Raw genomic sequence first — 53,495 nt, forward strand, 5'->3', positions numbered from 1 at the left:
GGCCCTTGCCCTGCCGGCACTTGCCATCTCGCCCGCCGCCGCCAAAGGCCGCTCCAAGGATGAGCGGAAGGATTTCTGGCAGACGCTGCACCAGGAAGCCGAACCCTGGAAGGCGGCGTTCGGCATGGACCCTGGCCCCACCGCGCCGGCCGGCGCCCCGGCCGCCCACGCCGCGAAAGCCGCGCCTCTCCATCCCGCCGGCTGACCGCCGGGCGCGGGGCGGGCGCAGCAGCTCCCGCCCCGCCACGACTGGACGCCAAGCGGGTGGGGACATCGTGTTCGGCGCCATGGCCATAACCTTGCTCGGCTTCCCCGATGGCGTGAACTGCTGAGTGCCCCCCGGGTGCCGGGAGGGCTGGGGCCGCCCGTCCGGTGTTCCCTTACGGCGCATCGGGAGGGGCGCTCCCGTGTAATCGGCGGCCGTTTTGCTTTCCAAAGTTTAATCCATTCGCCACGATCCCGGCGGTATTGCTTCGGCTAATGGTCGAACGGCGTCAGACGCCGGCCTGTCCAAGCATTCCTCTTTGCCCAAGCATTCCCCTGCCGGAGATCCCCATCTTGCGCGCCATTCTCTCCCTGCTCGCCGATGTCTGGCGGCTGTCCATTCCCTATTTTCGCGGCGAGGACAAATGGCGCGGCGGCGCGCTGCTGGCGGCGGTGGTCGCGCTGGAAGTGGGCTGGGTCTACGCCACGGTGCTGATCAACACGTGGAACGCGGCGTTCTACAACGCCATTCAGGAGAAGGATTACCCCGCCTTCACCCACCAGCTCTGGCTGTTCGCCTTCTATGCGGCGGCCTCCATCGCCATCGCGGTCTACCAGATCTATCTGCGCCAATGGCTGCAGATCCGCTGGCGCACCTGGATGACGGACAAGTACCTCTCCGCCTGGCTGGCGAACGAGACCCATTACCGGCTGCGGCTGAAGGGCGACCTCGCGGATAACCCCGACCAGCGCATCGCCGACGACATCAACGCCTATATCTCGCAGACCATCAGCATCTTCATCGGCCTGCTCAATGCGGTGATGACGCTGCTGTCCTTCGCGGTGATCCTGTGGGGGCTGTCGGGCGATTTCGCCTTCAACCTGTTCGGCGGGGAGTGGCGTATTCCCGGCTATCTGGTCTGGGCCGCCTTCGCCTATGCGGCGCTCGGCACCTTCCTCGCCCATCTCATCGGCCGGGTGCTGGTGAAGCTGAATTTCGACCAGCAACGTTTCGAGGCCGATTACCGCGTCGACCTCGTCCGGGTGCGCGAGAATGGCGAGCAGATCGCGCTGATGCAGGGCGAGAAGGTCGAGCGGGCGCGGCTGCTCGATCGCTTCGGCCATGTCGTGCACAATTACTGGGGCATCATGATCGCCCAGAAACGGCTGACCTGGTTCACCGCCGGCTATGGCCAGCTCTCGGTGATCTTCCCCTTCGTGGTGGTGGCGCCGGCCTATTTCGCCGGCACCATCCAACTCGGCCAGCTGATGCAGACCGGCTCCGCCTTCGGCCAGGTGCAGGGCTCGTTCTCCTTCTTCATCAACGCCTATTCGACGCTCGCCGAGTGGAAATCGGTGGTCGACCGTCTGATCGGCTTCCAGCGTTCGGTCGAGCACACCCAGGCCGAGACGCTGCGCGGCGCCTACCGCCAGGTGCCGGCGCAGGGCGGCGCGCCGCTGATGGTGAGCGACATGGAGGTGCGTCTGCCGGACGGGCGGGCGCTGCTGAGCGTCGAGGCGCTCGGCGTGCAGCGCGGCGAGCGGGTGCTGCTCACCGGGCCGTCCGGCTCCGGCAAGAGCACGCTGCTGCGCGCCATTGCCGGCATCTGGCCCTATGGCCATGGCGAGGTGGCGGTGGCGCCGGGCGGGCGCGTGCTCACTCTGCCGCAGCGGCCCTATCTGCCGGTCGGCTCGCTGCGCGGGGCGCTGGCCTATCCCGATCCGATGGAGCGTTACAGCGACGAGGAGCTGCGCGAGGCGCTGGAGGCGGTCGGCCTGCCCGATTTCGCCGGGCGGCTCGACGAGCGGGGACTGTGGCCCTCGATCATGTCCGGCGGCGAGCAGCAGCGCCTCTCGGTCGCCCGCGCGCTGCTGGTCAGGCCCGACGTGCTGCTGCTGGACGAGGCGACGTCCGCGCTCGACGAGGCCAGCGAGGGGGCGCTTTACCGCATGCTGCGCGAGCGTCTGCCGCAGACCGCGCTGCTCTCGATCGGTCACCGCTCGACGCTGATCGAGCTGCACGAGACCCATATCGCGCTGGAACGCACGGTGGACGGGCCGGCGCGGCTCGCCCTCGTGCCGCCGCTGGCGGCGGCGCAGTAGGCGCGGGGGATGATGGCTCAGCCGCGCAGCGTGTTGTCGATGCCGCCCCCGGCGGCGGCGCCGTCATCGAGGCGGGCGGGCGGGCGCGCGGGGTCGGCGGTGCGGGTCGCCTGCCGCGCCTTCGCCTCCATGGCGAGGGTGCGCTCCAGCAGGATCTCATAGATCGGCCGGTTGCCGAGCCAGAGCGCGACCATGTTGGCGGTGATGGTGGTGAGCATCACCGGCATCAGCGCGGTGTAGGCGCCGGTCAGCTCCATCACCAGCACCATGCCGACCAGCGGCGCGCCGATGGTAGCGGCGAACAGCCCGCCCATGGCGGCGATGGCCAGCACCACCTCCATCCGGTCCGGCAGCGGCAGGACGAATTCCAGCGCCGCGCCGTAGCAGAGCCCGATGGTGGTGGCGAGCGCGAGGATCGGCGCGAAAATGCCGCCGGCGACGCCGGTGGCATAGCTCGCCATGGTCATGACGAAGCGCAGCAGCACGATGAGCGCGAGCGCCAGAACGGTGCGGTGCTCCTGCGCGAGCTGCACGGCGAGCAGTTCCCCGCCCTGCGTCGCCTCGGGCAGAGCGAACATCAGCACGCCGACAATGAGGCCGACCCCCAGCGGGAACAGGTAGAAGGAGCTGCGCTGGCCGAGCGCGCGCACATGGTCGAGCGACCAGATCAGCGTACGGTTGAAGAAGGTGCCGACCACGCCGAGGATCAGCCCGAGCCCGGCAAAGGCCGGCAGCAGGGCGAGCGGCAGCGTGTCTACGGCGAGCCGCATATAGGGGATGTCGCCGGTGAACATCTGGGTGACCACGGCGGCGAAGAAGGAGGCCAGCACCACGCCGATATAGGTGCGGGCGCTGTAGGGGAATTGCCGGCGGGTTTCCTCGATGACGAACAGCACGGCAGCGAGCGGGGCGTTGAAGGCGGCGGCAAGGCCGGCGGCGCCGCCGGCGGCGAGCAGGCCGCGCATGTCCTGCGAGGTCATCTTGGTGAGGTCGGCCGCCGCCTTGGCGACCGAGGCGCCCATATGGATGGTCGGCCCCTCGCGCCCGAGCACCATGCCGGAGGAGAGCGCGAGCAGGCCGCCGACGAACTTCACCGGCAGCACGCGGTGCCAGCGCACCTCGCGCAGCCCCTCCATCGCGCCCTCGATTTCCGGCACGCCGGACCCGCCCGCCTCCGGCGCGAAGCGGCGCACCAGGAACAGCGAGGCGACCGCCATGCTGGCGCCGATCAGCGCGGCGGCGAGGTAGAGCGGCGCGCCGGTGAGGCCGAGATCGCCCGACAGGTAAGCCGGCCAGGCGGCGCTGAGCCATTCCACGCCGAGATGGAAGGCGGCCCCTATGACGCCGACCACGGCCCCCACCAGAACCGCCACGCCGTAATAGAAGCCGTTATGCATGTGCTGCCCCGTCCTGCGCTACCCGTTGGGGTTAGCATCACCGGGCGGGGGGGAAAAGCGCCGGCGGGCACATTCGCCGGCCGGCGCGACGCCTTACTTGATCGCGGTGGCGTAGGCCGAGACCGGCTCGACCGTGTCGATCAGCTTGTGGCTTTTCATGAACTCGGCGAAGCGCGCATAGCGGCCCTCGTCCAGCGCGGCCGGGGCGTGGGAGAAGCGGCGCAGCGTGTCCGTCCAGGCGGTGCGGTTCAGCTCGTCGTCGAGCTTGGGGTTGGCCTTGACGAACACGCCCCATGCCTCGTCCGGGTGGTTGAGGATGTAGATGGTGGCTTCCTCCACGGCGGCGAGGAAACGCTTGAGGCGGGGATCGCCGACCTTGTCCTTGTGGGTGACATAGATCAGCTCGTCGAACACCGGGACGCCATGCTCCTCGGGGAAGAAGGCGATGCCCTCCTTGCCTTCCAGCCGGATCTGGGTGAGCTCGAAATTGCGGTAGGCGCCGATCACCGCGTCGACCTTGCCGGCCACCAGCGCGGGCGAGAGGGCGAAATTGACGTTGATCAGGGTGACGTCCGAGGCCTGAAGCCCGGCGCTGGCCAGCATGGTGATCAGCAGCGCGTCCTCAAGGCCCGCCACCGAATAGCCGACCGTCTTGCCCTTGAGATCGGCGATCGACTTCACCGGCCCGTCCTTCAGCGCCACCAGCGCGGTGAGCGGGGTGGAGATGAGCGTGCCGAAGCGGATGAGCGGCAGGCCTTCCTTCACCGACAGATAGATGTTCGGCTGGTAGCTGACCGCGACATCGGCCTGCCCGGCGGCGACGAGGCGCGGCGGGGCGGAGGGATCGGAGGGCGGGATCAGGTCGACGTCGAGCTCGTGGGCTTTGAAGAAGCCCTTCTCCTGCGCGATGATCAGCGGCGCGTGGTCCGGGTTGACGTACCAGTCGAGCAGGACGGTGAGCTTGTCCGCCGCCCGCGCGGGGGCGCTGGCGAAGGGGGCGGCGGTGAGGGCCAGCGCGAGCGCGGCCGCGGCGATTTTCGTGAACATGGATCTCCTCCCGTGTTGGAGATCCGGCGCATGAGCTGTCGGGGGAATCCGGCGCGGTCTGTCCCATCGGACAGGGTCCCGCCGTCGCTCCGTCCCTTCGCCGGCATGACCCGGATCAGGTTCAAAGGGTCTGGCGGTTGCCATCTCAGCCCCTTGGCCCGTTCGGGCCGCGGGACACCCCTCGGACGCGCAAAGACTAGCAGAGCGGGTATGCCACGGCAAATCAGCGGCGGTGGCGGCGCGAGCCCACTCAGTGGCGGAAGTGGCGCACGCCGGTGAACACCATGGCGATGCCCGCCGCATCCGCCGCCGCGATGACATCGGCGTCGCGGATCGAGCCGCCCGGCTGGATCACCGCCGTCGCCCCCGCCTCGATGGCGGTGACGAGCCCGTCGGCGAAGGGGAAGAAGGCGTCGGAGGCGACCACGCAGCCCTTGGTCAGCGGCTCCGCGAGGCCCGCCGCCTCGGCCGCGTCGATGGCCTTGCGCGCGGCGATGCGGGCCGAATCGACCCGGCTCATCTGCCCGGCGCCGATGCCGACGGTGGCCAGATCCTTCGCGTAGACGATGGCGTTCGACTTCACATGCTTGGCGACGCGGAAGGCAAAGGCGAGGTCGGCCAGTTCCGTGTTGGTCGGGGCGCGCCTGGTGACGACCTTGAGCTCCATGTCATCCACCACCGCATTGTCGCGCGACTGCACCAGCAGCCCGCCGGCCAGCGACTTCACCGCGAGGCCGCCCGCGCGGGGGTCCGGCAGCGAACCGGTGACCAGCAGGCGCAGATTCTTCTTGGCGCCGACAATGGCGATGGCTTCCTCGGTCGCGTCGGGGGCGACGATCACCTCGGTGAAGATGTCGACCATGGCGCGGGCGGCGGCCGCGTCGAGCGTGCGGTTCATCGCGACGATGCCGCCAAAGGCCGAGGTCGGGTCGCAGGCCAGAGCCTTGCGGTAGGCTTCTTCAAGGGTGGCCCCTTCCGCCACGCCGCAGGGATTGGCGTGCTTGACGATCACCACCGCCGCCGCGCGGGCGGGGTCGAACTCGGCGACCGCCTCGAAGGCGGCGTCGGTGTCGTTGAGGTTGTTGTAGGAGAGCGCCTTGCCCTGGATCTGCCGGGCGGTGGCGACGCCCGGACGGGCCGCGCCGCCGGCATAGAAGGCCGCGCTCTGGTGCGGGTTCTCGCCATAGCGCAGCGCCTCGGCCAGCGTGCCCGTGAACAGGCGGGTCTGCGGCGCATCTTCCTCGGCGATCTTGGCGAACCAGGTGGTGATCGCCGCGTCATAGGTGGCGGTGCGGGCATAGGCGCGCTGGGCAAGGCCCCGGCGGGTGAGGAAGCGCGTGCCGCCATGGGCGGCAAGGTCGTCGAGCACGGTCTGGTAATCGCTGGGATCGACGACCACCGCCACATCGGCGTGGTTCTTGGCGGCGGCGCGGATCATCGCTGGGCCGCCAATGTCGATATTCTCGACGCAGTCATCATAGTCGCCGCCGCGCGCCACGGTCGCCTCGAACGGGTAGAGATTGACCACGACGAGGTCGATCGGGGCGATGGCGTGTTCTTTCATCGACGCCTGATGCTCGGCATTGTCGCGAATGGCGAGGATGCCGCCATGCACGGTCGGGTGCAGCGTCTTCACCCGCCCGTCCATCATCTCGGGAAAGCCGGTGAGGTCGGCGACGTCGAGCACTTTGAGCCCCGCTTCCGCCAGCGCCTTGCGGGTGCCGCCGGTCGAGACCAGCTCGACGCCATGGGCGGCAAGCGCCTGCGCGAAGGCGACGAGCCCGGTCTTGTCGGAGACGGAGAGCAAAGCGCGGGCGACGGGGCGGACATCGGTGGTCATGAGCGGCCATTTCGTGACGGGAAGAACAGGGCGCCGCCCTATCACGTCTGCGCCCGCGCGTGAACCAGCGAGCGGCGGGAGGCTGGGCTGCGCGGGGCGGAGGACGCCCTCCGCCGCCGCTGTCGAGGTTATTGCTCTGACGCATTTTCTTCATGCGAACCGGAATCCACTTCGCTTGAAAATGCTTTACGCGCCGCGCCAGCCGTCGAGATAGACCGTGCGTTCCACCCCGGCGAAACGGCCGAGGCGGGCGAGCTCGGCGTCGAGCGCCTCCAGTCGGCCCTTGGTGGCGCGCAGCCCCGGCTCCAGCCAGAGCCGGCGCACCTCCAGCGTGCCGGCCTTGCGGTCCGCCTTCATGTCGATGCGCCCGATCAGCCGGTCGCCCTCCAGAAGCGGGAAGACGTAATAGCCATAGACGCGCTTGGGTGCCGGCACGAACACCTCGATGCGGTAGGAAAAGCCGAACAGCCGCTCCGCCCGGTTGCGGTCGCGCAGCGCCGGATCGAACGGGTTGAGCACGCGCAGCCGCGTGGGCGGCGCGGGCAGGGCGGCGAAGGCCGCGCCGGCACCGGCAAAGGCGTGGCTGGCCCGCTCGCGCCCATCGGCGCAGGTGATGAGCACGGGCTCCAGCCGGTCGCGGTTGGCCTCCACCCAGGCTTTCGCCTGTTCGGGCGAGACCAGATCCCAGAAGGCGGCGATCTCGCCATGGGTGGCGAAGCCGAGCCGTTCCAGCGCGGCGGTGCAGGCCCAGTCGAGGAAGGCGGCGGGGTCGATCTCAGGCTCCCGGTGGCGGGCCGGGATGACCCGTTCGGTGAGGTCATAGACCTTCTGGAAGCCCTCGCGCGCGGCGATGGCCAGCGCCCCGGTGCGCCAGTGATATTCCAGCGCGGTCTTTTCCGGGTGCCAGTTCCACCAGCCGCCGGGCGGGCGCTTCTCCGCCTCGAAATGGCGGGCCATCAGCCGGCCCTCGCTGCGCACCCGCTCCAACACATGGTCGACATAACCTTCGAAGCCGTTCTCGTGCCAGCTCCGCCAGCGCGTCGCCAGCGTCGCCCGCTCCTGCGCGAAGCGGTGCTTCCAATAGGGGAAGAAGGCGGTGGGGATGATCGCCGCGTCATGGGTCCAGTGCTCGAACAGCGCGCCGTCGCTCTCCAGCAGGGCGGCGAGGTGCTCGCGGCGATAGGACGGGTTGCGGGCGAACAGGATGTGGTGATGCGCCCGCTCGACCGTGGCGATGCTGTCGACCTGCACGAAACCGAGCTGGGTGACGAGATCGAGCAGCCCCGCCTTGCCCGCCGGCGCGCGTTCGCTTAGCCCCTGGGTGGCGAGGAAGACGCGGCGGGCATCGGTGTTGGCGAGGCGAATCGTCATGCCTCAGTCTGACGAAGTTCTCGCTTCGTTCCAAGCGGATCAGCGCGTTCCCGCGCTCAACGGGCGGTTTCCGGCGCCCAGGGCAGCAGGCGGGTGAGCGCCCGGTCGACCAGCGCGAACAGGGTCAGCGCCACGGCCAGCAGGATGGCCAGTGCCGCGAACACCATGTCGGTCTGCATCCGCGCATTGGAATAGAGCATGAGATAGCCGAGCCCGGCCGAGGCGCCGACCCATTCGCCGACCACCGCGCCGATGGGCGCCACCGCCGTCGCCACCCGCAGGCCCGAGGCGAGCTGGGGCAGGGCGGCGGGAATGCGGATGAAGCGCAGCGTCCCATAGGTGCCGGCGCCGCCGAGCCGGGCGAGATCGACCAGCCCCTGCTCGGTGCGGGCCAGCCCGTCATGAAAGGCCGAGGCGACGGGGAAGAAGATGATGAGGCTCGCCATCACGATCTTGGAGGCGAGGCCGAAGCCGAACCAGATCACCAGCAGCGGGGCGATGGCGAAGACCGGCAGCGCCTGCGCCACCAGCAGCACCGGGCGCATGGCACGGCGGGCGAGCGGGGAGGACGCCATGGCGAGCGCGCAGGCGATGCCGAGCGCGGAGCCGCAGAGCAGGCCGAGCAGCATCTCGCCCAGCGTGATCAGCGCGTTCTGCCCGAGGATGGCGGCATTGTTCCAGCCGGTCGTCGCAATGCGCAGCGGCCCGGGCAGGATATAGGCGGGAATCGCCAGCAGCCGCACCGTGGCTTCCCACAGGCCCAGAAGCACAAAGCTGATGGCGAGCCCGCGCCCGATTCCGGCCATGCGGTGAATTCCTAGATGAGGGTCTTTCCTTATAGTGGCGGCGGCGGGGCTGCGCGAGGGTGGTCTCGCGCGGCTCGGGGGCGGCGCGCCCGGACGACCTGCCGCAGCGGCACTGCGAGGCTTGACGTCCATCAACAGCGCGTCACTTGTTTGAGCCTAAGCTAATCAAAAGCAAGGAGTGGAGACGCCCATGATCAAGGACATTCTCGTCAGCCTTCGGGTCGGGACCGGCCCCGACGCCACGGTCGATTACGCGGTTTCGGCCGCCATGACCCTCAACGCCCATCTCACGGGCGTGGCGGTGAGCTATGAGATCGACATTCCGCCGGTCTACACGGAGGCCTTCTCCACGGACTTCCTCGAAGCCCAGCGCGCCGAGAGCCAGAAGCTCGCCCGGCATGCCATCGATTATTTCGGCGAGGCCTCGCGCTCGGTCGGGCTGACCGGCGAGGTACGCACCATCGACGGCACGCCCGGCGGCGCGGCCGAGCAGATCGGCATCATGTCGCGGCTCTACGATCTCACCATTGTCGGCCAGGCCGACCCGGAGAAGATGGGCGCCGAGGAAGTGATCGCCGAGGCGGTGATGTTCGATTCCGGCCGCCCGGTGCTGCTGGTGCCGCGCAAGCAGCAGAAGCCGTTCTCCGCCAAGCGCATCCTGGTCGCCTGGGATGGCGGCCGCTCGGCGGCCCGCGCGGTGGCCGAGGCGCGTCCGCTGCTCGCCCATGCCGACCTTGTCGAGGCGGTGGTGGTGGAGAGCGGGCGCACCCGCAAGCCCGGCCTGCTGCCCGGCGCCGACCTCGCCCGCCATCTCGCCCGCCACGAGAAGACGGTGGAACTGCGCCGCCTTGTGCCGGCCTCCGATGAGAGCATCGTCGACGTGATCCTCAAGGAAGTCGCCACGCGCCACATCGACATGGTGGTGATGGGCGGCTACGGCCATTCGCGGCTGCGCGAATTCGTGCTCGGCGGCGTCACCCGCGACATGCTGGAGCGCATGCCGGTGCCGCTGTTCCTGGCGCATTGACCGATCGGCCGCGCCGCCTCCGGGTGGCGCGGCCTCCGGCCTGTTACGCCGGTTCCGCCTCCGGCAGCGGGAAGGTGACGGCGACGCAGGTGCCGCGCGGGCGCGGGCGCCATTCCAGCGTGCCGTTGATGCTGCCCGCCATGGAGCGCACGATCCGGCTGCCGAGCCCGCTGCCCAGCGGCTTGCCCTCGCCATTCCAGCCGATGCCGTCATCCTCCACCGCGATCTCGGCGGCATGGGCGGCGACATCGACCGACAGGCGCACGCGGACCTCGCCGGCGCCATCGGGGCCATAGGCATATTTGAAGGCATTGGTGACGAGTTCGGCCACCATCACCCCGACCGGCACGGCGCGGTCGGTCGGCAGGATCAGGTGATCAGTGGTGAGGCTGAGCTGCGAAGTGTGGCCGGCCTGGCGCATGGAGGCGCCGATATCCTCGATCAGCCCGTGCAGATATTCGTCGATCGCCACCACCCGCACATCGGCGGAGGTGTAGAGGCGGCGATGCACGCCGGCGATGGCGAGAATGCGCGCCTGCGTTTCGGCCAGCGCGGCGCGGCACTCCTTGTCCTCGATGGCGTTGGATTGCAGGCGCACCATGGCCGAGACCATGGCGAGGCTGTTGGCGACGCGGTGATTGACCTCGGCGAGCAGCGCCTCAGCGCGGTCGCGGGCCTCGCGCACTTCCTGCTCGGCCTGTTCCTTGGCGCGGCGCAGCCGGGCGGTCTCGATCGCCTGGTCGATGGCGGAGACCAGCAGCTCGATGAACTCGACCTCGATGGTCTTCGGCACATAGTCGACGGCGCCGGCCTTGAGCGCCTGCACCGCGACCGTGGTCTCGGCGGAGGCGGTGACATAGACCACGGGCGGGGCGCCGGGGCGCCCGCGCAGCGCGCTCAGCACGTCGAGGCCGGTGCCGGTCGGCAGGAAATGGTCGAGCGCGACGACATGGATGCCGCCTTCGTCGATGCGCCGCAGTCCGCCCTCCGCGTCAGCCGCGAGTTCAACCTCGTAACCGCGCCGGGTAAGTCCCTTCTGCACCAGACGCGCCATGCCCGGATCATCGTCGATGTAGAGCACGCATTGCACGCTGGCGGGCATGGATCAGGTCGTTTCGGGGATCAGGTCGTTTCGGGAACTTGCATGACGGAGAAGAACAGCCCGAGCTGGCGGATGGCGTGGGCGAAGCTCTCATAGTTCACCGGCTTGGTGATGTACACATTCGCCCCGAGGTCATAGCAACGCTGGATTTCCCGCGCGTCGTCGGTGGTGGTCAGCACCACAACCGGGGTGCGCTTGGTGTGCGGGTTGCTCTTTACCTTTTCCAGAATCTCGATGCCGGTCATGTCCGGCAGATTGAGGTCAAGCAGGATCAGCAGCGAGCGGCTCTTGCTGACCTCGCCCGAGGCATCGGCCCCGAACAGATAGGCCAGCGCCTCCGTGCCGTTGCTGAAGGGCAGGATGGCGTTGTTCACGCCGGCGCGGCGGATGTTCTTCTCGATGAGGCGGGCGTGACCCTCGTCATCTTCGATCATGATGATGGTGACGGATTTGGCGTTGTCGGTCACGCGGCCACACTCCTCGCTACAGCCCGCGGATGGGCGGGCACACTCAGCGTGAATACGCTGCCCTGTCCAAAGGTAGAGTTAAGTGAGATATCGCCGCCAAGGTTCCGTGCCAGGGTGCGCACATGGGCGAGGCCGATGCCTTCGCCCGCCTGATCCTGCTGGCCGGAGCGGCGGAACAGCTCGAACACGCGCTCATGGTCCTGCGCGTCGATGCCCCTTCCATTGTCCTCGACGGCGATGTCGACGAGGCCCCCCGGCCGCGACGTCGCGCGGATCGAGATGCGCAGCGGCACGCCGCGGCGGCGGTACTTCACGGCATTGTCGAGCAGATTGCCGATGATCTGTTCCAGCGACAGCTTGTCGGCGACCAGATTCGGCACGCGCACATCAATGGCGATCTCGCCATCGGCTTCGCTGACCTGATGCTGGACCGCGGCGGCGGAGGCGGCCAGCAGCGCCTTCAGGTCGATGCGCTCGGGCTTGAGCGCGCGCCGCCCCTCGCGCGAGAGCTTGAGGATGGCGTTGATCAGTCCGTCCATCTTGCGGGTGGATGAGCGGATGAAGCCGAGCGCCTCCGGCAGATCCTCGCGCGCGGCAAGGCGGACGGCTTCCAGATCCGTGGTGTTCTCGTCGCCGTCATGGCGGTCTACGAAGCCCTGCAGCGTCGCCACGCTCTGCTCCAGCTCGGAGGTGAAGCCCATGATGTTGACCAGCGGGGCGCGCAGATCATGCGTCACGATATAGGCGAAACGCTGGATTTCCTCATTGGCCCGGCCGAGCTCGGAGGTGCGCTCGCGCACCCGCTCCTCCAGGCTGGCGTTGAGTTCCTCGATCTCCTGCCGCGTCTGCGCGATCTGGCGCAGATAGACGAATATGGTAGCCATGCCGGCGATGGTGACGGCGAGGACGAACAGGCCGCCGACCACCGACACCCACCACAGCGCGTCGGCGCTTGAGGCCTGCCGGGCGTTGATGCTCTGGAGGCGCGTCTCGACTTCCTCGATGATGTCGCGGAAGGCGGCGCGCGCCTCATCCATCAGTTCCTTGCCGCGATCGGTGCGCACCTCCTCGACGGCGGCCTGAACCTGTCCGGCCTGCGCCATGTCGATGGTGCGCTGGAGCTCGGCGACCTTGGTCTGCGCCGTGGTGACGAGCGACGGTGCGAGCCGGCTGGCCACCGGATCGGCGTCCGCGGCGCGGGTGAAGGTCTCGACCTGGGTGCCGAGCCGCTCGACCGCCTGCCGGAAGGGGGCGAGATAAGCCTCGTCGCTGGTCAGCAGATAGCCGCGCTGGCCGGTTTCCGCATCCTGAAGCAGCGAGCGCAGATCGACCGTCGCCGCCCGCAGCCGGCGAATTTGCTGCACCTCGGTGACGAGGTCCTGCGTGCGCTGGACCAGCCAGACATTGCTCACCACCACCGCCGCGAGCGCGAACAGGCCGAGGGCGAGCAGGATCAGGGTCGAGAGAATGAAGGAACCACGCGATATCGGCATGAAGGCTCCGGCAACGGAAGTGTGATGAGCATGGACGATTGCCGATGAACATCAACCTGTATGAAGGTGGGCCGGCCCCACGGGGCAGCGGCTTTCCGGCCGCCGAAACCTCCTCGCGGGGGCCCGTCCGACCGGCCCATACACGTCGCCTTCATGGATGAGCGTCACGTTGAGCGTTCGCATGATGTAGCGAAAAACGGACAAAACAGGAGGTAACGCCATGATGCGTCTGGTCGCGACCACGCTTTCCCTGCTCGCCATGGTCAATGCGGGCATCGCCTGCACCGCCGTCGATCTCATTGCCGCCGACAAATCGGTGATCGCCGGGCGCACCATGGAATGGGCCTATGACATGAAATGGACGCTGGTGAGCCAGCCCAAGGGCACACCGCTCACCCTCGTGGCGCCCAAGGCGGCCGGCCTGCCGAACGTGACGGTGACGACCAAATATGCCGTGGTCGGGGTGAGCGCGGGCATCATCCCCGGTGGCGCGCTGCTCGACGGGCAGAACGCGCAGGGCCTCTCGATGAGCGCCAATTTCCTGCCCGGCTTCACCCAGTACCAGACCGTGACGGCGCAGGATAAGCAGTACCAGTCGGTGCTGACCTTCGGCTCCTGGGCGCTCGGCAGCTTCGCCAGCGTGGCCGAGCTCGAACCGGCGCTGAAGACGATGAAGGTGTGGGCCGATGCCTCGCTGCCGAGCGGGCCGACGCCGCCCACGCTGCATTTCGTCTTTGTCGACCGCAGCGGCGCGGGCATCGTGGTCGAATATGTCGATGGCGAGGTGCGCATCCACCAGAATGCCGCCCATGTGCTGACCAACGCACCGACCTATGACTGGCACCTGAACAATCTGCGCAACTATCTGAGCCTGTCGACCGTCGCGGTGGCGCAGCGCCAGGTCGGCACGCTTAATGTGACCGAGCTCGGCGCGGGTGGTGGCGGTCTCGGCCTGCCCGGCGACTACACCCCGCCCTCGCGCTTCGTGAAGGCGGCCTTCCTGCGCCATTACGCCGAGCAGCCGAAGGACGCGGCCGGCGCGGCGCAGATGGTCGGTCACATCCTCAACAATGTGGACATTCCCGTCGGCATCGCCCAGTTCAAGAACCCGGACGGGTCGCTGGGCTCCGACTACACCCAGTGGGTCGTGGTGAAGGATCTCACCAACAACCGGCTGAGCATCGCCAATTACGCCAACCGGCTGAACTATCTGACGATCGAGCTTGATCCGCTGTTCGCGCAGGATACGCCGGGCGCGAAGCTGGTGGACGATCTGCCCTATCCCAGGCCGGTGGCGGCGCCGGGCCTGCTCGCGCCCTGAACCAAGAGTGATCGGCGGCGCGGAGCGTTCCGCGCCGTCTGGCCGCTCGCTTGCATGGCTGATGGCGTCCTTGCAGCAGGGAGCGCGAAGGTCATGTCGGCCGAGGAAGCCCACGCGACGGATGAATTCGCCGTCGCCTATGCCCGCAAATACGGTTCGCGCCTGCGCGTGCGCGCCGATATCTGGCTCAAGCTGAAGGAGGCAGGGGCGGATACCTCGCTCTATATCTGCGTGACGCAGTAGAGCGCCCGCAAGCGGGTATCCTGATTTCTGGTACAGCTGGGTGGGCTCGAACCACCGACCTCCGGTTCCACAGACCGGCGCTCTAACCAACTGAGCTACAGCTGCGTGCCAGAACGGCGCGGAACCTAATTGCGCGGCCCCCGCTTGGCAAGAGCGCCTGTGCGTAGTTCTGCCCCGCAGGCCCGGACATACACAGGCGGATGGGCGTGCAGAGGGCCTTCATGGTGAAAATGAAGGCTTGTCCGCTTTACTTGCATGCAATCTAATGCCGCCGAACAGGCGGGGGGCGCGATGGACGGGACGGGCGAGAGGGACGACCGGGCCCGCGCGACGGGCGCGCTTCTGGATGGCGGGCTGGCGTTGCAGGGATTGCCGCTGGAAGAGACGCTGCGCCCGCGCGTGGTGATGCATCTGGAGACCGCCATCGCCATGGCCGCTCTGGTGGCCGGTTTCGCTCTGCCGGACGATGCCGAGCCGGCGCCCGTCTATCGCCCATGAGAGCGCGTCTGTGGACCCAGCCCCTCAGCCCGCCCCTGCGCATCATGCCGCGAGCGATGCCATGACGAATGCGATGATCGACGCCACCTCCGAGCCGGACCGCGCGGCCGCGCTGCTGGTCGGCCCGGCGCTGGCGCTTGCCGCCGCCGTCCAGAATGGCGAGGTGAGGGCGCGCGCCGTCACCGAGGCGGCGCTCGCCCGCATCGCCGTCGTCGATCCGCTGCTGAACGCCTTCACCGACATCACCGCCGCCCGCGCCCGCGCCGAGGCCGATGCGCTCGACGCCCGCCGCGCCGCCGGCGAGACGCTCGGGCCGCTTGCCGGCGTGCCTTTCGCGGTGAAAAACCTGTTCGATCTCAAGGACCTGCCGACGCGGGCCGGCTCGAAGATCAACCGCGACCGTCCGCCCGCCACGCGCGACGCGACGCTGGTGGAGCGGCTCGGCGCGGCCGGCGCGGTGTGCCTCGGCGGGCTGAACATGGGCGAATATGCCTATGACTTCACCGGCGAGAATCTGCATGACGGCAACTCCCGCAACCCGCACGACCATGGCCACATGGCCGGCGGCTCCTCGGGCGGCTCGGGGGCGGCGGTGGCCGGCAAGCTGGTGCCGCTCGCGCTCGGCTCGGACACCAATGGCTCGATCCGCGTGCCCTCGTCCTTCTGCGGCATTTTCGGGCTGATGCCGACCTATGGGCGGCTCTCGCGGGCGCGCAGCTTCCCCTTCGTGGCCAGCCTCGACCATCTCGGCCCTTTCGCGCGCCATGTCGCCGACCTCGCCGCCACCTATGACGCGCTGCTCGGCCCCGATGCCGAGGATCCGGCGCTGGCCGATGTGCCGGCGGCGTCGACGCTTGGCGGGCTCGACCAGCCGGGTGAGCTGAAGGTGGCGGTGCTCGGCGGCTGGTTCGCCCGGCAGGGCACCAGCCAGGCCTATGCGGCGGTGGCGGCGGCGGCCAAGGCGCTGGGCGCGACGCGCATTGTGGAACTGCCGGAAGTGGAGCGGGCGCGCGCCGCCGCCTATCTCATCACCATGGCGGAAGGGGCGGCGCTGCATCTCGACCGGCTGCGCGAACGGCCGGGCGACTTCGACCCGGCGGTGCGCGAGCGCCTGCTCGCTGGGGCGGTGCTGCCGGCCGGCTGGATCGCGCGGGCGCAGATCTTCCGCCGCTGGTTCCACGCGCGGGCGCTGGAGCTGTTCGCCGATATCGACGTGCTGATCGCCCCGGCCACCCCGGTGCCGGCGCCGCGCAGCGGGCAGGCGACCTTCCTGCTCGACGGGCGGGAAATGCTGGTGCGGCCCAATATCGGCATCTACACCCAGCCCATTTCCTTCATCGGCCTGCCGGTGGTGGCGGCGCCCGTGCCGCTCGGCGAGCATCTGCCGGTCGCCGTCCAGCTGATCGCCGCGCCCTGGCGCGAGGACGCGGCGTTGCAGGCGGCGCGGGTGCTGGAGCGGGCCGGTGTCGCCATCGCCCCCGAGCCGGTTCTCTAGGCCTCAGGCGAGGCGTGGTCAGGCCGCGCTGGCCTCGACCGGGTTCACTTCGACGGTGACGTGCGAGAGCCCCTCAATGTGCTCCAGCTCGTGCTTGTAGGCCGCCGGCGCCCGCGGGCTGCGGGCGCGCAGCGCGACCACCGCCGCATGATGGCCGGGGCCGACCTGCCAGACATGCAGGTCCGTCACTTCGGCGCCCTGTTCCTCCAGCGTCGCGCGGATCGCCTGCGGCAGGTCGCGGCGCGGCGTGGCGTCGAGCAGCACGCCGGCGGTGTCGCGCAGCAGGCCGAATGACCAGCGGGCAACGACCAGCGCGCCGACAATGCCGATCACCGGATCGAGCCAGACGAAGCCGTACAGGCTGCCGCCGAGCAGGGCGAGGATGGCGAACACCGAGGTCAGCGCGTCGGTCATCACATGCAGATAGGCGGCGCGCAGATTATTGTCGCGGGCCGGCGCCCGCGCCGCTTCATGCGGATGGGCGTGCGGGTGTGGATGGTCGTGGGCGTGATCGTCGTGCGCGTGATCGTGCGGCGCGTGATCGTGATGCGGGTGCGCATGGGCTTCGCGCGCATGGGAGTCGTGCTGATGCGGCGCGTGGCCATGACCGTGCGAACCGCCATGCGAATGACCATGCAGATGGTCGTGATCGTCGCGCAGCAGCCAGGCGCAGACGAGGTTCACCAGCAGCCCGAAGCTGGCGACGGCAATCGCCTCGCGGAACTCGATGGCGACCGGGGCGGTGAGGCGCACCGCGCTCTCCCAGCCGATCAGCAGCGCGACAATGGCCAGCACCACGGCGCTGGCGAAGGCCGCGAGGTCGCCCACCTTGCCGGTGCCGAAGCTGAAGCGCGGATCATCGGCGTGGCGCGCGGCGTAGCGATAGGCGAGCGCGGTGATCAGCATCGCCGCCGCATGGGTCGACATGTGCCAGCCATCGGCCAGCAGCGCCATGGAGCCGAACACTGAGCCGGCGACGATCTCCAGCACCATGACGCTGGCGGTGATGGCGATGACGATCCAGGTGCGGCGCTCGTGCCGGCCGTGGCGCTGGCCGAGGAACTGATGTGTGTGGCGGTCGGAGAGCGGGCCGGCGGGCATCAGGGCGGTGGGGGTTGGGGCGTGCATGGCGGGCCTCCGGCTCACTTCAGATAGGTGCGGATGACATCGAGCAGTTCGCTGGCGCCGCGGGCGCGCTCGCGGTCCGGCTCGGTGGCGGGATCGACGACGTGATGGCGCATGTGATCCTCGATCAGCTCGACGGTGAGCCCGTTCATCGCCCCGCGCACCGAAGCGACGAGCTGCAGCACATCGGCGCAGCCAAGCTCCGCCTCCAGCGCCCGCTCGACCGCCTCGACCTGCCCGCGAATGCGACGCACCCGCGCCAGCAGGCGGGATTTTTCCTTGATGGTGTGCGACATGCTCGATCCAAAATAGGGTACCCCCCTATATTATCCGGGACAAAGGCGGAGTCACGCCCTGTTCGCGTTCAGGGCTGCAAAAAATCAGTCGCGGCGGAAGGCGATGCTGGCGATGAAGCCGACGGCGAGCGCCCCGAGCGCGCTGGCGAGGCCGTAGAGCCAGGGATGATCCTGCGCGGCGGTGGCCACCGTCTGCTCGAAATCGACCTTGGTGACATCCAGCGGAAGCAGTCCGTGGGCTTCCAGATGCTGGTCGAGGAAGGTCTTGACCGAGACCTGATAGGTGCCGACCGGGGCGATGCCGGGGATCGGAATGACTGCCCGGAACACGCGCGGGGCGATGAAGGTGACGCCCGCGCTGTCCTCGAAATACAGCCCCTGTGCCTTCTTCACGCGAATGAAGGCCTGCCGGAATGGATCCTCCGGCACCACATCGGCATAGTCGCTGCCGACGCGCTGGAGGAAGCGGTTATGGGTCAGGCCCGCCTGTTCCTGACGCAGCGTGTCGCTATCGCTGATCTCAGCCGGATCGCGGTTGCTGAGCACGGCGAGATAGGAGGGGGCGGAGAGGAAGGAGCGGCTGTCGACATTCACCCACAGGCCGAAATGACGCTCCTTGCGCCAGGTGACGAAGCTCTCATTCGGCCCGCGTACGGTGACGATGACATCGCGCGGGGTATCCGTGGACCGGCCCGGAAGTGCCTCGATCACGCCGAACAGAACGATGCTGTCGCCGGTGAAACTCGATGTGATGGTGATCCGCGACTTGGAGAGCGACAGCACCAGAGCCTCCGCCCGCCCCAGGGCCGGCGCGAGGGCGACCATCGCCCCGGCCAGCAGGAGCAGAACGGCGCGGCGCCTCAGGCCAGGGGGCATGCCAGCCGGCATCATGGCAGCCGCTCGTCAATGGTGACGGCGTAGAGATCGGCCGGGCGGGTGGTCTGGTCATAGGCGACGCGCAGGCCGACCGCGAGCACCAGCAGGCCGAGCAGCAGGCGCAGATTCTCGGCCCGGAGGGCCTGCCCGGCGCGGCTGCCGAACTGCGCGCCGATGGTGCCGCCGACCATCAGCACGAGCCCGAGCACCGCATCCACCGTCTGGTTCAGCACCGCCTGCATGATGATCGCCGCCAGCATGGTGGCGAGCGTCAGCATCAGCGAGGTGCCGACCGAGGTGAGGGTGGGCACGCGCAGCAGATAGATCAGCGCCGGCACCAGAAGGAAGCCGCCACCAATGCCCATCAGCGCGCCGAGCAGGCCGATGAGGAAGCCGATGACGACGACCGGAATGACCGAGACATAGATGCGCGATTGCCGGAACCGCATCTTGAACGGCATGCGCAGGAACCAGGCATGCGCGCCGGGCCGCTTCACCATGGGCGGCTCGCCGCGCCGGCGCCGGGCGAGCGCGCGCAGGCTTTCCACCACCATCAACAGGCCGATGGCGCCGAGCAGCACGATATAGGCGACGGCGATCACCAGATCGAGCTGGCCGAAGCGGCGCAGCGCCATGAAGATCAGCACGCCCGCCAGCGTGCCGGTGAGCCCTCCCGCCAGCAGCACCAGCGCGAGCTGTTTATCCACCTGCTTTCGTCGCAGATAGTTCAGCGTGCCGGAAAAGGACGAGGCGGCCATGTGGGTCGACACGCTCGCCACCGCCACGGCCGGCGCGACCCCGAGGAAGATGAGCAGCGGCGTCATCAGGAATCCGCCGCCGACGCCGAACATGCCGGAGATGAACCCGACCGCGATGCCCATCGCCAGCAGGGTGAAAATGTTCACCGGCAGTTCCGCTATCGGCAGATAGATCGTCATTCGACCCGCGCCCTTCCGCGCCGGCGGCCCCTCGCGGGTGGTCACCGGATCGCTCCAGGCCAACGCCTTAGCAGGATTCGGCGCTGGCGGCATGACCCGGCTCCGACGGGAGCGGCGGGGCGGTGGCATTCGTTATTATGTAGAAATGAAGCTTAAACGAGTGCGTTGTAGTATTGGAATGTTACATGAACGGCTCGGGATAAAAATCATCGTTCCGGTAAGAATAAATTACCACAAACGTCACTGTTGCTGACTTAACGTCATGCTCCAACGTGCTAGCGTGCCGCCGCTAACGGGCCCGCTCGAGGCCCGGCACCCAGGAGGAAACCCCATGTCCAACATCCGTCACGGCGCGCGATCTGGCGCGCTGCTGGCTTCCACCATGCTCGCCGGATGCCTCGCCATTCTGCCGGCCGGCACCGCCAGCGCCCAGGCCACCGACAATCTGGAGAAGCTCTCCAGCTTCCAGACCACCGGCGCCTCGATGGAGATGGAGACGGTCCCGCAGACCGGCCCGCGCGTCGACGCCTTCAACAAGACGCTGGCGGGTATCAAGCTGCCGGACGGCTTCAAGATCGCGCTCTACGCCATCGTACCCGACGCGCGCGAAATGGCGGTGGGGCCGACCACCGGCGTCGTCTTCGTCGGTACCCGCAAATCCAAGGTATGGGCGGTCACCGACCGCGACAAGGACCGGGTGGCGGACGAGGTGAAGGTGTTCGCGCCCTCGGTGCAGTTCAAGCTGCCGCACGGCGTCTGCTTCTCCAAGGACGGCTTCCTGTTCGTCGCCGAGCAGAACCGCGTGCTGCTGTTCCCGGCGGCCGAGTATTTCTATGAGGGGCCGGACGTCGCCGCCTTCCAGGTGGTCAAGCAGGGCGACCTGATCCCGCGCGCCGAGGAATCCTACAACCACACCACGCGGGTGTGCCGCATCGGGCCGGACGACAAGCTGTACATCACGCTCGGCCAGCCCTTCAACGTGATGCCGCAGGAGAAGTACGACCTCTATCAGAAGGTCGGCATCGGCGGCATCGTCCGCATGGACCGTGACGGCAAGAACCGCGATGTCTATGCGTGGGGCGTGCGCAATTCCGCCGGCATGGACTTCAATCCCAAGGACAAGACGCTCTGGTTCACCGACAATCAGGTGGACGGCATGGGCGACGACATCCCGCCCGGCGAGCTGAACCGGGCGACCAAGGCCGGGCAGAATTTCGGCTTCCCCTATTTCGGCGGCGGCACGGTGCGCACCGCCGAGTACAAGGACGCCACCCCGCCCGCCGATGCGGTGAATCCGGCGATCGAGATGGTCGCCCATGCCGCCGATCTCGGCATGACCTTCTATACCGGCCAGCAATTCCCGGCGGCCTATCGCGGCGGCATCTTCTCGGTGCAGCACGGCTCGTGGAACCGCACCGTGCCGGTGGGGGCGCGGGTGATGTTCACCACGCTCAACGAGGACGGCACGGCGGCCAAGTCCGAGCCCTTCGCCGAGGGCTGGCTGACCAGCAATGGCGAGTATCTCGGCCGGCCGGCGTCGGTGGCGCAGCTCAATGACGGCTCGCTGCTGGTCTCCGACGACACGTCGGGGGCGATCTACCGCATCTCCTACGGCAAATAGGCCGCGCCTGTCGCCCACGCGCCCGCGGTGTCCATCCACTGCGGGCGCGCCTTCTTTGATGCGCGCTGTCAACGCGCCCTGTGCCGGGACGCCCCATGCCACACCTGCTCCACCCGCCGCTCGCCGCGACGGCCCTTCTGCTCGTCGCTCTCTCGCCCCTCTCCCTCTCGCCCGCCGACGCGCAGGACGCCAAGGCGGGGCGCGCCAAGGCCTCCGCCCAATGCGCGGTCTGCCACGGCGCCAACGGCCTGTCGCAGCACCCGGAGGCGCCGAACCTTGCCGGTCAGGTCGAGATGTATCTGATGAAGTCGCTGGAGGATTTCCGCGCCGGCCGCCGCGTCAACGAGATGATGACGGTGGTGAGCAAGGACCTGACCGATGCCGACATCGCCAACCTCGCCGCCTGGTACGCCGCGATCCGCATCACCGCCGAGCCGCCGCCATGAGCGCGCGGGCGCGGTGCTGGGCGATCAGCGCCCGCAGCAGCGCCTCCAGCGCCCGGCGCATCTGGGTAAGGCTGAGGCCCGGTCGCGGCAGCGGGACGTGGATGAAGATGGCGAGGCGCCCCTGCGCCCGCGCCCAGCCATAGGCGCGGTAGGCCAGCGCGTTGCAGATATAGCGACCGGCATCGCGCGACAGGCGGGCAGGCACCCGCGCGCCGCGCAGCGCGTGCAGCAGCGCCACCGGCTCGGCCGTGGAGGCGATGCCGGCCGGACCGCCGGGGGCGAGCACGCGCCGGGCCGGGCGGCGGCGTCCGGCATCGGGAAACACGCCGCCACCATTACGGCCGAGACGCTCCACGCACAGATGGGGGCGGCGCGCGGCGAGACCTATCATCAGCACGATGTCCGGCCGCTCACGCTCCAGCCGAGCGGGAAAATCCTCGGCCGTCCGCCACAGCGTGGGCAGCACATCGGCGGTGAGGTGGGCGCCCGGAAAACGGCGGCTGCGGGCGAGCGCCCGCGCCAGAGAGGCGGACGGATTGTCCGGCGCGCCGGGAAAGCGGCCGAAGCCGGTGATCAGGATGCTGACGGGGGCAGGGCCGGGCGCCACGTCGTCGGTTCAGGCCGCAGGACCGCTGAGCGCGCGGGCCAGCGCCCCTTCGAGATCGGCGAGCTGGAAGGGCTTGGCCAGTACCGGGCGGCCGCGCCAGGTCTCGACGATGTCGTCATCGGCATAGCCGGTGGCGAACACCACGGGAATGCCGTGCCCGCTCGCCGCCTGCGCGACGTCATAGGAACGCTTGCCGTTGAGATTGAGGTCGAGCAGCGCCACGTCGATCTCCGAATGGGACGCGGCGACGAAATCCAGCGCCTCGTTCACGCCGGACTTGGTGGCGACGACCGTGCCGCCCAGTTCCTCGATCATCGATTCGATCATCATGGCGACGAGCGCCTCGTCCTCGACGAGAAATATGCGACGGCCGGAGAGGTCTGGTTTCGTCATGATGTCCTCTCGGCCTGCTTGGTGCCTTCCCGGAAACGGGGCAGCGTGCGGCGGGGCGGCGAAACGCATTAAAGGCAGGTCTGCACAGTCACGCCCTCATTCCGGCTTTTTGAGGGAGAGCGGGTCAGATTCCGAGCCGCGCGGCGATCCGGCCCGCCCCGAGCGTCGGCGAGAGATGACCGTCGGCGACGTCCTTCTCCAGCCGCGCCAGTTCCGCCCGCAGCGCCGGTTCCGACCGCATCCGCGTGCGCAGCCGGTCGTCGAACAGGGTCCACATCCATTTCACCTGCTGGGCGCTGCGCTTGGCGGTGAAACTGCCGGCGGCGCGGGCGCGCGCGGTGTGCTGCTCGACCTGCTGCCACAGTTCCGGCAGGCCCTCGCCGGTGAGGCCGGAATAGGTGAGCACCGGCACGGTCCAGTGCGCGTCACGCCCGCCCAGCACATGCAGCGCGGCGCGGTATTCGCTCGCCGCGGTGCGGGCGCGGACGGCGTTGTCGCCATCGGCCTTGTTCACCGCGACGATATCGGCCAGCTCGATGATGCCCTTCTTGATGCCCTGAAGCTCATCCCCCGCGCCGGGCAGCATGAGTACGAGGAAGGTGTCGGTCATATCCGCCACCGCCGTCTCGGACTGGCCGACGCCGACCGTCTCGACCAGCACCACGTCATGGCCGGCGGCCTCGCAGAGCAGCATGGTCTCGCGCGTGCGCGCCGCGACGCCGCCCAGCGTGCCGGCCGAGGGCGAGGGGCGGATGAAGGCGCGGCTGTCCATCGACAGGCGCGCCATGCGGGTCTTGTCGCCGAGAATGGAGCCGCCCGAGCGGGTGGAGGAGGGATCGACCGCCAGCACCGCCACGCGGTGGCCCTGCGCGATCAACTGCGTGCCGAGCGTGTCGATGGTGGTGGATTTGCCGACGCCCGGCACGCCGGTGATGCCGACGCGCAGCGCCTGCCCGGTGAAGGGCAGCAGCTTTTGCAGCAGCTCCTCCGCCAGCGCCCGGTGCTCGGCCTTGCGCGATTCCACCAGCGTGATCGCCCGCGCCAGCATGGCCCGGTTTCCGGCGCGCACGCCGTCGACCAGGGAATCGAGCGAGGGGAGGGCGTGCGCGGGGACCACGGCGGGGCTCGGCTTTCGATCAGCTATGGGCGAAGTCCCAATAGAGCTTACGCGCCCGGCGATAGACCGGGCCGGGCTGGAGCTCGCGCTCCTCGATCCGGGTGATCGGCGAGACCTTGGAATAGTTGCCGGTGGTGAACAGCTCGTCCGCGCCACGGAAATCCTCCCAGCGCAGCGAGGTCTCGACAACCTCGATGCCGGCCTCGCGCATCAGGCCCATGGTGCGGGTGCGGGTGATGCCGGCGAGGAACGTGCCGTTGGCGGCGGGGGTGAAGGCGACGCCGTCCTTCACCATGAAGACATTGGCGGTGGCGAGTTCGGCGACATTGCCGAGCATGTCGCACAGCGCCGCATTGTCGAAGCCGCGCTTATGCGCCTCGACCAGCGCGCGGGCATTGTTCGGGTAGAGCGCGCCGGCCTTGGCGTCGGTCACCGCGCATTCCACCGTCGGGCGGCGGAAGGGCGAGAGGGTGATCGAGGTGCCGCGCGCCGGGTCCGGCATGCCGGCCTCGTACAGGCTGAGGCACCAGCGGGTGGACTCGGCATCGGCGTCCACCGTGCGGGCGCCGGGATATTCGGCCCAGTACATCGGCCGGATATAGAGCGCGGCGTCGGGCGCGAAGTGCTTGAGGCCCTGATGGGTCAGCTCGATCCACTTCTCGATCGGCACCACCGCCTTCAGCCCCATCGCCACCGCCGAGCGGTTGACCCGCAGGAAATGCAGCTCGATGTCCGGGGTGACGCCCTCAAAGGCGCGGGCGCCGTCGAACACCGAGGTGCCGAGCCAGGCCGCATGGGTGCGCACGCCCATGATCGGCACATTGCCCTCATGCCAGGCGCCGTCGAGATAGGTGAAGGTGCGGGTCCAGCTATGGGACATCGGAAGGCTCCGCGCGTCGCGGCCGGGGATGCGGCCGGCAGTTTCGGGTGATCGGTTCTGGCATGGCGGGGTCTATCCCCGCCACGCGACTTTCGGTGCCTCAGGCGGCGAGTGGCGCCACGCGACGGGCGTCTCAGGCGGCGAGTGCCGCCAGCACCCGCACCCAGCTGCGGATGCCCTTGTGGAAGGAGGCGAGGTCGTATTTCTCGTTCGGCGAGTGGATGCGGTCATCGTCCAGCGCGAAGCCGATCAGCAGCGTGTCCTGATCCAGCGTCTTCTTGAAATGGCCGACGATCGGGATCGAGCCGCCCGCGCCGACCGTGACCGCCGGCTTGCCCCATTCGTCGCCCAGCGCGGCGCTGGCCTTGGCGAGGTTCGGGTTGTCATGGGAGACGGCGACCGCCGGCGAGCCCTCGCCGCCGCGGAACTCGACCGTGCAGTCGGCAGGGATCAGGCTGCGCACGAAGGCGCGCACCGCATCGCGCACATGGACCGGGTTCTGCCCGGCGACGAGGCGGCAGGAGATTTTCGCGGTGGCGATGGAGGGAATGACGGTCTTCGACCCCTCGCCAATATAGCCGCCCCACATGCCATTGACCTCGAAGGTCGGGCGCGAGGTGGTCATCTCCACCAGCGAACGGCCCCGCTCGCCGATGGGCTGCGACAGGCCGATGGGGCCGAGGAAGACCTCCGGCGTCAGGCCGAGCGCGTTCCACTGCGCCTTCACCTCGTCCGGCGGCTCGACCACGCCGTCATAGAAACCGGGAATGGTGATGCGCCCGTCCGGCCCGTGCACCGCGCCGATGATCGTGGAGAGCACATGCAGCGGGTTGGCGGCGGCCCCGCCATAATAGCCGGAATGCAGGTCGCGATTGGCGCAGGTGACGACGATCTCGTCATGCATCAACCCACGCAGCGAGACGGTGATAGCCGGGGTGGTGGCGTTCCACATCGAGGTATCGCAGACCAGCGCGATGTCGGCGGCGAGTTCCTCGCGATGCGCCTCAAGGAACGGCGGCAGATTGCCGGAGCCGTTCTCCTCCTCGCCCTCGACCATGATGGTGACGTCGACCGGCAGCGTGCCGGTGACTTTCAGATAGGCGCGGCAGGCCTCGACGAAGGTCATGACCTGGCCCTTGTCGTCGGAGGAGCCGCGCGCGACGATGCGCTTCACCCCGTTCGGCCCCTCGATGATCTTCGGCTCGAAGGGCGGGTTCTCCCACAGTTCCAGCGGATCGACCGGCTGCACGTCGTAATGGCCGTAGAACAGCACCCGCTTGCCGGTGCCGAGCTGCGAGATGCCGGTGACGACCGGGTGGCCGGGCGTGTCATTCAGCGTGGCGGTGAGGCCGAGGCCGGCGAGGTCGTCCACCAGCCACTGGCCGGCGCGCCGGCAGTCCGCCGCATAGGCGCGATCGGTCGAGATGGACGGGATGCGCAGGAAGGCGAAAAGCCGTTCCAGAGCGCCATCGAGATCGGCGTCGACGGTCGCCAGAACGCGGTCGAGATCGGTCATGACACGAAGTCCTTTGGTCTTGTCGTCGGCCCGCGAGCGGCGGGCCGGGCGTGAAAAGCGTAAAATGATGCGAGGCTAGCGTCGTCGCGCGCCGCCCAGCACGTTGCGCAGGATCGCCTTGGTGATCTGGTTGGTGACTTCGCGGGTGACCTGCCGCGTCACCTGCTCGCCGATGGTCATGCGTCCGCGCGTGCGCCCGCCGCCGAACAGCCCGCCGAGCACATCGCTGATCCAGCCGCCGCCGGCGGCATCGGCCTGCGTGGGGGAGGAGGTCTCCGGGGTGGGCGTCTCCGGGGCCGGGCCCTCGCTGGCGCGCTTGGCCAGCATCTCATAGGCGGACTCGGCGTCCAGCGTCTCGTCATAGACGCCGCGTACCGGGCTGCGCTCGATCGCCACCCGCCGCAGCTCCGGCGTGATCGGCCCGACACGCCCGGTGGGCGGGGCGATGAGCGTGCGCTCGACCATGGAAGGCGTGCCGTTGCCCTCCAAGGTGGAAACCAGCGCCTCGCCCTTGCCGAGCTCTGTGATGACGCGGGCGGTGTCGAGCTTCGGATTGGGGCGGAACGTGTCGGCGGCGGACTTCACCGCCTTCTGGTCGCGCGGGGTGAAGGCGCGCAGCGCGTGCTGCACCCGGTTGCCGAGCTGGGCGAGCACGCTTTCGGGCACATCGAGCGGGTTCTGGGTGACGAAATAGACGCCGACGCCCTTGGAGCGGATGAGCCGGACCACCTGCTCGATCTTTTGCAGCAGCGCCTTGGGCGCGTCGTCGAACAGCAGATGCGCCTCGTCGAAGAAGAACACGACCTTCGGCTTGTCGGGGTCGCCGACCTCGGGAAGCTCCTCGAACAGTTCCGACAGCAGCCACAGAAGGAAGGAGGCGTAGAGCTGCGGCGCGCCCATCAGCTTGTCGGCGGCGAGGATGCTGATCGTGCCATAGCCCGAGCGCGGCTCGACGCGCATCAGATCGGTGATCTTCAGAGCCGGCTCGCCGAAGAATTTGTCAGCGCCCTGATTCTCCAGCACGAGGAGCTGGCGCTGGATGGCGCCGACGGTGGCCGCCGAGACATTGCCATAGGTGGTGGTGAGTTTGCCCGCATTCTCCGCCACGAAGGCGAGCATCGCGCGCAGATCCTTCAGGTCGAGCAGCAGCAGGCCCTGTTCGTCGGCGACGCGGAAGACGACGTTGAGCACGCCCTCCTGCACCTCGTTGAGGTTCAGCAGCCGGGCCAGCAGCAGCGGGCCCATTTCCGAGACGGTGGCGCGGACCGGGTGGCCCTGCTCGCCGAACAGGTCCCAGAAGATGACGGGGAATTCGTCCGGCACGTAGTCGATGCCGATTTCCGCGCACCGCTTGAGGATCCAGTCCTGCCCCTCGCCGGGCATGGCGATGCCGGACAGGTCGCCCTTGATGTCCGCCGCGAAGACCGGGACGCCGGCGCGGGAGAAGCCTTCCGCCAGCGTCTGGAGGGTGACGGTCTTGCCGGTGCCGGTGGCGCCGGTGGCGAGGCCGTGCCGGTTGGCCAGCTTGAGCGTGAGATATTCGGGCTTGTCGCTCCGGCCGAGATAGATCTTGCCGTCGATATCACCGGACATGGTGGTCCTCTGCGAGCGGGTCTGACGCACTTTAGAGCGCGCCGCGCGCGCTTCGGCAAGCCGTGAGGGCGATGGATGCGTCGCGACCGGACATGTGTAGGCCTTGCCTTCCTCCGCGCGGCGGGCGATTTGGAAGCCAGCAACCCGACGCCGGAACCCTTGATGGCTTCTCTCATCTCGCCGACCCAACGGTGCCTTGATGCGCGCGGGCGCCGGCTCGACTATGCCGGCCGCACGCTGATCATGGGCATCCTCAATGTGACGCCCGATTCCTTCTCCGATGGCGGGCGCAGCGCGGCGCTCGACGACGCGGTGGCGAACGCCCATCGCCTGGTCGCGGAAGGCGCTGACATTCTCGACATTGGCGGCGAATCGACCCGGCCCGGCCACACGCCGGTGCCGGCCGAGGAGGAGATGCGCCGCGTGCTGCCCGCCATCGAGGCGCTGGCGGGGCTCAGCGTGCCGATCTCCATCGACACGCAGAAGGCCGTGGTCGCGGAGGCGGCGCTGAAGGCCGGCGCGGTGATCGTCAACGACATATGGGGCCTGATGGGAGACCCGGAGATGGCGCGCGTCGCGGCCGCTCATGAGGCGGGCGTGGTCGCCATGCACAACCGGGCCAGCGTCGATCCGACGGTCGATATCGTCGCCGACATCATCGCCTTCTTCGAGCAGGCGCTGGAGCGCGCAGCCCGCGCCGGCATCCGCGCCGACCGCATCAGCCTCGATCCCGGCATCGGCTTCGGCAAGACCTTCGAGCAGAATCTGAGGGCCATCGCCTCGCTCGGCGAGATCGGTAAGCTCGGCTTCCCGCTGCTGCTCGGCACCTCCCGCAAGTCATTGATCAGCAAGGTGATCGAGACCGCGCCGGCCGAGCGCCTGCCGGGTACCATCGCCTCCAACGTGATCGGTATCATGGCGGGCTGCGCCATCATCCGCGTGCATGACGTGGCCGCCCATGTGCAGGCCGCCCGCGTGACGGAGGCGATCCGTGGCGCCGCCTGACTTCTTCATCCGCCGGCCGCGCAAGGTCGAGAAGCGCACCGCCTATCTCTGCCTCGGCTCCAATCTGGGCGACCGGGCCGGCACCATGGCGAAGGCGGTGGGGCTGATCGCGCGCACCGGGCTCACCATCATCGCCCGTTCCTCGCTTTACGAGACGCCGCCCTGGGGGCCGGTGCCGCAGGGGCCGTATCTCAACATGGTGGTGGCGGTGGAGACCGAGCTGTCGGCCCGCGAACTGCTGCACATGCTGCTGGGGGTCGAGCACGCCTTCGGGCGCGACCGCACCCGCGAAGTACGCTTCGGGCCGCGCACCATCGATATCGACATCCTGCTCTATGGTGAGGAGCGGGTGGACGAGCCGGACCTCGAAATCCCGCATCCGCGCATGATGGAGCGGGCCTTCGCGCTGATTCCGCTGGCGGAACTGGCCCCCGATCTGGTGGTCGGCGGCGTGCCGGTGCGTGCGGCATTGGAGGCGCTGGACCGATCGGGCATCGTCAAGGTCGATCCCCCGTCCTTGGGCGACGCATAGAAAAGGGGCGACGGATCGCTCCGCCGCCCCTTTTTCCAATTTCGTGATGCGCCGATCAGCGCAGGCCTTGATCAGCGGCAGACCTCGACATCGCGCGAGCGCGGATGGCCCCAGCGATTGTAATAGGTCTGGGTCTCCACCCAGCAGCGCGGACGGTGCGGCCGGTAGCCGGGACCATAGCCGGGGCCCGGGCCGTAGCCGGGACCATAGGCCGGGACGTAGCGCGGGCCGTAGCCATAGCGCGGCGGCGGGGGCGGCGGCGGGGCGTAATAATAGTCGTTGCGGGCGTAGTCATTGGCCGCAGCGGCGGCGATGCCGCCGATCAGCAGCCCGCCGACCACGCCGGCCGCGACGGCGGCGCCGGTGTTGTTGCGCGCATAGGAAGCGGTGGGAACCGAAGCCAGCGTCGCCCCGACAAGGGCAAGGGCGGCGAATTTGGCGGGTTTTGCGAGGCGGATCATGGCGGTCCTCGTGAGAACTCTGCGGGTCGCTCGCGGCCGGTATTGGCCGTTGATGGAACCGAAGCTAGAACGAGGGGGCCGAACCCAAGCTGAACCGGCTGTTGCAATAGGTTCATCAAACTGAACGCATTCCAGAGGCGACGTTCATCTGGCGTTCATGCCTGTCCTGAGGAGCGCGCGCGTGCCGGATTTCGATACTGAGGGACTGGTTGGGGCCTGGATATTCGATGGCGCGGGCGGCGCGCGCCGCATCGGCTGGGAGGAGATCCATCAGGGCGCGCCGAAGTCCCCCGCCTTCGTCTGGATCAGCCTGCAGCAGCTGGAGCACCGACACCCGCAGAACTGGCTGCACCAGCAGAGCGGCATCGACGCCGCCATCATCGAATCGCTGGTGGCGGCGGAGACCCGGCCGCGCTGCGCGCTCTATGAGCACGGCGCCTTCCTGAACCTGCGCGGCATCAATCTGATGCCCTATTCGCTGCCGGATGAGATGCATTCGGTGCGTTTCTGGGTCGAGCCCAACCGCATCGTCTCGGTGCGCAAGCGCCCGCTCTCGGCGATGGGCGATTTCGAGGACGCGATCCAGCGCGGGCGGGCGCCGCGCACGCCCGGCGAGTTCGTCGCCGATATTTCCATGCGGCTGGTCGACCGCATGGACACGGTCATCACCGCGCTGGCCGAGCAGGCGGACGAGCTGGAGGAGCAGGTGCTGCGCGCGACGCTGTCCAATCTCAGCGTCAAGGTGTCGGAAGTGCGCCGCGTGGCCATCATCCTGCGCCGCTACATCGCCCCGCAGCGCGAGGCGCTGAACCATTTCTCGCTGGAGGATGCCGAATGGCTCTCCCCACGCGACCGCAACCGGCTGCGCGAGGCCGCCGACCGGGTGACGCGCTTTGCCGAGGAACTCGATTCCGTGCGCGACCGTGCGGCGGTGATCTACGACCAGATGGTTGAGCGCCGGGCCGAGCAGATGAACCATTCCATGCTCATCCTGGCGGCGGTGACCGTGGTGTTCGCCCCGCTCAACCTCATCACCGGCCTGTTCGGCATGAATGTCGGCGGCATTCCCTTTGCCGAAGACCCCAACGGCTTCTGGACCATGGTGCTCCTCGCCCTCGCTTTGGGCATGGTACTGATGAGCGTGTTCCGTGGGGTGAAATGGCTGTGATGCGCGCCGCGCTGCGACTTCTGCCGGCCGTCGCGGTCCTGCTCTGGGCGGGAGCCGCCGACGCCTATGAATTCACCGGGGCGTTCCCCGGCGGCGACTGCAAGGAAATGGCGCGTACCATTCCGCCCAACAAGCTCTGGTACGGCCATTTCACCGGCCAGCGTGAATGGGGGCTCTATCTCAACCGGTTGCAGACGCGCACCGTGGAGGGCTGCTTCCGCACCCGCGCGGAATGCGACAACTGGCTGTACCAGTGGCGCTCCACCTACCAGTATAATTTCTGGGCCGATTACTGCGTGCTCAGCGACCAGCCGCGCCCGCGCCGCCCCTATGCGGGCTGACCCGTCCGGCTGACCCGCCAGGCTGACGCGGGCAGCAAAAAGGCGCCGGCCGCGAGGGCCGACGCCTTGATGGGAACCGTGATCGTCGGAAGGGTCAGACGGCCTTGCTGTAAAGCTCGGCGACGTATTCCCAGTTCACCAGGTTCTCGACGAACGCCTTGAGATAGTCCGGGCGGCGATTGCGATAATCGATGTAGTACGAGTGTTCCCACACGTCGCAGCCCAGGATCGGGGTGGCGCCGTGGACCAGCGGGCTCTCGCCGTTCGGCGTCTTCATGACGACGATCTTGCCGTCCTTGACCGCCAGCCAGTTCCAGCCCGAGCCGAACTGGGTGACGCCGGCCTGGATGAAGTCTTCCTTCATCTTCTCGACCGAGCCGAGATCCTCGACGATCTTCTTTTCCAGCTCGCCGGGGATGGCGCCGCCGCCATTCGGCTTCATCCAATGCCAGAAGTGCATGTGGTTGAAGTGCTGGCCGGCATTGTTGAACAGGCCGGCATTCTTGCCATAGGAGCCGGTGACGATCTCCTCGAGCGACTTGCCCTCGAATTCGGTCCCCTTCAGCAGGTTGTTGCCGTTGGTGACATAGGCCTGATGGTGCTTGTCGTGATGATACTCAAGCGTCTCACGCGACATGTAGGGCGTGAGGGCATCGTAGGAATAGGGAAGCTCGGGAAGCGTGAAGGACATCGAAACTGTCTCCGCGAAATGAAATCCGGCCGCGCCGTCCCGGCATCGGGTACGGGTGCTTTGGCACCCGCGCGGGCGGCTCCGTCTAGATAGGGCGCTCCGCCGCAGCGGACAACCAAAAGCATCGCGCGCGCCGAAATTCTTCTCCGCCGAAGGTCGTAGAGGCGAAGGCGGTGGACGGCGGCGCCGCGTTTTACCGGTGGAGGGGGTGCATTTTCCTGTGCAGCTTTTGTAAAAGCAAGTCTCGACGTAAAGTCCACGTGAATAAGGCCGAGCGCGAATCGGTCGGGCGGAGTGAATTTATGGGTGCACTTGTCATCGGCGTCGGCGTAGCGGTGGCCGTCATCGGTATCGTCTTCGGCGCGTGGGGCTTCAGCAGCTCGGAGACGACTTCCGGCGCGGCAATTCTGATGTCGGGAAGCATCGGATTTGTCGGCGGATTGCTGCTGGTTGCGATGGGCCTCGTGCAGAGGTCGCTGGTTGTGGTTGCCGACCGGCTCGACGGTATCATCCAGTTCGAGGAAGAAGAGGCCAGCCATCTGCACGGCCAGTTGCAGGCTCCCCTGCAGAGCCCGTTGCAGGACCGTGAGCATGGCCATGGGGCCGGGCTGGAGCTGGAGGCCGAGGACTTCCTCCCCGTCTTCCCGCCCATTTCCGAACCCGCCCCGCCGCCGCCGGCCAAGCCGGCCAAGCGGACCCCGCCGCCCGTTCCCGCGGCCCCGGCCCGGCAAATCCAGCCGGAACCGGAGCCCGAGCCGGAGCCGGAAGAGGCGATCGCACCGGCGGCCGTGGTGGCGGAGGAGCGTCCGCTCGATCCGGCGGGTGGGCTGCCATCCTGGTTCCGTCGCAAGCGTGAGCCGGAACCGGTTCCCGAGCCGGAGATCGAAGCGCAGCCGGAGATTGCCGAACCGGCGCTTCAATTCGAGCCGCTGCCCCCGCCGCGTCCGGCCTCCGAGGCCGCGCGCGCCGAACTGGCCCGGCGCGAGGAAGCGGCCCAGCGTGAGGCCGATGTGGCCGCGCGGCGCGAATTGCCGCCCTTCCTGCGCAGCGGGCCGCCCTCGGCGCCCGGCGAGCGTGCCGCGGTTCCCGAGCGCCCTGTGGCGCCGGAGCGTCCGATGCCCGTTGGGTTCGCGGCTGACCGGGCTGAATCTCATCCCGCCGAGCCGCGCGTCTCCGAACCGCGGATCTCCGAGCCCCGCATGTCGGAGCCTCGGGTGCCCGAGCCGCGCCGCGCGCCCGAACCACGGCTGTCCGAACCGCGCATTGCCGACCCCCGTATTGCTGAACCCCGCATCCCGGAACCGCGTATCGCGGCGCCGCGTGTACCCGAACCGGTGGTGCGCGAACCGGTAGTGCGCGAACCTCTTCCGCGCGCGGATCTCGGTCCCGATCCGGGCGCTCCGCCGGCTTTCCTGAGTGTCTCCGATCTGCTCGGCGATGATGAGCCGGCGGCCGAGCCGGAAGTGAGCGTGCTCAAGTCCGGCGTCATCGGCGGCATGGCCTACAAGCTCTACTCGGATGGCTCGATCGAGGCGGACCTGCCGGATGGCACACTGCGCTTCGCCTCGCTTCAGGATCTGCGCGACCACGTGTCGGGCGGCGCCGCGCGCGGCGAGGACTGACCCCGCGCCAGTCGGGCGATACGAAAAAGGGGCGCTTCGGCGCCCCTTTGCTTTGCTGTCTGTTCACGCGAACCGGAATCCACGTCGTTCGAAAATGCGCTAGCCTTTACCGGCGATGGCGAGGGCGAAGGCCTGCACCTGCGCGGTCTCTTCCAGCCGGTCGAAGCGCCCGGCGGCGCCGCCATGGCCCGCTTCCATATTGGTGCGCAGCAGGAGCGGGCGCGGGTCGGTCTTCACCTCCCGCAGCCGCGCCACCCATTTCGCCGGTTCCCAATAGGTCACGCGCGGATCGGTGAGGCCGGCCAGCGCGAAGATCGCCGGATAGTCCTGCGCCGCCACATTGTCATAGGGCGAGTAGGAGCGGATATGGGCGAAGGCGTCCGGGTCGGTGATCGGGTTGCCCCATTCCGGCCATTCCGGCGGCGTCAGCGGCAGCGTGTCGTCGAGCATGGTGTTGAGCACGTCGACGAACGGCACTTCCGCGACGATGCCGGCAAAGAGGTCCGGGCGCAGATTGGCCACCGCGCCCATCAGCATGCCGCCGGCCGAGCCGCCATGGGCGACGATCTTGTCCGGGGCGACCAGCCGCTCGCGGATCAGATGCTCGCCCGCCGCGATGAAGTCGTGGAAGGTGTTGGTCTTCCGGGCAAGCTTGCCTTCGCGGTACCAGCGCCAGCCCTTCTCCGTGCCGCCGCGTATATGGGCGATGGCATAGACGAAGCCGCGATCGACCAGCGACAGCCGGGAGGTGGAGAACCCCGCCGGGATCGAGATGCCATAGGCGCCATAGCCATAGAGCAGGCAGGGCGCGCTGCCATCAAGCGGCGTGTCCCGGGCGAACAGCAGCGACACCGGCACCAGCTCGCCATCGGCCGCCGGGGCCATCAGGCGGCGGGTGACATAGCGTTCGGGATCGTGCCCGGACGGCACTTCCTGGCGCTTGCGCAGCACGCGGGCGCGGCTTGCGACATCATAGTCCCACACTTCGGTCGGCGTGGTCATGGAGGAATAGGTGAAGCGGATCTCGGACTTGTCGAAGCCATAGCCGGGATCGAAGCCGAGCGAATAGGCCTCCTCGGCGAAGGCGACCGCATGTTCCGCCCCGCCCGCGAGGTCGCGCACCACGAGGCGCGGCAGGCCGTCCTCGCGCTCCAGCCGCAGCAGGTGGCCGCGCAGCACGGCGACCGACAGGATCAGCCGGCCCTGCTTGTGCGGCACGATCTCGCGCCATTGCGCCCGGCCGGGCGTGGCGAGCGGGGCGGCGACGATCTTGAAATCTTCGGCACCGTCGGCATTGGTCTCGATGACGAGGCTCTCGGTGCCGTCAAGGTCGGGGTGGTGCTCGACGCCGTAGCGCAGCCCGACCTCGCGCGGCTCGACAAGCCGCAGCGGCGCCAGCGGATCATGGCGGTCGATCAGCCAGATTTCGCTGGTGTCATGGTCGCCGCAGGAGACGAGGCCGAAGCGGCCGGACTGGGTCTGGCCGAGCGAGACGAAGAAGCCCTTGTCCGGCTCCTCATAGATCAGCACATCCTCGCCCGGATCGGTGCCGAGCCGGTGGCGGTAGACGAAGCTCGGGCGGTGCTCGGGGTCGCGGCGGATGTAGAAGATGTACTGGCCGTCCGCGCTCCACAGCACGTCGCCCGTGGTCTCGCCGATTTCGTCGGCACGGTCGGCGCCCGTCGCGATGTCGCGGATGCGCAGCGTGTAGTATTCCGAGCCCGCCTCGTCGGCCGTCCAGGCATAGAGCGCGTGGTCGGGCGACTGGCGCGCGTCGCCGAACTGGAAATAGGCCTTGCCCTCGGCCAGCGCGTCGCCGTCGAGGATGACGGTTTCGCCGGCGATGGCCCCGGCCGGGCGGCGGCAGATCAGCGGATGCTGGCCACCTTCGCGGAAGCGGGTGAAATAGGCGAACGGCCCATCGGTGGCGGGGACGGAGGAATCATCCTCCTTGATACGCCCCCGCATCTCCTTGACCAGGTGCTGGCGCAGTTCCGCTCGCGGTGCGAACCAGGCCTCGGCGGCGGCATTCTCGGCCTCCAGCCAGGCGCGGATATCCGGCGCGAGAAGCGAGGGGTCGCGCATGACGTCCCGCCAGTTCTCGGCCCGCAGCCAGGCATGGGGATCGCTCAGCGTGACGCCATGGAAGGCGCGCACGAGCGGGGCGTGGGTGGTCTGCGCAGCTTGGTCACTCACGAGGCGGCCCCGTCCCTGTCCGGCGTGAAATTCATCGCGACGCCGTTCATGCAGTAGCGCAGGCCGGTCGGGCGCGGTCCATCGGGGAAGACATGGCCGAGATGGGCGTCGCAGGTGGCGCAGAGCACCTCGACGCGGTGCATGCCATAGGAGAAATCATGGCGTTCCGTGACCGCCTGCGCGTCGACTGGCTGCAGGAAGCTCGGCCATCCGGTGCCGGATTCGAACTTGGCATCGGAGCGGAACAGCGGGGCGTCGCAGCACACGCAACTATAGAGGCCCGGTTCCTTCTGGCTGAGATGCGGGCCGCCAAAGGCGCATTCCGTGCCATGCTCGCGGGTGACGCGATATTGTTCCGGCGTGAGCTGGTCCCGCCATTCGGCTTCGGATTTGATCACTTTCGGTCGGCGAGAGGCCTCGTTCATGGGATTTTTCCTGATGATATGCCGTGAGATAATGTGCACAAGGCGCAGCGGCAAGCCCGCGCGGACCTGTCCGGCCGGTGGCTAAGCCTTCCGTTGGAAAACATTTCAGCTATGCGTCACGATAGCTTTGCAGACAGCAACATGCAGAGCTCGACCGAAATGAGCGAATCTAATCCAAAATATCTTGCGAAACGTTTTTCGGAAGTCTATCTATGCCTTCATATCTCTGTACCAAATGGTGCGAGCTGAAAAGCAGTGTATTTCACGGATATAGGCGCGTGCATGTGTGTGCTGTGTGCCGGTATGCCAAGTTTCCTACGTCATCTGAAGAATGAGCCATGAGCGACACGCTGGACGTTGCCAACTATATCGAGCTCGCCGCCGATATCGTTTCCGCTTACGTGAGCAAGAATACGGTGCCGGCCAATGAGCTGCCCAATCTCCTGCACGATGTTCACAGCGCGCTGCAGCGCGTGACCAAGGGTGAGGCCGAGCCGGCGGCCGAGCCGCTGAAGCCGGCGGTCCCGGTGAAGAAATCCATCGCGCCGGATTTCCTCATCTGTCTGGAAGACGGCAAGAAGTTCAAATCGCTGAAGCGCCATCTGCGCACGCAGTACAATCTCACGCCGGAGCAGTACCGCGAGAAGTGGGGTCTGCCGGCCGATTACCCGATGGTCGCCCCGAACTATGCGGCGGCCCGCTCGGCTCTCGCCAAGGAAATGGGCCTCGGGCAGCAGCGCCGCCGCGTCGCGCCCTGATCCTCGCCGGATCGTTTCCGCCGGTTTTCGATGGCCGCCGCGTTCATTCGCGGCGGCCATTTTCGTGGCGGGCGGGGCTGGCGCCCGCCAGAGCTTCAGCCAGAAGCCGTGTCAGTGCCGCGTGGCGGCAGGCGTCATAACCGCCCCCGATCAATGACGCCCGCCGCTCCTGACGCAATAGGCGTCGCAGCGCCGTCACCCGTTCGTCTCCTGTGCGCCCGATGAAAGGGCGCAGCGCCGCCGCCCGCGCCACGATCTGGGCGTCGGGTTCATCCAGCCGCATCGCCCGGATACGCCGCCTCTCCTGTTTCTGTGTCATCCGCCACCTCGCTGCCGATGCGGCGAGTATGGGGAGTGGCGCCATGTGTGAGGATAAAAATCCTAAAACTTTTGTGTGGGCGGTTCTGGCGGGTTTGTTGATCTTTTCAGGCTAGTTCGTATTTTGTTCTTGTCGAAAGCATCTCCTCGATTTAGGGTTAAATTCCTAAATCGAGGAGATGCTCATGGTGCAGCTTTCATCGCAGGCCGAGGCGGGGCGGGGCGCCCGATGCCGGCCGGTCGCCCGCCCACTGCCGCCCGGCCTGCTCATCTGCGCCGAGGCCGCCTCAGCGGCGAGCGGCATCGCGCTTGACGATCTGCTGGCGCCCGGTCCGGGCGTGCGCCCCGTGTCGACCGCGCGGGCGCTGGCGATCTATCTCGCCCATGTCGGGCTTGGCCTGCCGCTGGCCCGCGTCGCCGAGGGCTTCCACCGCCACCGCACCAGTGTCGATCACGCCTGCCGGCGAATCGAGGAGCGGCGCGAGATCGCCGGCTGGGACCATTGGGTCGGGCTGCTGGAGGAGCAGGTGCGCGCGCGCCTTGCCGGGGAGGGCGGCGATGGCGCGTGAGCGGAAACTGGCGCGGCTGGAGGTCACGGTCGACGGGGTGATCGCCGAGGTCGAGGTCGATCTCGACGAATCCCCGCTCGGCTGGCTTGCCCGCCGGCGGGGTCGGGACGGGCGGGCTTTCATCGCCCCGGTGCAGCTTCTCGCCGGGGAACGCCTGCGGGCGGATTTCACCCGCGCGCAGATGAGCCCGCGCCTCACCGCCGATTGGAGCGCCACCGCCCGCCGCGGGCGGGGCAGCTCGCCCGGCATGATCTTCTCGGAGGCTGCGCTCGCCGCGCGCGAGCGGGTGGCGCGGGCGATCGAGGCGGCCGGGCCGGAATTCTCCGGTCTGCTGCTTGATGTCTGCTGCTTCCTGAAGGGACTTGAGGAGGTCGAGCGCGAGCGCGGCTGGCCGGCGCGCACGGGCAAGATCGTGCTGGCGCTGGGGCTCGACCGGCTGGCGCGCCATTACGGACTCGGCGTGGCGGCGCAGGGGCCCTCGCGGTCGCAGCTGCGGGCCTGGAGCGCGCCGCCGGAGGGCGGGGGAGCGCGCTAAGGGGCGGCTTGCGCCATGGCCTGATGCGCATCGGCGCGGATGCGTTCCACCATCGAGCGCAGCCCGTTGGAACGCTGGGGGGTGAGGTGATCCTTCAGCCCGATCCGCCCGAAAACGGCGGCCGGATCGGCGGCGAGGATGTCTTCGGCCGGACGGTTGGAATAAAGCGCCAGCAGGATGGCGATCAGGCCGCGCACGATATGGGCGTCGGAATCGCCGACAAAGGCCAGTGTCGGCCCCTCGCTGGCGGGTATCGTCCGGCTCACGAGCCAGACCTGGCTGGCGCAGCCCTGCACCTTGGTGCGATCGCTGCGCTCCTCTTCCGGGAAGGGCGGCAGGCTGCGCCCCAGCTCGATCAGATAGCGGTAGCGGTCGTCCCAATTATCGAGGAGTTCGAAATCCTCGATGATGCCGTCGATCCTGGATGTGCTCATTGTCGCCTCTCGCCCGGCATATAGGAGTGGGGGGCGGGCGGGTGCAATGGTGTCGGGCGTTCAGGCCGGCCTTTTCGGCGGCAGGGGGACGCCGGGCATGGCTTCAGTCGGGGCGGGCGCCGGGGAATGGGCGGGTGCGCCGGAGGCGGTCGGCTGCGCGTCCGGCAGCCGCGGACCCTGCCAGGCGGGGCTCAGGTCGCGGGTCGTCAGCGTATCGCCGGCGGGCACGCCCAGAGCGCGCGAGGCGGCCTTGCGCTTCTCCTCCATGAGCTGTTCGCTGATATAGGACAGGGCAAAGCGCGCCCCGGCCTCGGCTCGCTCGCCGATCATCTCGATCAGCCCCGCGCCGATGACGCAGGCCTGAGGCTGGCGCGAACAGAATCCGCCGGCATCCGCCACCGCGGAGGACGCGGCGGACAGCGCCTCCATGGCGCCGACCTTCGGCTCTCCCGCCGGCGAATCCCCGGACATGCCGCCGGTGATGCCCGGCAGCAGCAAGAGCACGAGGCCCAACCAGAAACACATGCGCAATAGAAAAAACATGACGCGTCCCGTGGCCGTCACCCACTACCTCAAGGCTTCATCATAAGGGCGAGGGGTTGCTCAACCGGTGCCGGAAAGCGGCGAAATTGCACGATTTCCGCAAGGCCTTGTTAAGCACGGCGCGGGTTTTAGGGTTCGTTTAAACCCCGCGTGCCAGAGTGACGCTTCAACGCGCCAGGGGGGCGCACCGGTTGGGTGGACATGCCGCGTTCCTATGCCAGCGACCTGCTTGTCGACGACATTGATCTGCACGGTGAACGAATCGCCGGCCGGCCCTATCGCTCGGGCCGCCGACGCTCCGACGTGTTCATGCTGTTCCTCGCCGCCGTGGCCAGCGCCGGTTTCCTGTTCAACGCGCTGATGCTTCAGGGCCCGCGCCGCGACGTGCCCAAGCCGATGAACGCGCCAAACGAACTGAGGACGATTCCGACCCCGCCGGCCGTGCAGCCGGCCCCGCCCAGCCTGGCTCCTGCCGCCTCCGCCGTAAGCCCCGCCCCGTCGGTAGCGGAACCGGTAGCGGCGCCCGCTCCGCCGCTTCCCCCGGTCAAACCCGCCGCGCCGCCGCCGCCGCGCGCGGCTGCGCCTGCCGCCGCAAATCCCATCGCCGCCGCGAGCCCCGCTCCCATCGTGCCGCCCGCCGATGTCGCGGTGTCGGCGCGGGTGATGGAGGTGCAGAAGGCGCTGGCCCGGCTCGGCTACGGCCCGATCCGCATCGACGGGCGAACCGGCGAGGCCACGCGCGAGGCAATCCTCCGTTTCGAGCGCGACCGCCGCCTGCCGGTCACGGGTGAGATTTCCGATCGTCTGGTGCGCGAGCTGAACGCCGTCGCCGGCTTCTCGATCCAATAGGCTCCGCCATGCGATTGAAAAGCGCTATCTGGGTTTCGGCGCTGATCCGCCGGGCCAATGGCGCGGGCGCCTTCGCCGCCGTGCGCCGGCGCGGCTCGGAGGAAGCGGGGGCGATCTTCGTCAAGGCCTGTCGCCTCGACGGCACGGCGGCGCTCTACGGCCCGGCGATGCCCTCGCTTTCGGGCGATAGCGAGCCGGGCGAGCGGCTCTTTGCCGAGATCGTGCCGGCGGGGTCGCTGGAGGTCGACTGCGAGGAGCGGATGCGGCGGGAGATACGCTTCGATCCTGATCTCTGGTTCGTCGAGATCGAAGACCGCGACGGCCGGCATTTTCTCGATATCGTAAGCCAGTAAGGCGCTTAGCCGCGCTGGCGACCCTCTGCCGTGTCGCTCGCCCCGAGCGGGGCCGGGCGCGCCACGCCATAGCTGCGGATCGGCGGGGTCTCGTCCGCCCGCTCGCGGCCTGTCCTGCGCACGCCGCGCCACTGCGCGACAAGATGCTGGGCGCTGGCGGCCGGCAGGGAATCGAACAATTCGGCGAGGCGTGTCATTTCTCCCGCCGAGCGGCCGGTCACCGGGTGCAGTCGGAACAGCACGCGCGAGAGAATGGCGAGCGAGAGGCCGAGCACCCGCGCGGCCACGGCGAGCGCCTGCCCGGTTTCATCCCCCACGATCTTGTGGGCGGCCGCCGGGGCAAGATCCAGCGCCTCCGCCATCAGGGCGGTGATGCGGTCCTTGTCGTCGGCCTTGGCGGCGTCCAGCAGGGCATCGGTGAAGGCGTCGCCAGCCGGGGCTCCCACGCGCTCGGCGAGGGGGAGTGGCGGGAGGGTAATGAGGCGGACGATCAGTGCAGTGCGTTCTTCCGGACCGGCGGCGAAGAAGCTGAAATCGGGTGACGGCTCGGCGCCGTTTTTCGGCGCGGGCGCGGCCGACGACGGCACTGCGGGCGCGGAGTCCGGCGCCGCGGGCAGGGGCGTTTCCGGGAGGAGGGCGGCCTCCGCCGCATCCGCCTCTAGCGCCACCGTCTCGGCGCGGGGCGCTTGCGGCGGCGCATCCCCAGCGTCGACGGCAATGGGGGCGGCGTCGGTGGCGGCGTCGTTATGCGGTATAAAAACACCGTCCTCCGCCACGTCCTCCGCCACGTCCTCCGCCACGTCCTCCGCCTCGGGCGCGGAGGCGGGTGTTGCGACTGCGGGCTTGTCGTCGATCAGGGCGGCGAGGCGCTTGGCGAGGTCCGGCGAGACGTCGCGGCGGGCACCGATGGCGGCGCGGTGATCGGGCGGGGCGCTGCGGGCGAGTTCCACCAGATCGTCGTCGCCGAGCACGGGCGAGAGCCGCAGCACGGGGCCGGCAATGGCCAGCGGGCCACGGGCGAGATGCAGCATGAGCTGACGCGGCAGATCGGCCCGCGCGGCGATCTGCCGGACATATTTCGCCGCCACCGGAATGTCGACGGAATCGAACAGCCGGCGCGCCAGCGTGGCGAAGCGCGCCTGCTCGGCCGGGCCGTGTTCGGGCTCCTGCATATAGAGCTTCACCAGCGCGCGCAACATCTCCGGGCGCGTGTCCTCGTGCCGGCGACGCGCATCGTCGATCAGGTCTTTGAGGCCGGAGCCGGGTGTCGAGGGCATGAGGCAGGCTTGCTGGAGAATCGAGTGGCGCGCGGCACGACAGCCTCGCGAAACCAAGCTAGGGCTGGATCGTTAGCAACCCGTTAACCATGACGGTTTGTTATGGGCCTGTCCGGTTGACGTAACGCAGGCTCGGCTGGCCGTTCCCTGGGCAGCGCGGGCTCCCGCAGCAGCGGAGGACGAGATGGGCTTGATCGTGCCGTTTCCCGTGCGTCGCGTATTGGCGGACATCCGCCCGCGCCGTCCCATTCCCGAAGGCTCGGCGGAAGTCGTCATTCTGCCGGTGGTGCAGATGGTGCGTCCCGCCGTCCCGCTCGGCGTGTCCTGCGCCCCGTGCGAGACGCTATGACGCCCCGTTGCAGCGCGCGAGGTCGAGCCGTGCCTTGACCTGTTCGCGGGCGTCCCGCTCGCGCACCAGCGCGCGGATCAGCACCACCCCCTCGACGCTCGGGGATTCGACCACCAGCCGGTCCGCCGCTGTCACCTCGGCGTCCTCGGGCATGGCGGCGCGCTGCTTGGCGGTCATCAGATCAAGCTCGATCAGGCTGCGGCCGGCCGAGCGGTCGTTGATCGCGTAGAAGGGGAGCCCGTGGCGGGTATAGAACGAGATCGAGGTGTAGTCGTCGGTGGGCGGCACCTGGATCTTCACCGGGCCCTCGGCAAGGTCGTACAGACATACCGCCGAGAGAAAGGCCGGGTCGCTGGCCGGCAGCACGGCGCCTTCCACGCTGGGATCGTCGATCTCGGCCACGGCGTTGATCTCGCCGATGGCGGCGAGCCGGGAATAGGCATCCTGCTCCGCGACATAGGGCATGAGCAGAACGCCCACCAGATGGACGATGCCGCCCAAAACGAGGCCGGCGATGATCGGCAGGATCAGCCGCTTCATGGGCACCGCTCCGTGGTGAGTCGCGGCATGGAAGGCGCGTCGCTGGTGCGGCTGGCGAGGCCGACCGAGGTATCATAGAGCCGCAAGGTGAGGACGATGCGTCCGCGCGCGCCGGTCGGCAGCCAGTTGCCGGGGCGGGCGCGCGGGCCGAGCGCCACGTCCAGCGTACCGTCGCGGTTCCACACGACCTCCGGGCTGGTGAAGCCGCTGCGCTGGGCGGCATTGTCGATCAGCCGGCCGCGCTCGTCGGTCGCGGTGAGGGTCCAGAACCGGGCCTGCGGCACCGTGCCGGACAGGCGAATGTCGCAGCGCCCGTCGAGCGGCTTGCCGGCATCGTCGGTCGCGGCGACGAAGGCGATGCCGTCGGCCAGTTCGAGCGGCAATTCGCCCGCCCGCGCCAGCGCCGCCCGCGCATAGGGATCGGCGTCCTCGGTGCCGGCCTTCGGCCAGGCCTCCCACGCGCCGGCGCGGATCGCCGTCGGCCCGTAGCCACGCATCGTGGTCATCCAGGTGAGGCCGAGGCCGACCACGGCGCCGATGGCGAGCGTCAGGAAAAAGAGCAGGGCGCGCACGGGGCGATCAATCCGATGCGATGACGGGGCGCCCATGGATGGGCGCGCGGGTGCGGAAGGTCAATCCGGCCGTGCGGAACAGGGCCATCATCAGTTGCTGCCGCTCACCGCCGGCCCGACCATCTGGCGCGGATCGGCGGCCGCCGTCGGGCGGCGGATCGGCTGGCGTGCGGCCTCGCGCATCCGGGCGGACAGCGCCATCAGCCGTTCCGCCGCGGCGGGGGAGAGCGTGACCGGGCGGCGGACGCCCTCGATCTGCAGGGCGGAGGCCTGCGCGGCGGCGCCGTCCAGCACCGGCGGGGGCAGGTTGCCGAGGCCGGGCGTGGGTTTGAGTTCGATGCCCTGATGGGCGAAGGCCATCACCTTCTGCCAGGTCATGGCGGGCAGCGAGCCGCCGGTCATCTTGCGGGTCGAGGTGTAGTCGTCATTGCCGAACCAGATGGCGCCGACATAATTGCCGGTGAAGCCGACGAACCAGGCGTCGCGATAGGCGTTGGTGGTGCCGGTCTTGCCGGACACCTTGGTGCCCGCGATCATGGCGCGGCGGCCGGTGCCGTTCTCCACCACGCTGTTCAGCATCGGGTTGATCATGGCGATGATGTTGGGCGGGATGACCTGCTTCGACTTCGGCCCGTCCTGCGCGAAGTTCCACACCGGCTCGCCCGCCGGGGTGCGCAGCTCGATGACGGCGTGGGGCGCCACCGACATGCCGCCATTGGCGAACACCGCATAGCCGGTCGCCTGATCGAGCACCGTGACCTCGGCGGCGCCCAGCGGCAAAGCGCGGGTGATCTTGAGTTCGCTCCTGACGCCCATCGCATGGGCGAGATCGACGATGCGGCCGCGCCCGATGTTCTCGGCGAGCTTGACCGCCACCGTGTTGAGCGAGCGGGTCAGCGCGGTCATCAGGGTGATGGAACCCGCATAGGAGCGGCCGTAATTCTGCGGGCACCAGTTGCCGATGCAGATCGGCCCGTCCACCACAATGGTCTGCGGGGTGTATTTCCCGGTCATCAGCGCAGCGGTATAAACATACGGCTTGAAGGACGAGCCGGGCTGGCGCAGCGCGTCGGTGGCGCGGTTGAACTGGCTTTCGCCATAGTCGCGCCCGCCGACCATGGCGCGCACCGCCCCGCTCGGCTCCATCACCACCATGGCCGACTGGCTGGCGCCGTAATCCTTGCCGAACTGGCGCAGGCTGTCGCGCACGGCGGTGTCCGCCGCCTTCTGGATGTTCGGGTCGAGCGCCGTGCGCACGATGAAGGAACGTTCGGCGAAGCTCTTGGGCAGCGTGTCGACGATGCCCTTCACCTCATTGAAGGCGTAGTCCAGATAATACTCGGGTACGTCGTCCTGCTTGCGGTCAACCGGCGTCGCCGGGTTGCGGCGGGCGCCGAACACCTGGCCCTCGGTCATGAAACCGGCATCGACCAGATTGTCGAGCACCACACTGGCGCGCCCGCGCGCGGCCGGCAGATTGACGTGGGGAGCGAATTTCGACGGCGCCTTGAACAGGCCGGCCAGCATGGCGGCTTCCGCCAGGTTCACGTCGCGGGCGGACTTGCCGAAATAATATTGCGACGCCGCGTCCACGCCGAAGGCGCCGCCGCCCATATAGGCGCGGTCGAGATAGAGCTTGAGGATCTGGTTCTTGGTGAGATGAAATTCGAGCCAGAGCGCCAGAAACGCTTCCTTGATCTTGCGCTCCAGCGTGCGCTCATTCGACAGGAACAGGTTCTTGGCGAGCTGCTGGGTGAGCGAGGAGCCGCCCTGCACCACGCCGCCGGCCCGCGCATTGGACAGGACGGCGCGGAAGGTGCCGGGAATGTCGATGCCGAAATGCTCGTAGAAGCGCCGGTCCTCGGTGGCCAGAACGGCCTTGATCAGGTGGTCCGGGAATTCCTCCAGCGGCACGGTATCATTGTGACGAATGCCACGCTCGCCGATCATGTTGCCATAGCGGTCGAGGAAGGTGACGGACAGTTCGGCCTTCTTCAGCCAGTCATCCGAGGTCTCGCGGAAGGCGGGAATGGCCAGCGCCAGCATGAGCACCGCGCCGACCGCGCCCCAGGTCATGCCCTCCGAGGCGATGGATATGGCCCAGCGGCCGGGGCCCTGCACGTTGAACCGTTCGGTGAAGGCGACGAATCCGTCCCAGCCCGAGCGCAGATTGACGCCGCTGGAATAGATCGTGCTGTCGATCCAGGAATCGATGGCGAGCAGGAAATTGCGCAGGCGGCTGCGGCCCTTGCGGGGCGCGGCCGGCTCCGTGCCGTCCGAAGAACCCTTCGGCTGCGGCTCCGGTTGATGGTCCTGCGGCGTGTCGTTCAAGCCCGATACTCCCTGGGCGCTGACGGCTGCGCGTCCTCACGCGCTTCATTCTGGGCGGCTTCATGGCGATCGGCCGGATCGCCGTCCCGCCGGGCGCATCGGCGCATGAGGGTGCGATCCGGGCTCGCCTTGGCGGAGCCGCAAGGTTATCTAGGCGGAGATTGCCGGATGGTGAAGCGTCTTGTTTCCGGCCTGCCCGTCGTCGCGGATGCTGAATGAGTTCTGAACCAACCGAAACCTTCTGGCTTTCCAAGAGCCTGGAACAGATGGACCCGTCCGAGTGGGAGAGCCTGTGCGATGGCTGCGGGCGCTGCTGCCTGGTCAAGCTGCAGGACGAGGACACCGAGGCGATCGCCTATACCGACATCGGCTGCAAGCTGCTGGACGATGATGGCTGCCGCTGCCGGGATTATCCCAACCGGCAGGCGCAGGTGCCGGACTGCGTGCGCCTGACGCCCGCGACCGTGCGCGCGCTCGACTGGCTGCCGCCCTCCTGCGCCTACCGGCTGGTCGAGGAAGGGCGCGATCTCTACTGGTGGCACCACCTCGTCTCCGGCGACCGGGACACGGTGCATCACGCCGGCGTCTCGGTGCGCGGCAAGGTGGCGGCGCTGGAAGACGACCTGCCGCTGGAGGATTTCATCGAACACCTGGTGCGCTGGCCGCTGCGGCTGCCGCGCGGGGCGGCGGCGAAAACCCGCCCCGCCCGCGCGGCCGCGCCGCTCAAAGCGCCAGCACGCTCCGGTCGACCTGATTGATGTCCTTCACGCCGGTGAGCGCCATGGAGACATCGAGTTCCCGACGCATGATCTTGATGGCCTGGGCGACGCCGGCCTGACCGCCGGCGGCGAGCGACCACAGGAAGGCCTTGCCCATCATGCAGCCGCGCGCGCCGAGCGCCCGCGCCTTGAGAATGTCCTGGCCGGAGGTGACCCCGCCGTCGAACCAGATCTCGGTCTTGTCACCGACCGCGTCCACCACCTTGGGCAGGGCCGAGATGGAGGACACCGCGCCGTCAAGCTGGCGCCCGCCATGGTTGGAGACGACGATGGCGTCGGCGCCGGTGGCGGCGGCGATCTTGGCATCCTCGACGTCCAGCACGCCCTTGAGGATCAGCTTGCCCGGCCAGATCGAGCGCACCCACTCGACATCCTTCCACGACAGAGACGGGTCGAACTGGCCGGCGATCCACTGCGAGAGGGTGGTCAGGCTGTCGCTCTCCTTGCGCACCGCGAGGTTGCCGAAGGAGTGGCGCTTGCCCATCAGCACGCTCGCCGCCCACATCGGCTTGGTGGCGATGTCGAGCGCGTTGGCCAATGTCAGCTTCGGCGGTACGGCCAGACCGTTCTTGATGTCCATATGGCGCTGGCCCTGGATCTGCAGGTCCAGCGTCAGCACCAGCGCCGAGCATTTGGCGGCCTTGGCGCGCTCGATCAGCGATTCCGAGAATTTGCGGTCGCGCATCACATAGAGCTGGAACCAGAACGGCTTGTCGACCGCCGCCGCCACATCCTCGATCGAGCAGATCGACATGGTGGAAAGGGTGAACGGAATGCCGGCGGCATGGGCGGCGCGGCAGCCATGGATCTCGCCGTCGCCGTGGAACAGGCCGGTGAGGCCGGTGGGGGCGATGGCGAGCGGCATCGACACGCTCTCGCCGATCATCGTCGTGGCGGTGCTGCGCTCGGAGACGTCGATCATCACCCGCTGGCGCAGGGCAATCGCGGCAAGGTCCGCCTTGTTGGCCTTCAGCGTCACCTCGTCATAGGAGCCCCGGTCGGCATAATGGAAGATGGCGCGCGGCACTTTGCGCATCGCGATCCGCCGGAGGTCCTGGATATTGGTGACGGTAGCCATCTGCCTTGTCCTTGCGAGGGGAGCGGCGAGCGATCTCGCCTTGGTAAATTTGCTTTACCAGATAAGCCGGATGGTATGAAGTCCGCCAATCCGACGCCGCCACTTGACCGCCGCACTGGAAATCACCAAGAAAAACAAGACGGAACAAGGTGCCATGAACGACAGGCTGCGCGCGCCCAAGCTGGCGGAGATCATTGCCGGTCACATTGAGCGGCTCATCCTGGAGGGCGTGCTGCGGCCCGGCGAAAAGCTGGCCAGCGAGCGCGACCTCGCCGAGCGGCTCGATGTGTCACGCCCCTCGCTGCGCGACGCGCTCCAGCTGCTCGAACAGCGCGGCCTGCTGGCGACCAGCCGCGACGGCACGCGGGTAACGCAGTTCCTCGCCGCCCTGACCGATCCGCTCGCGGGGCTGCTGCAATCCAATGACGGGGTGACGGCGGATTATTTCGAGTTCCGCGCCGCCGTCGAACGCGCCGCCGCCGGCCTTGCCGCGATTCGGGCCACCGAGCCGGAGCGGCAGGCGATTGCCGACGCGCTTGACGAGATGGTCGCCGCCCATGAGGCGCAGGATGCCGACCGCGAGGCCGAGGCTGACATCGTGCTGCACCGGCTGATCTACGCCGCCTCGCACAATCTGGTCATCCTGCACGTCATGCGGGCTTTTCTCGACATGCTGCGGCGGGACATTTTCTTCAACCGCACCAGCCTGTTCGCCCATGCCGACTTCCGCGACACGCTGCTCGCCCAGCACCGGGCGATCGGCGAGGCCATCCTGACCGGCGATCCGGCGGCGGCGCAGGAGGCGAGCGAGGCGCACATGACCTTCACCGGGCAGAGCGTCGAGACCTTCCGCCGCGACGAGGCACGCGAGGATCTCGCCGTGCGCCGGCTCAACCGCTCGACGCTGCTGGCGGGGTGACGGCGGATTTCGCGGGGCGCAGCCTCACGATCCCCAGCACCAGCGCGCAGCCGACCCCGATCACCCCGGCACCGAATAGCTGCGGCAGGGAGAGCGGTTCGCGCAGGATGAGCGTGCCGACCAGCACCGCCACACCGGTTACCGCGAACTCCACGCTGATCGCCCTCGTGGGGCCTATGGTGTTGATAAGACGGAAGTAAAGCACATAGGTCGCGGCGCTCATGAGCACGCCGAGGGTGGCGATGGCGAGGAAGTCTAGCGCCGTCGGCAGGGCCGGGACGGACTCCACCAGCAGAAGCGGCAAAGTGAGCAGCCCGCCGGAGAGAAAAGCGCCGATGGTTACCTCGATCGAGCCGACGCCCTTGAGTCGGCGGCCGGCATAGACGCTGCCATAGGCGGCGCACAGGGTGGAGCCCAGCGTGACGGCGCAGCCGGTGAGGAAGCCGCTCGTGACTGGCACGGCGGGAAAGCCGACAAGCAATATTATACCGACAGCGCCGAGCGCGATGCCCGCGACCGCGCCGGCGGTCAGCTGCTCCACCCCCCAGAACCGGGCGATGAGCATGGAGAAGACCGGGATGGTGGCGACCAGAATCGCCGACATGGCGGTGCCGATCAGCGGCAGGCCATAGGCCAGGAACACCAGCTGGCCCGCCACCGTGGTCGCCCCGACAATCACCAGAGGCTTGATGCCGCAGGAGAAATCGAGCTTGCGGCGCATCGCGCGGGTGATCGCCAGCAGCGTCGCGGCGGCGATGAAGGCGCGGAACGACACCGCACCGGCCCAGCCGAAGCCCTGCACCGCCTGCGTCATCACAAGAAAGGACAGTCCCCAGGCGATCGCCAGGAACAGATAGGCGGAAAGGTCTTTCGCATTCATCGTTTCGGCGCCAGCATGGGGGACGCAGTCTCCCGCGGCCGATGGAGGCCAAGCTAAATCGCCGCGGCGGGCTGTCAATCCAGCCGATCTGAGGTTAAACAACGCGCATGAAACCGACCGATACCTTCAAGGACCGCCGCGAGACCGCCGCTGCCGCCAAGGCCCGCCTGCTGGAACAGCTCGCCAAGCGCCCCGCCGCCGATGATCCCGCCGTGCTCGCCCGCGCCGCCGAGCGCAAGGCCCAGGCTGAGGCGCGCGCCGCCGCTGCCGAGGCCAAGCGCATCGCCAAGGAAACCCGCCTCGCCGAGGAAGTCGCTGCCCGCGAGGCGGCGGCTGCCGCCGAGATCGCGGCGCGCACCGCGGCTCTGGAGCAGGCCAAGGCCGATATTGTCGCCGCCAAGGCCAAGCGCGATGAGCGTTACGCCGCCCGCAAGATGCGCACCGGCAGGCGGTGATTTAATACCTCCACCCTGTTCTTGAGCGTTGCTTTGTCAGCCGGCCGCGCGCTGGCCGGCGAACTGGCCGCCATAGCGGCGCTGGGGAATGCCCAGCGTCTGCTCAAGGATCAGCTGACATACCTTCATACCGGCGCGCAGGCGGATCGGGCGCGGCCCGAGATTGATGATCTCGAGCTGGATGCGCCCTGTCGAGCCGGCGTGAATGGTCGGTGCAGTCAGGTGGACGATCAGGCCGATGCGTGCGAGCGAACTCTTGCCCTCGACCCGCGCGGCCAGCCGCGCCCCGGCGCCGAAGTCGACCCGCTCCAGAGTCCAGCCGAGCACCAGCCGGCCGGGATCGAGCACGAAGCCCTCCTCGCCGATCTCGATGTCATCCGCCATCCCGGTGATCGCCTCGCGGAACGTATAGCCGGGCCCCGCCGGATCGATCACCGGATCCTCGTCCGGCGCCGGCTCCCGGTAGAGGGTGAGCCGGCTGTCGAGCCGCAGATCGACGCCATTCGGCGCGTAGAAATCCGCCGGCGGCGGCGGATCGATGCACAGCGTGCCGGCGGCAAGCGCATCGGTGATATCGCGGTCGGTCAAAATCACGGGCTCAGGCCTCGCTGGCAGCGCAACGGGAGCGAATCGGTAGCACGCTTCGCGGAGCGGGCAAACGCGGGGGCACGCCGCAGGTTCCGCGCCGGGTGTTGGCGGGCGCGCGGGGCCACCGCCCGACGCCGGCCTCGCTCTGCCGCAAGGTCATTGGGCCCGCGCAAGCCGATCCCTGCGAAATCGCAAGGCCGACCTCTTGTGCTCGCCCCGCCCGGCCTCGATCTTGCTGGCGATCCTCGTCCCATACCGGCGGCCCCCCGGCCGCCTCAGGAGTAGTTGTTCCATGACCGACCGTCCGAAGATCCTCGGCATTTCCGGCAGCCTGCGCGCCGGCTCCTTCTCCACCGCCGTGCTGGAGGCGCTGCAAAGCGCGCTCGCCGACAAGGCCGAGCTGACCGTGTTCCGGCTGAACGATGTCGAGATGTACAACCAGGACGAGGACACGCAGACCCCGCCGGCCGGGGCGGCGGCGCTGCGCGCGGCCATCGCCGCGGCGGATGGCGTCATCCTCGCCTCGCCCGAATATAATTACGGCACCTCCGGCGCCATGAAGAACGCCATCGACTGGGGCTCGCGCCCCTATGGCAAGGGCGCGCTGCGCGGCAAGCCGGCGCTCGTGCTCACCTCCTCGCCCGGCTCGACCGGCGGCATCCGCGCCCAGGCGCAGGTCCGCGAGACGCTGAGCGCGGCCGGCTGCCGGGTCATCGACTACCCCCACCTCGCCATCCCCAACGTCGCCGACAAGGTGAAGGACGGCGCCTTCACCGACGAGAAGACCCAGGGCTTCGTGGTCGGCGGCGTCGACGCGCTGCTGAAGGAGATCCACCTGCTGGCCCACGCCAAGGCGCACGCGCTCTGAGGGGGGCGCCGGCCCTAAGGCGTGGCCGGCTGCCCCGCCTGAGCCGGCGGTTCTTCACCTCTCCCCGTGGGGGAGAGGTCGGCGCGAAGCGCCGGGTGAGGGGGCACGCGGGTTCCGCCTGAAGCGTCCCGGCCCCTCACCCCACCCCTCTCCCCGACGGGGAGAGGGGGCGTGTCGCGCTGGGCGGCAGCGTTGCCCTTTTTACGACCCGCAATCCGTATCCCCGTAATGGCCGGGCGTGTCCCGGCCTTCCACCTGTCGAGGGGGGCAATTTCTGGGCTGGAGCTTCATCTTTGCCAGAAAATGAAGCTGGATATTATGCGGCTGATTGATGATTAATCAAATTATCAAATTCATTCAGCCTACCATTTTCGAAATTCTATTTGTTTCATATGTTCAATTATTGCGGCGTCACATGAAATATCCGCATTTGGCATGGCAAATCTGATTGAATTGAAAATTGGTAGCCACATGCTTTTTTCAGGGAGTATCAGGCCTTTTCAGGGAGTATCAGGCCTATAGATTTTCTGTATTTTAATTTTCGATCAATCCCTGCGCCTATGCTAATATCAATGTTTAAGTTTCGATGACTATCAATTAATGCTCGATTCAAGCTCGCTCGGGTGCTCCAAGCTAAATAGTCTGCCGCCTGTAAAGGCATGCATTCTTCGCTGTTTTCAAAAATAGGTGGTTTGCCGTAGATCCCACCCAGATTTTCATGTGGTTTGCTTGCATTCCAACCTCGAATGAGTCGATTGGATTCGCTAGAATAGTCAAAAATAAAATCAATTTCTACATTTGAAGGTAGTAATTCATTGAATAAATCTCTACCTACAGCTAGTCCGTCTAATAGCGCCTGAAAGCAAAATCGAATTATAAAAATATCTTTCAGAAAATTTAAATCCGTTCCGTTAATTTTAAATCGGCTGCATGCCGTTTCAAATTCTCTAAATGAAACCGCTGAAAATATCGGGGTCGCAACGAGTTCGTCGATTGCCCTTGTAAACGGAGCAATAGTCTCTTCCCGACTTGGGCGAGCCATCATGGCGGACGCCTTAAATTCTCGAACTCCGTTTTTGTTGTGGGGAGCCCAAGGTAATAGAATTTTCCAATCACTAGAGAAACGCGACCATTCTTCCGGTTCAGCAATGAAACCGGCTAGGACGAACCATCCAGTGCGATCTTTTTCAAAACTATCATCAATGTAAGCGCGCAAGACCATGAGAGGCCATTTCTTCGCACGTGATGTGAGCGCCGCGATAATCGCCGCCACTGCCTCGGCCGGGGAATGTTCCACAGCTTGGTTGCTCGCGTCATTATAGCTCTAGGTACGTAGATCGCAATTCTAGGAAAATAGTCCTTGACAGCACGACGCTGGCAGGGTAGGTTTCGGTCATGCTCCACAGTTGCGTCGAGGGGCCGGGTGCTTCCGCCCGGTTGCCGCGGCGAATGCGATAGACGCCATCCTCCCGTCGGCCTTCGGGCCGGCTTTTTCATGCCGGCGTGACCGGCGCCGTGCCTCGGCCTTGCCAGACCTTTCACCCCATTCCCTCGGGAGGCGCCATGTCGGTTCCCGCTCATGTCATCACGCCGGAGGCGCTCGATGAGGCGCGCCGGCTTTATGAGCGCAGCAATGTGCCGGTGCAGCAGATCGCCGCCATGCTCGGTATTTCCAAATCCACCCTGAACAGCCGCATCCCCGGCTGGGGCTGGACCCGGCGGGCGGGGCGTATTCCGCCCGCTATGCCGTCTCCCGCACCGCTTCCCATCCCGCCCGCACCCGACGGGCCGCCGCTGGCCGCCCTGCCGGGCGCGCCTCTGGTGCCGGCGCTGCCGGTTGCGGGCGGCGACCTCATCACCCGGCTGGTCGCCCGCATCGAGGCGGAGATCGGCGCGGTCGAGCGGATCGTCGCGCGGGCGGGGCTCGCCCCTCATGGCGCGGCCGAGGCCGAGCGGGCCGCGCGCACGCTGGCCATTCTCGTGCGCTCGCTGCGCGAACTGGCGGCGCTCTCGCGCAACGCACCGGAGGAGGACGCCGATGATGCCGCCGGACGCGATGCCGACGCCTTCCGACGCGAGCTTGGCGCAACGCTTGAGCGCGTGCTGGCAGGCCGGAAAGCTCCCTGAGGCGCTGGCCGCGCTTGACCCCGCCGCCTGCCGCTGGCTGCTGCACCACTGGCCGCTGATCGGTCGGCCGGCCCAGCATCCCCCCGAACAGGCGCAGGGCGGCGGCGACT

General features: G+C 68.0%; 59 protein-coding genes, 1 tRNA gene and 1 riboswitch (2 of these 61 cut by a window edge). Of the genes, 26 read left to right on the forward strand and 34 right to left on the reverse strand.

What is annotated here, in order from left to right:
• Both KIP89_RS16790 and KIP89_RS16795 read left to right on the forward strand, forming a co-directional pair.
• Positions 1-205, forward strand: the 3' portion of a protein-coding gene (locus KIP89_RS16790) for a hypothetical protein (protein WP_213756739.1). The gene continues 35 nt to the left of window position 1, outside the view; only the last 205 of its 240 coding nucleotides appear in the window; the start codon falls outside the window, past its left edge; the stop codon is at positions 203-205.
• A gap of 353 nt (positions 206-558) precedes the next feature.
• Positions 559-2,307, forward strand: a complete 1,749-nt coding sequence (locus KIP89_RS16795; protein ID WP_213756740.1) for an ABC transporter ATP-binding protein/permease — start codon at positions 559-561, stop codon at positions 2,305-2,307.
• 17 nt (positions 2,308-2,324) lie between these two features.
• Here the strand turns inward: KIP89_RS16795 and clcA are convergent, their stop codons facing one another.
• The 5 genes from clcA to KIP89_RS16820 all read right to left on the reverse strand — a co-directional run bounded on the left by clcA (position 2,325) and on the right by KIP89_RS16820 (position 8,768).
• Positions 2,325-3,704: a H(+)/Cl(-) exchange transporter ClcA gene (gene clcA, locus KIP89_RS16800; protein WP_213756741.1), complete on the reverse strand. Its 1,380-nt coding sequence runs from the start codon at positions 3,702-3,704 to the stop codon at positions 2,325-2,327.
• A 93-nt stretch (positions 3,705-3,797) separates the two neighbouring features.
• On the reverse strand, positions 3,798-4,751 hold the full coding sequence (locus tag KIP89_RS16805) for an ABC transporter substrate-binding protein (RefSeq protein WP_213756742.1): 954 nt from the start codon (positions 4,749-4,751) through the stop codon (positions 3,798-3,800).
• A 75-nt stretch (positions 4,752-4,826) separates the two neighbouring features.
• Positions 4,827-4,943, reverse strand: a riboswitch (TPP riboswitch).
• Positions 4,944-5,001: 58 nt separating this feature from the next.
• Positions 5,002-6,591, reverse strand: a complete 1,590-nt coding sequence (gene purH, locus KIP89_RS16810) for a bifunctional phosphoribosylaminoimidazolecarboxamide formyltransferase/IMP cyclohydrolase (RefSeq protein ID WP_213756743.1) — start codon at positions 6,589-6,591, stop codon at positions 5,002-5,004.
• 186 nt (positions 6,592-6,777) lie between these two features.
• Positions 6,778-7,962: a winged helix-turn-helix domain-containing protein gene (locus KIP89_RS16815; RefSeq protein ID WP_213756744.1), complete on the reverse strand. Its 1,185-nt coding sequence runs from the start codon at positions 7,960-7,962 to the stop codon at positions 6,778-6,780.
• A 56-nt stretch (positions 7,963-8,018) separates the two neighbouring features.
• Entirely contained in the window at positions 8,019-8,768 is a 750-nt protein-coding gene (locus KIP89_RS16820; RefSeq protein ID WP_213756745.1) for an ABC transporter permease, read from the reverse strand.
• A 190-nt stretch (positions 8,769-8,958) separates the two neighbouring features.
• On the opposite strand from KIP89_RS16820, the gene KIP89_RS16825 reads away from it, so the two are divergent.
• Positions 8,959-9,795 carry a universal stress protein gene (locus tag KIP89_RS16825; protein ID WP_213756746.1) on the forward strand — a complete coding sequence of 279 codons (837 nt, stop codon included), beginning with the start codon at positions 8,959-8,961 and terminating at the stop codon, positions 9,793-9,795.
• A gap of 43 nt (positions 9,796-9,838) precedes the next feature.
• On the opposite strand, the gene KIP89_RS16830 is transcribed toward KIP89_RS16825, so the two are convergent.
• The 3 genes from KIP89_RS16830 to KIP89_RS16840 are packed head-to-tail and all read right to left on the reverse strand — an operon-like array spanning position 9,839 to position 12,857.
• Positions 9,839-10,897: a response regulator gene (locus KIP89_RS16830; RefSeq protein ID WP_213756747.1), complete on the reverse strand. Its 1,059-nt coding sequence runs from the start codon at positions 10,895-10,897 to the stop codon at positions 9,839-9,841.
• Between the two features lie 20 nt (positions 10,898-10,917).
• Positions 10,918-11,331 (reverse strand): response regulator, encoded by a 414-nt coding sequence (locus KIP89_RS16835; RefSeq protein WP_213756933.1) that lies wholly within the window; start codon positions 11,329-11,331, stop codon positions 10,918-10,920.
• A gap of 29 nt (positions 11,332-11,360) precedes the next feature.
• On the reverse strand, positions 11,361-12,857 hold the full coding sequence (locus KIP89_RS16840) for a sensor histidine kinase (RefSeq protein WP_213756748.1): 1,497 nt from the start codon (positions 12,855-12,857) through the stop codon (positions 11,361-11,363).
• A gap of 220 nt (positions 12,858-13,077) precedes the next feature.
• Between KIP89_RS16840 and KIP89_RS16845 the strand changes: the two genes are divergently transcribed.
• Both KIP89_RS16845 and KIP89_RS16850 read left to right on the forward strand, forming a co-directional pair.
• Positions 13,078-14,178, forward strand: coding sequence for a choloylglycine hydrolase family protein (locus KIP89_RS16845; protein WP_213756749.1), 1,101 nt, complete (start codon positions 13,078-13,080; stop codon positions 14,176-14,178).
• A 93-nt stretch (positions 14,179-14,271) separates the two neighbouring features.
• Complete coding sequence (locus KIP89_RS16850; RefSeq protein WP_213756750.1) at positions 14,272-14,421, forward strand: hypothetical protein; 150 nt, start codon at positions 14,272-14,274, stop codon at positions 14,419-14,421.
• 28 nt (positions 14,422-14,449) lie between these two features.
• Here KIP89_RS16850 and KIP89_RS16855 read toward each other — a convergent pair.
• Positions 14,450-14,526: transfer RNA gene (locus tag KIP89_RS16855), tRNA-His, on the reverse strand.
• A gap of 186 nt (positions 14,527-14,712) precedes the next feature.
• On the opposite strand from KIP89_RS16855, the gene KIP89_RS16860 reads away from it, so the two are divergent.
• Positions 14,713-14,919: a DUF4089 domain-containing protein gene (locus KIP89_RS16860; RefSeq protein WP_250152583.1), complete on the forward strand. Its 207-nt coding sequence runs from the start codon at positions 14,713-14,715 to the stop codon at positions 14,917-14,919.
• Between the two features lie 73 nt (positions 14,920-14,992).
• Positions 14,993-16,414 carry an AtzE family amidohydrolase gene (locus tag KIP89_RS16865; RefSeq protein WP_213756934.1) on the forward strand — a complete coding sequence of 474 codons (1,422 nt, stop codon included), beginning with the start codon at positions 14,993-14,995 and terminating at the stop codon, positions 16,412-16,414.
• Positions 16,415-16,432: 18 nt separating this feature from the next.
• Here KIP89_RS16865 and dmeF read toward each other — a convergent pair whose 3' ends face one another.
• The 4 genes from dmeF to KIP89_RS16885 form a co-directional block, all read right to left on the reverse strand.
• Complete coding sequence (dmeF, locus tag KIP89_RS16870; RefSeq protein ID WP_369807186.1) at positions 16,433-17,542, reverse strand: CDF family Co(II)/Ni(II) efflux transporter DmeF; 1,110 nt, start codon at positions 17,540-17,542, stop codon at positions 16,433-16,435.
• A gap of 14 nt (positions 17,543-17,556) precedes the next feature.
• Positions 17,557-17,835 carry a metal/formaldehyde-sensitive transcriptional repressor gene (locus KIP89_RS16875; protein WP_213756752.1) on the reverse strand — a complete coding sequence of 93 codons (279 nt, stop codon included), beginning with the start codon at positions 17,833-17,835 and terminating at the stop codon, positions 17,557-17,559.
• 84 nt (positions 17,836-17,919) lie between these two features.
• Positions 17,920-18,711 carry a TIGR02186 family protein gene (locus KIP89_RS16880; protein WP_250152585.1) on the reverse strand — a complete coding sequence of 264 codons (792 nt, stop codon included), beginning with the start codon at positions 18,709-18,711 and terminating at the stop codon, positions 17,920-17,922.
• Between the two features lie 11 nt (positions 18,712-18,722).
• A complete protein-coding gene (locus tag KIP89_RS16885; protein ID WP_213756753.1) occupies positions 18,723-19,649 on the reverse strand; it encodes a sulfite exporter TauE/SafE family protein in 927 nt (308 codons plus the stop codon).
• A 331-nt stretch (positions 19,650-19,980) separates the two neighbouring features.
• On the opposite strand from KIP89_RS16885, the gene KIP89_RS16890 reads away from it, so the two are divergent.
• Together KIP89_RS16890 and KIP89_RS16895 are read left to right on the forward strand one after the other, a co-directional pair.
• Complete coding sequence (locus tag KIP89_RS16890) at positions 19,981-21,270, forward strand: PQQ-dependent sugar dehydrogenase (RefSeq protein WP_213756754.1); 1,290 nt, start codon at positions 19,981-19,983, stop codon at positions 21,268-21,270.
• A 95-nt stretch (positions 21,271-21,365) separates the two neighbouring features.
• The gene (locus KIP89_RS16895; RefSeq protein WP_213756755.1) at positions 21,366-21,716 is read left to right on the forward strand and encodes a c-type cytochrome; all 351 of its coding nucleotides are present in this window, start codon (positions 21,366-21,368) and stop codon (positions 21,714-21,716) included.
• Here KIP89_RS16895 and KIP89_RS16900 read toward each other — a convergent pair.
• The 6 genes from KIP89_RS16900 to KIP89_RS16925 all read right to left on the reverse strand — a co-directional run bounded on the left by KIP89_RS16900 (position 21,694) and on the right by KIP89_RS16925 (position 27,822).
• A complete protein-coding gene (locus KIP89_RS16900; protein ID WP_213756756.1) occupies positions 21,694-22,323 on the reverse strand; it encodes a pyroglutamyl-peptidase I in 630 nt (209 codons plus the stop codon). The two genes, KIP89_RS16895 and KIP89_RS16900, sit on opposite strands and share 23 nt — an antisense overlap.
• Positions 22,324-22,332: 9 nt before the next feature.
• The gene (locus KIP89_RS16905) at positions 22,333-22,716 is read right to left on the reverse strand and encodes a response regulator (RefSeq protein ID WP_213756757.1); all 384 of its coding nucleotides are present in this window, start codon (positions 22,714-22,716) and stop codon (positions 22,333-22,335) included.
• A gap of 124 nt (positions 22,717-22,840) precedes the next feature.
• Entirely contained in the window at positions 22,841-23,833 is a 993-nt protein-coding gene (meaB, locus tag KIP89_RS16910; protein WP_213756758.1) for a methylmalonyl Co-A mutase-associated GTPase MeaB, read from the reverse strand.
• 19 nt (positions 23,834-23,852) lie between these two features.
• Positions 23,853-24,713 (reverse strand): branched-chain amino acid aminotransferase, encoded by an 861-nt coding sequence (locus tag KIP89_RS16915; protein ID WP_213756759.1) that lies wholly within the window; start codon positions 24,711-24,713, stop codon positions 23,853-23,855.
• A 133-nt stretch (positions 24,714-24,846) separates the two neighbouring features.
• Positions 24,847-26,229, reverse strand: coding sequence for a dipeptidase (locus KIP89_RS16920; protein WP_213756760.1), 1,383 nt, complete (start codon positions 26,227-26,229; stop codon positions 24,847-24,849).
• A 75-nt stretch (positions 26,230-26,304) separates the two neighbouring features.
• The gene (locus KIP89_RS16925; protein WP_213756761.1) at positions 26,305-27,822 is read right to left on the reverse strand and encodes a helicase HerA-like domain-containing protein; all 1,518 of its coding nucleotides are present in this window, start codon (positions 27,820-27,822) and stop codon (positions 26,305-26,307) included.
• A 162-nt stretch (positions 27,823-27,984) separates the two neighbouring features.
• Here KIP89_RS16925 and folP point away from each other — a divergent pair, with 162 nt between their 5' ends.
• Positions 27,985-28,827 carry a dihydropteroate synthase gene (gene folP, locus KIP89_RS16930; RefSeq protein ID WP_213756762.1) on the forward strand — a complete coding sequence of 281 codons (843 nt, stop codon included), beginning with the start codon at positions 27,985-27,987 and terminating at the stop codon, positions 28,825-28,827.
• Positions 28,814-29,359: a 2-amino-4-hydroxy-6-hydroxymethyldihydropteridine diphosphokinase gene (gene folK, locus KIP89_RS16935; RefSeq protein ID WP_213756763.1), complete on the forward strand. Its 546-nt coding sequence runs from the start codon at positions 28,814-28,816 to the stop codon at positions 29,357-29,359. The genes folP and folK overlap by 14 nt, the downstream gene beginning before the upstream one ends.
• 71 nt (positions 29,360-29,430) lie before the next feature.
• Here the strand turns inward: folK and KIP89_RS16940 are convergent, their stop codons facing one another.
• On the reverse strand, positions 29,431-29,820 hold the full coding sequence (locus KIP89_RS16940) for a hypothetical protein (protein ID WP_213756764.1): 390 nt from the start codon (positions 29,818-29,820) through the stop codon (positions 29,431-29,433).
• 181 nt (positions 29,821-30,001) lie between these two features.
• On the opposite strand from KIP89_RS16940, the gene KIP89_RS16945 reads away from it, so the two are divergent.
• Positions 30,002-30,988 (forward strand): zinc transporter ZntB, encoded by a 987-nt coding sequence (locus KIP89_RS16945; protein WP_213756765.1) that lies wholly within the window; start codon positions 30,002-30,004, stop codon positions 30,986-30,988.
• Positions 30,979-31,329 carry a hypothetical protein gene (locus tag KIP89_RS16950; RefSeq protein WP_213756766.1) on the forward strand — a complete coding sequence of 117 codons (351 nt, stop codon included), beginning with the start codon at positions 30,979-30,981 and terminating at the stop codon, positions 31,327-31,329. Before KIP89_RS16945 ends, KIP89_RS16950 begins: the two co-directional genes overlap by 10 nt.
• Before the next feature lie 94 nt (positions 31,330-31,423).
• On the opposite strand, the gene KIP89_RS16955 is transcribed toward KIP89_RS16950, so the two are convergent.
• Complete coding sequence (locus KIP89_RS16955; protein ID WP_213756767.1) at positions 31,424-32,020, reverse strand: superoxide dismutase; 597 nt, start codon at positions 32,018-32,020, stop codon at positions 31,424-31,426.
• 173 nt (positions 32,021-32,193) lie between these two features.
• On the opposite strand from KIP89_RS16955, the gene KIP89_RS16960 reads away from it, so the two are divergent.
• On the forward strand, positions 32,194-33,642 hold the full coding sequence (locus KIP89_RS16960; protein WP_369807187.1) for a hypothetical protein: 1,449 nt from the start codon (positions 32,194-32,196) through the stop codon (positions 33,640-33,642).
• Positions 33,643-33,741: 99 nt separating this feature from the next.
• Here the strand turns inward: KIP89_RS16960 and KIP89_RS16965 are convergent, their stop codons facing one another.
• Together KIP89_RS16965 and msrB are read right to left on the reverse strand one after the other, a co-directional pair.
• Complete coding sequence (locus KIP89_RS16965; RefSeq protein ID WP_213756768.1) at positions 33,742-35,838, reverse strand: S9 family peptidase; 2,097 nt, start codon at positions 35,836-35,838, stop codon at positions 33,742-33,744.
• Positions 35,835-36,263 (reverse strand): peptide-methionine (R)-S-oxide reductase MsrB, encoded by a 429-nt coding sequence (msrB, locus tag KIP89_RS16970; RefSeq protein WP_213756769.1) that lies wholly within the window; start codon positions 36,261-36,263, stop codon positions 35,835-35,837. The genes KIP89_RS16965 and msrB overlap by 4 nt, the downstream gene beginning before the upstream one ends.
• Positions 36,264-36,601: 338 nt before the next feature.
• Between msrB and KIP89_RS16975 the strand changes: the two genes are divergently transcribed.
• Positions 36,602-37,021 carry a Ros/MucR family transcriptional regulator gene (locus KIP89_RS16975; protein ID WP_213756770.1) on the forward strand — a complete coding sequence of 140 codons (420 nt, stop codon included), beginning with the start codon at positions 36,602-36,604 and terminating at the stop codon, positions 37,019-37,021.
• A 43-nt stretch (positions 37,022-37,064) separates the two neighbouring features.
• Here the strand turns inward: KIP89_RS16975 and KIP89_RS16980 are convergent, their stop codons facing one another.
• Positions 37,065-37,340, reverse strand: a complete 276-nt coding sequence (locus KIP89_RS16980; RefSeq protein WP_213756771.1) for a hypothetical protein — start codon at positions 37,338-37,340, stop codon at positions 37,065-37,067.
• A 184-nt stretch (positions 37,341-37,524) separates the two neighbouring features.
• Here KIP89_RS16980 and KIP89_RS16985 point away from each other — a divergent pair, with 184 nt between their 5' ends.
• Both KIP89_RS16985 and KIP89_RS16990 read left to right on the forward strand, forming a co-directional pair.
• A complete protein-coding gene (locus tag KIP89_RS16985) occupies positions 37,525-37,908 on the forward strand; it encodes a helix-turn-helix domain-containing protein (protein ID WP_213756772.1) in 384 nt (127 codons plus the stop codon).
• Complete coding sequence (locus KIP89_RS16990; protein ID WP_213756773.1) at positions 37,898-38,443, forward strand: DUF6456 domain-containing protein; 546 nt, start codon at positions 37,898-37,900, stop codon at positions 38,441-38,443. Before KIP89_RS16985 ends, KIP89_RS16990 begins: the two co-directional genes overlap by 11 nt.
• On the opposite strand, the gene KIP89_RS16995 is transcribed toward KIP89_RS16990, so the two are convergent.
• Complete coding sequence (locus tag KIP89_RS16995; protein ID WP_213756774.1) at positions 38,440-38,877, reverse strand: SufE family protein; 438 nt, start codon at positions 38,875-38,877, stop codon at positions 38,440-38,442. The genes KIP89_RS16990 and KIP89_RS16995 overlap by 4 nt on opposite strands.
• A gap of 60 nt (positions 38,878-38,937) precedes the next feature.
• On the reverse strand, positions 38,938-39,420 hold the full coding sequence (locus KIP89_RS17000; RefSeq protein ID WP_213756775.1) for a DUF5330 domain-containing protein: 483 nt from the start codon (positions 39,418-39,420) through the stop codon (positions 38,938-38,940).
• A 201-nt stretch (positions 39,421-39,621) separates the two neighbouring features.
• Here KIP89_RS17000 and KIP89_RS17005 point away from each other — a divergent pair, with 201 nt between their 5' ends.
• Together KIP89_RS17005 and KIP89_RS17010 are read left to right on the forward strand one after the other, a co-directional pair.
• Complete coding sequence (locus tag KIP89_RS17005) at positions 39,622-40,269, forward strand: peptidoglycan-binding domain-containing protein (protein WP_213756776.1); 648 nt, start codon at positions 39,622-39,624, stop codon at positions 40,267-40,269.
• A gap of 8 nt (positions 40,270-40,277) precedes the next feature.
• On the forward strand, positions 40,278-40,622 hold the full coding sequence (locus KIP89_RS17010; RefSeq protein ID WP_213756777.1) for a DUF1491 family protein: 345 nt from the start codon (positions 40,278-40,280) through the stop codon (positions 40,620-40,622).
• Between the two features lie 5 nt (positions 40,623-40,627).
• Here KIP89_RS17010 and KIP89_RS17015 read toward each other — a convergent pair whose 3' ends face one another.
• Positions 40,628-41,899, reverse strand: a complete 1,272-nt coding sequence (locus tag KIP89_RS17015; RefSeq protein ID WP_213756778.1) for a DUF2336 domain-containing protein — start codon at positions 41,897-41,899, stop codon at positions 40,628-40,630.
• Positions 41,900-42,083: 184 nt separating this feature from the next.
• Here KIP89_RS17015 and KIP89_RS17020 point away from each other — a divergent pair, with 184 nt between their 5' ends.
• Positions 42,084-42,248: a hypothetical protein gene (locus KIP89_RS17020; RefSeq protein ID WP_213756779.1), complete on the forward strand. Its 165-nt coding sequence runs from the start codon at positions 42,084-42,086 to the stop codon at positions 42,246-42,248.
• Here KIP89_RS17020 and KIP89_RS17025 read toward each other — a convergent pair.
• The 3 genes from KIP89_RS17025 to KIP89_RS17035 all read right to left on the reverse strand — a co-directional run bounded on the left by KIP89_RS17025 (position 42,243) and on the right by KIP89_RS17035 (position 45,691).
• Positions 42,243-42,788 carry a DUF1254 domain-containing protein gene (locus tag KIP89_RS17025; protein WP_213756780.1) on the reverse strand — a complete coding sequence of 182 codons (546 nt, stop codon included), beginning with the start codon at positions 42,786-42,788 and terminating at the stop codon, positions 42,243-42,245. The two genes, KIP89_RS17020 and KIP89_RS17025, sit on opposite strands and share 6 nt — an antisense overlap.
• Entirely contained in the window at positions 42,785-43,360 is a 576-nt protein-coding gene (locus KIP89_RS17030; protein ID WP_213756781.1) for a DUF1214 domain-containing protein, read from the reverse strand. Before KIP89_RS17030 ends, KIP89_RS17025 begins: the two co-directional genes overlap by 4 nt.
• A 90-nt stretch (positions 43,361-43,450) precedes the next feature.
• Positions 43,451-45,691, reverse strand: coding sequence for a transglycosylase domain-containing protein (locus tag KIP89_RS17035; RefSeq protein ID WP_213756782.1), 2,241 nt, complete (start codon positions 45,689-45,691; stop codon positions 43,451-43,453).
• A 215-nt stretch (positions 45,692-45,906) separates the two neighbouring features.
• Between KIP89_RS17035 and KIP89_RS17040 the strand changes: the two genes are divergently transcribed.
• Complete coding sequence (locus KIP89_RS17040; protein WP_213756783.1) at positions 45,907-46,449, forward strand: YcgN family cysteine cluster protein; 543 nt, start codon at positions 45,907-45,909, stop codon at positions 46,447-46,449.
• Here the strand turns inward: KIP89_RS17040 and KIP89_RS17045 are convergent.
• Positions 46,415-47,548, reverse strand: coding sequence for an alpha-hydroxy acid oxidase (locus KIP89_RS17045; RefSeq protein WP_213756784.1), 1,134 nt, complete (start codon positions 47,546-47,548; stop codon positions 46,415-46,417). The two genes, KIP89_RS17040 and KIP89_RS17045, sit on opposite strands and share 35 nt — an antisense overlap.
• A gap of 154 nt (positions 47,549-47,702) precedes the next feature.
• Between KIP89_RS17045 and KIP89_RS17050 the strand changes: the two genes are divergently transcribed.
• Entirely contained in the window at positions 47,703-48,467 is a 765-nt protein-coding gene (locus KIP89_RS17050; protein WP_213756785.1) for an FCD domain-containing protein, read from the forward strand.
• On the opposite strand, the gene KIP89_RS17055 is transcribed toward KIP89_RS17050, so the two are convergent.
• Positions 48,439-49,347 (reverse strand): DMT family transporter, encoded by a 909-nt coding sequence (locus tag KIP89_RS17055; protein ID WP_213756786.1) that lies wholly within the window; start codon positions 49,345-49,347, stop codon positions 48,439-48,441. The two genes, KIP89_RS17050 and KIP89_RS17055, sit on opposite strands and share 29 nt — an antisense overlap.
• A 107-nt stretch (positions 49,348-49,454) precedes the next feature.
• Here KIP89_RS17055 and KIP89_RS17060 point away from each other — a divergent pair, with 107 nt between their 5' ends.
• Complete coding sequence (locus KIP89_RS17060) at positions 49,455-49,802, forward strand: DUF6481 family protein (protein ID WP_213756787.1); 348 nt, start codon at positions 49,455-49,457, stop codon at positions 49,800-49,802.
• 36 nt (positions 49,803-49,838) lie between these two features.
• On the opposite strand, the gene dcd is transcribed toward KIP89_RS17060, so the two are convergent.
• Positions 49,839-50,396, reverse strand: coding sequence for a dCTP deaminase (gene dcd / locus KIP89_RS17065; protein ID WP_213756788.1), 558 nt, complete (start codon positions 50,394-50,396; stop codon positions 49,839-49,841).
• Positions 50,397-50,682: 286 nt separating this feature from the next.
• On the opposite strand from dcd, the gene KIP89_RS17070 reads away from it, so the two are divergent.
• Positions 50,683-51,258: an NADPH-dependent FMN reductase gene (locus KIP89_RS17070; RefSeq protein WP_213756789.1), complete on the forward strand. Its 576-nt coding sequence runs from the start codon at positions 50,683-50,685 to the stop codon at positions 51,256-51,258.
• A gap of 490 nt (positions 51,259-51,748) precedes the next feature.
• Here the strand turns inward: KIP89_RS17070 and KIP89_RS17075 are convergent, their stop codons facing one another.
• Positions 51,749-52,555, reverse strand: coding sequence for a DUF3800 domain-containing protein (locus KIP89_RS17075; RefSeq protein ID WP_213756790.1), 807 nt, complete (start codon positions 52,553-52,555; stop codon positions 51,749-51,751).
• 266 nt (positions 52,556-52,821) lie between these two features.
• Between KIP89_RS17075 and KIP89_RS17080 the strand changes: the two genes are divergently transcribed.
• Both KIP89_RS17080 and KIP89_RS17085 read left to right on the forward strand, forming a co-directional pair.
• Positions 52,822-53,385: a helix-turn-helix domain-containing protein gene (locus tag KIP89_RS17080; RefSeq protein ID WP_213756791.1), complete on the forward strand. Its 564-nt coding sequence runs from the start codon at positions 52,822-52,824 to the stop codon at positions 53,383-53,385.
• Positions 53,351-53,495, forward strand: partial view of a DNA-packaging protein gene (locus KIP89_RS17085; protein ID WP_250152588.1) — the beginning only. Its footprint extends 1,178 nt past the window's final position; the window shows 145 of its 1,323 coding nt (coding positions 1-145); the start codon lies at positions 53,351-53,353; its stop codon lies beyond the right edge, outside the window. The genes KIP89_RS17080 and KIP89_RS17085 overlap by 35 nt, the downstream gene beginning before the upstream one ends.

The sequence above is a fragment of the Ancylobacter radicis genome (genome assembly GCF_018449475.1).
GTDB lineage: Bacteria > Pseudomonadota > Alphaproteobacteria > Rhizobiales > Xanthobacteraceae > Ancylobacter > Ancylobacter radicis.

What these genes read in the sequence shown, in the direction of transcription:
- KIP89_RS17000 (WP_213756775.1), bottom strand. Translation starts at nt 39,420, where the DNA reads ATGTTTTTTCTATTGCGCATGTGTTTCTGGTTGGGCCTCGTGCTCTTG.
- KIP89_RS16840 (WP_213756748.1), bottom strand. Translation starts at nt 12,857, where the DNA reads ATGCCGATATCGCGTGGTTCCTTCATTCTCTCGACCCTGATCCTGCTC.
- KIP89_RS17020 (WP_213756779.1), top strand. Translation starts at nt 42,084, where the DNA reads ATGGGCTTGATCGTGCCGTTTCCCGTGCGTCGCGTATTGGCGGACATC.
- KIP89_RS16865 (WP_213756934.1), top strand. Translation starts at nt 14,993, where the DNA reads ATGATCGACGCCACCTCCGAGCCGGACCGCGCGGCCGCGCTGCTGGTC.
- KIP89_RS16890 (WP_213756754.1), top strand. Translation starts at nt 19,981, where the DNA reads ATGTCCAACATCCGTCACGGCGCGCGATCTGGCGCGCTGCTGGCTTCC.
- KIP89_RS16845 (WP_213756749.1), top strand. Translation starts at nt 13,078, where the DNA reads ATGATGCGTCTGGTCGCGACCACGCTTTCCCTGCTCGCCATGGTCAAT.
- dmeF (WP_369807186.1), bottom strand. Translation starts at nt 17,542, where the DNA reads ATGCACGCCCCAACCCCCACCGCCCTGATGCCCGCCGGCCCGCTCTCC.
- KIP89_RS17040 (WP_213756783.1), top strand. Translation starts at nt 45,907, where the DNA reads ATGAGTTCTGAACCAACCGAAACCTTCTGGCTTTCCAAGAGCCTGGAA.
- KIP89_RS16860 (WP_250152583.1), top strand. Translation starts at nt 14,713, where the DNA reads ATGGACGGGACGGGCGAGAGGGACGACCGGGCCCGCGCGACGGGCGCG.
- KIP89_RS17010 (WP_213756777.1), top strand. Translation starts at nt 40,278, where the DNA reads ATGCGATTGAAAAGCGCTATCTGGGTTTCGGCGCTGATCCGCCGGGCC.
- KIP89_RS16955 (WP_213756767.1), bottom strand. Translation starts at nt 32,020, where the DNA reads ATGTCCTTCACGCTTCCCGAGCTTCCCTATTCCTACGATGCCCTCACG.
- KIP89_RS17080 (WP_213756791.1), top strand. Translation starts at nt 52,822, where the DNA reads ATGTCGGTTCCCGCTCATGTCATCACGCCGGAGGCGCTCGATGAGGCG.
- KIP89_RS17045 (WP_213756784.1), bottom strand. Translation starts at nt 47,548, where the DNA reads ATGGCTACCGTCACCAATATCCAGGACCTCCGGCGGATCGCGATGCGC.
- KIP89_RS16820 (WP_213756745.1), bottom strand. Translation starts at nt 8,768, where the DNA reads ATGGCCGGAATCGGGCGCGGGCTCGCCATCAGCTTTGTGCTTCTGGGC.
- KIP89_RS17015 (WP_213756778.1), bottom strand. Translation starts at nt 41,899, where the DNA reads ATGCCCTCGACACCCGGCTCCGGCCTCAAAGACCTGATCGACGATGCG.
- KIP89_RS16885 (WP_213756753.1), bottom strand. Translation starts at nt 19,649, where the DNA reads ATGACGATCTATCTGCCGATAGCGGAACTGCCGGTGAACATTTTCACC.
- KIP89_RS16850 (WP_213756750.1), top strand. Translation starts at nt 14,272, where the DNA reads ATGTCGGCCGAGGAAGCCCACGCGACGGATGAATTCGCCGTCGCCTAT.
- KIP89_RS16830 (WP_213756747.1), bottom strand. Translation starts at nt 10,897, where the DNA reads ATGCCCGCCAGCGTGCAATGCGTGCTCTACATCGACGATGATCCGGGC.
- KIP89_RS16880 (WP_250152585.1), bottom strand. Translation starts at nt 18,711, where the DNA reads ATGCCCCCTGGCCTGAGGCGCCGCGCCGTTCTGCTCCTGCTGGCCGGG.
- KIP89_RS17070 (WP_213756789.1), top strand. Translation starts at nt 50,683, where the DNA reads ATGACCGACCGTCCGAAGATCCTCGGCATTTCCGGCAGCCTGCGCGCC.
- KIP89_RS16950 (WP_213756766.1), top strand. Translation starts at nt 30,979, where the DNA reads ATGGCTGTGATGCGCGCCGCGCTGCGACTTCTGCCGGCCGTCGCGGTC.
- KIP89_RS16985 (WP_213756772.1), top strand. Translation starts at nt 37,525, where the DNA reads ATGGTGCAGCTTTCATCGCAGGCCGAGGCGGGGCGGGGCGCCCGATGC.
- KIP89_RS16995 (WP_213756774.1), bottom strand. Translation starts at nt 38,877, where the DNA reads ATGAGCACATCCAGGATCGACGGCATCATCGAGGATTTCGAACTCCTC.
- KIP89_RS16875 (WP_213756752.1), bottom strand. Translation starts at nt 17,835, where the DNA reads ATGTCGCACACCATCAAGGAAAAATCCCGCCTGCTGGCGCGGGTGCGT.
- KIP89_RS17050 (WP_213756785.1), top strand. Translation starts at nt 47,703, where the DNA reads ATGAACGACAGGCTGCGCGCGCCCAAGCTGGCGGAGATCATTGCCGGT.
- KIP89_RS16925 (WP_213756761.1), bottom strand. Translation starts at nt 27,822, where the DNA reads ATGTCCGGTGATATCGACGGCAAGATCTATCTCGGCCGGAGCGACAAG.
- KIP89_RS16835 (WP_213756933.1), bottom strand. Translation starts at nt 11,331, where the DNA reads ATGATCGAAGATGACGAGGGTCACGCCCGCCTCATCGAGAAGAACATC.
- KIP89_RS17055 (WP_213756786.1), bottom strand. Translation starts at nt 49,347, where the DNA reads ATGAATGCGAAAGACCTTTCCGCCTATCTGTTCCTGGCGATCGCCTGG.
- KIP89_RS17025 (WP_213756780.1), bottom strand. Translation starts at nt 42,788, where the DNA reads ATGAAGCGGCTGATCCTGCCGATCATCGCCGGCCTCGTTTTGGGCGGC.
- KIP89_RS17005 (WP_213756776.1), top strand. Translation starts at nt 39,622, where the DNA reads ATGCCGCGTTCCTATGCCAGCGACCTGCTTGTCGACGACATTGATCTG.
- KIP89_RS16825 (WP_213756746.1), top strand. Translation starts at nt 8,959, where the DNA reads ATGATCAAGGACATTCTCGTCAGCCTTCGGGTCGGGACCGGCCCCGAC.
- KIP89_RS16940 (WP_213756764.1), bottom strand. Translation starts at nt 29,820, where the DNA reads ATGATCCGCCTCGCAAAACCCGCCAAATTCGCCGCCCTTGCCCTTGTC.
- KIP89_RS16805 (WP_213756742.1), bottom strand. Translation starts at nt 4,751, where the DNA reads ATGTTCACGAAAATCGCCGCGGCCGCGCTCGCGCTGGCCCTCACCGCC.
- KIP89_RS16895 (WP_213756755.1), top strand. Translation starts at nt 21,366, where the DNA reads ATGCCACACCTGCTCCACCCGCCGCTCGCCGCGACGGCCCTTCTGCTC.
- KIP89_RS16980 (WP_213756771.1), bottom strand. Translation starts at nt 37,340, where the DNA reads ATGACACAGAAACAGGAGAGGCGGCGTATCCGGGCGATGCGGCTGGAT.
- msrB (WP_213756769.1), bottom strand. Translation starts at nt 36,263, where the DNA reads ATGAACGAGGCCTCTCGCCGACCGAAAGTGATCAAATCCGAAGCCGAA.
- KIP89_RS17060 (WP_213756787.1), top strand. Translation starts at nt 49,455, where the DNA reads ATGAAACCGACCGATACCTTCAAGGACCGCCGCGAGACCGCCGCTGCC.
- KIP89_RS16905 (WP_213756757.1), bottom strand. Translation starts at nt 22,716, where the DNA reads ATGACGAAACCAGACCTCTCCGGCCGTCGCATATTTCTCGTCGAGGAC.
- KIP89_RS16990 (WP_213756773.1), top strand. Translation starts at nt 37,898, where the DNA reads ATGGCGCGTGAGCGGAAACTGGCGCGGCTGGAGGTCACGGTCGACGGG.
- purH (WP_213756743.1), bottom strand. Translation starts at nt 6,591, where the DNA reads ATGACCACCGATGTCCGCCCCGTCGCCCGCGCTTTGCTCTCCGTCTCC.
- KIP89_RS16920 (WP_213756760.1), bottom strand. Translation starts at nt 26,229, where the DNA reads ATGACCGATCTCGACCGCGTTCTGGCGACCGTCGACGCCGATCTCGAT.
- clcA (WP_213756741.1), bottom strand. Translation starts at nt 3,704, where the DNA reads ATGCATAACGGCTTCTATTACGGCGTGGCGGTTCTGGTGGGGGCCGTG.
- KIP89_RS16975 (WP_213756770.1), top strand. Translation starts at nt 36,602, where the DNA reads ATGAGCGACACGCTGGACGTTGCCAACTATATCGAGCTCGCCGCCGAT.
- folP (WP_213756762.1), top strand. Translation starts at nt 27,985, where the DNA reads ATGGCTTCTCTCATCTCGCCGACCCAACGGTGCCTTGATGCGCGCGGG.
- KIP89_RS16915 (WP_213756759.1), bottom strand. Translation starts at nt 24,713, where the DNA reads ATGTCCCATAGCTGGACCCGCACCTTCACCTATCTCGACGGCGCCTGG.
- KIP89_RS16815 (WP_213756744.1), bottom strand. Translation starts at nt 7,962, where the DNA reads ATGACGATTCGCCTCGCCAACACCGATGCCCGCCGCGTCTTCCTCGCC.